The sequence below is a fragment of the Neptunomonas sp. ABH4_499 genome (assembly GCF_056160565.1).
This window is the reverse complement of sequence record NZ_JBSWXK010000006.1, coordinates 57672-113247: the sequence shown is the minus strand read 5'-3', so window position 1 is coordinate 113247 and position 55576 is coordinate 57672. Positions and strand designations below refer to the sequence as shown.

Annotated in this window: 60 protein-coding genes and 1 tRNA gene (2 of these 61 only partly in view); 33 read left to right on the top strand and 28 right to left on the bottom strand. The window is 49.7% G+C overall.

Annotated features, from left to right (window positions below):
• The 8 genes from lptB to yjgA all read left to right on the top strand — a co-directional run.
• On the top strand, positions 1–332 hold the final stretch of the coding sequence (gene lptB / locus ACXAF9_RS08030; RefSeq protein WP_475072650.1) for an LPS export ABC transporter ATP-binding protein. 397 nt of this gene lie to the left of the window's left edge; 332 of the gene's 729 nt are visible here — the last part of the coding sequence; its start codon lies beyond the left edge, outside the window; its stop codon occupies positions 330–332.
• 37 nt (positions 333–369) lie between these two features.
• A complete protein-coding gene (locus tag ACXAF9_RS08025; protein ID WP_475072646.1) occupies positions 370–1920 on the top strand; it encodes an RNA polymerase factor sigma-54 in 1551 nt (516 codons plus the stop codon).
• 41 nt (positions 1921–1961) lie between these two features.
• On the top strand, positions 1962–2252 hold the full coding sequence (gene hpf / locus ACXAF9_RS08020) for a ribosome hibernation promoting factor (RefSeq protein ID WP_475072642.1): 291 nt from the start codon (positions 1962–1964) through the stop codon (positions 2250–2252).
• A gap of 19 nt (positions 2253–2271) precedes the next feature.
• Positions 2272–2733 carry a PTS IIA-like nitrogen regulatory protein PtsN gene (gene ptsN, locus ACXAF9_RS08015; protein WP_475072639.1) on the top strand — a complete coding sequence of 154 codons (462 nt, stop codon included), beginning with the start codon at positions 2272–2274 and terminating at the stop codon, positions 2731–2733.
• A 3-nt stretch (positions 2734–2736) separates the two neighbouring features.
• A complete protein-coding gene (gene rapZ / locus ACXAF9_RS08010) occupies positions 2737–3609 on the top strand; it encodes an RNase adapter RapZ (protein ID WP_475072638.1) in 873 nt (290 codons plus the stop codon).
• Between the two features lie 19 nt (positions 3610–3628).
• Positions 3629–3898: an HPr family phosphocarrier protein gene (locus ACXAF9_RS08005; RefSeq protein WP_475072636.1), complete on the top strand. Its 270-nt coding sequence runs from the start codon at positions 3629–3631 to the stop codon at positions 3896–3898.
• A 133-nt stretch (positions 3899–4031) separates the two neighbouring features.
• On the top strand, positions 4032–5384 hold the full coding sequence (gene mgtE / locus ACXAF9_RS08000; RefSeq protein WP_475072632.1) for a magnesium transporter: 1353 nt from the start codon (positions 4032–4034) through the stop codon (positions 5382–5384).
• A 6-nt stretch (positions 5385–5390) separates the two neighbouring features.
• Entirely contained in the window at positions 5391–5924 is a 534-nt protein-coding gene (gene yjgA / locus ACXAF9_RS07995) for a ribosome biogenesis factor YjgA (RefSeq protein WP_475072627.1), read from the top strand.
• Here yjgA and ACXAF9_RS07990 read toward each other — a convergent pair.
• The 6 genes from ACXAF9_RS07990 to ACXAF9_RS07965 form a co-directional block, all read right to left on the bottom strand.
• The gene (locus ACXAF9_RS07990; RefSeq protein ID WP_475072623.1) at positions 5921–9790 is read right to left on the bottom strand and encodes a YhdP family phospholipid transporter; all 3870 of its coding nucleotides are present in this window, start codon (positions 9788–9790) and stop codon (positions 5921–5923) included. The two genes, yjgA and ACXAF9_RS07990, sit on opposite strands and share 4 nt — an antisense overlap.
• 21 nt (positions 9791–9811) lie before the next feature.
• Positions 9812–11278 (bottom strand): ribonuclease G, encoded by a 1467-nt coding sequence (gene rng / locus ACXAF9_RS07985; protein WP_475072928.1) that lies wholly within the window; start codon positions 11276–11278, stop codon positions 9812–9814.
• A 71-nt stretch (positions 11279–11349) separates the two neighbouring features.
• Positions 11350–11928, bottom strand: coding sequence for a Maf family protein (locus ACXAF9_RS07980; RefSeq protein ID WP_475072619.1), 579 nt, complete (start codon positions 11926–11928; stop codon positions 11350–11352).
• 82 nt (positions 11929–12010) lie between these two features.
• Positions 12011–12499 (bottom strand): rod shape-determining protein MreD, encoded by a 489-nt coding sequence (mreD, locus tag ACXAF9_RS07975; protein WP_475072617.1) that lies wholly within the window; start codon positions 12497–12499, stop codon positions 12011–12013.
• Entirely contained in the window at positions 12492–13379 is an 888-nt protein-coding gene (mreC, locus tag ACXAF9_RS07970; protein WP_475072613.1) for a rod shape-determining protein MreC, read from the bottom strand. Before mreC ends, mreD begins: the two co-directional genes overlap by 8 nt.
• 37 nt (positions 13380–13416) lie before the next feature.
• Positions 13417–14454, bottom strand: coding sequence for a rod shape-determining protein (locus tag ACXAF9_RS07965; protein WP_475072610.1), 1038 nt, complete (start codon positions 14452–14454; stop codon positions 13417–13419).
• A 140-nt stretch (positions 14455–14594) separates the two neighbouring features.
• Here ACXAF9_RS07965 and gatC point away from each other — a divergent pair, with 140 nt between their 5' ends.
• From gatC to ACXAF9_RS07935, 6 genes are all read left to right on the top strand, one after another.
• Positions 14595–14882, top strand: coding sequence for an Asp-tRNA(Asn)/Glu-tRNA(Gln) amidotransferase subunit GatC (gene gatC, locus ACXAF9_RS07960; protein WP_475072608.1), 288 nt, complete (start codon positions 14595–14597; stop codon positions 14880–14882).
• A gap of 65 nt (positions 14883–14947) precedes the next feature.
• Positions 14948–16399 (top strand): Asp-tRNA(Asn)/Glu-tRNA(Gln) amidotransferase subunit GatA, encoded by a 1452-nt coding sequence (gatA, locus tag ACXAF9_RS07955; protein ID WP_475072605.1) that lies wholly within the window; start codon positions 14948–14950, stop codon positions 16397–16399.
• 13 nt (positions 16400–16412) lie between these two features.
• Positions 16413–17861, top strand: a complete 1449-nt coding sequence (gatB, locus tag ACXAF9_RS07950; RefSeq protein WP_475072603.1) for an Asp-tRNA(Asn)/Glu-tRNA(Gln) amidotransferase subunit GatB — start codon at positions 16413–16415, stop codon at positions 17859–17861.
• Positions 17862–17987: 126 nt separating this feature from the next.
• Entirely contained in the window at positions 17988–19733 is a 1746-nt protein-coding gene (locus tag ACXAF9_RS07945) for a diguanylate cyclase domain-containing protein (protein ID WP_475072601.1), read from the top strand.
• A gap of 398 nt (positions 19734–20131) precedes the next feature.
• Entirely contained in the window at positions 20132–20596 is a 465-nt protein-coding gene (locus ACXAF9_RS07940; RefSeq protein WP_475072598.1) for a YeeE/YedE family protein, read from the top strand.
• 8 nt (positions 20597–20604) lie between these two features.
• The gene (locus ACXAF9_RS07935; protein WP_475072595.1) at positions 20605–21021 is read left to right on the top strand and encodes a DUF6691 family protein; all 417 of its coding nucleotides are present in this window, start codon (positions 20605–20607) and stop codon (positions 21019–21021) included.
• Here ACXAF9_RS07935 and ACXAF9_RS07930 read toward each other — a convergent pair.
• On the bottom strand, positions 21008–21925 hold the full coding sequence (locus tag ACXAF9_RS07930) for a pseudouridine synthase (RefSeq protein ID WP_475072591.1): 918 nt from the start codon (positions 21923–21925) through the stop codon (positions 21008–21010). The genes ACXAF9_RS07935 and ACXAF9_RS07930 overlap by 14 nt on opposite strands.
• A 220-nt stretch (positions 21926–22145) precedes the next feature.
• Here ACXAF9_RS07930 and ACXAF9_RS07925 point away from each other — a divergent pair, with 220 nt between their 5' ends.
• From ACXAF9_RS07925 to ACXAF9_RS07915, 3 genes are read left to right on the top strand one after another with little or no spacing between them, the layout of a single operon-like run.
• The gene (locus tag ACXAF9_RS07925; RefSeq protein ID WP_475072589.1) at positions 22146–23138 is read left to right on the top strand and encodes a GTP-binding protein; all 993 of its coding nucleotides are present in this window, start codon (positions 22146–22148) and stop codon (positions 23136–23138) included.
• Complete coding sequence (locus ACXAF9_RS07920; protein WP_475072587.1) at positions 23119–23478, top strand: hypothetical protein; 360 nt, start codon at positions 23119–23121, stop codon at positions 23476–23478. Before ACXAF9_RS07925 ends, ACXAF9_RS07920 begins: the two co-directional genes overlap by 20 nt.
• Positions 23478–23978, top strand: a complete 501-nt coding sequence (locus ACXAF9_RS07915; RefSeq protein WP_475072585.1) for a DNA-deoxyinosine glycosylase — start codon at positions 23478–23480, stop codon at positions 23976–23978. The genes ACXAF9_RS07920 and ACXAF9_RS07915 overlap by 1 nt, the downstream gene beginning before the upstream one ends.
• A 3-nt stretch (positions 23979–23981) precedes the next feature.
• Here the strand turns inward: ACXAF9_RS07915 and ACXAF9_RS07910 are convergent, their stop codons facing one another.
• On the bottom strand, positions 23982–25010 hold the full coding sequence (locus ACXAF9_RS07910; protein ID WP_475072583.1) for a GlxA family transcriptional regulator: 1029 nt from the start codon (positions 25008–25010) through the stop codon (positions 23982–23984).
• A gap of 249 nt (positions 25011–25259) precedes the next feature.
• Here ACXAF9_RS07910 and ACXAF9_RS07905 point away from each other — a divergent pair, with 249 nt between their 5' ends.
• The 6 genes from ACXAF9_RS07905 (at position 25260) to astB (ending at position 32859) form a co-directional block, all read left to right on the top strand.
• A complete protein-coding gene (locus ACXAF9_RS07905) occupies positions 25260–26483 on the top strand; it encodes an aspartate aminotransferase family protein (protein WP_475072580.1) in 1224 nt (407 codons plus the stop codon).
• Positions 26484–26681: 198 nt separating this feature from the next.
• Positions 26682–27935 (top strand): hydrolase, encoded by a 1254-nt coding sequence (locus tag ACXAF9_RS07900; RefSeq protein WP_475072578.1) that lies wholly within the window; start codon positions 26682–26684, stop codon positions 27933–27935.
• Positions 27923–28999, top strand: coding sequence for an arginine N-succinyltransferase (locus tag ACXAF9_RS07895; protein WP_475072576.1), 1077 nt, complete (start codon positions 27923–27925; stop codon positions 28997–28999). The genes ACXAF9_RS07900 and ACXAF9_RS07895 overlap by 13 nt, the downstream gene beginning before the upstream one ends.
• Entirely contained in the window at positions 28996–30048 is a 1053-nt protein-coding gene (gene astA / locus ACXAF9_RS07890; RefSeq protein ID WP_475072574.1) for an arginine N-succinyltransferase, read from the top strand. The genes ACXAF9_RS07895 and astA overlap by 4 nt, the downstream gene beginning before the upstream one ends.
• A gap of 1 nt (position 30049) precedes the next feature.
• Positions 30050–31525 (top strand): succinylglutamate-semialdehyde dehydrogenase, encoded by a 1476-nt coding sequence (gene astD / locus ACXAF9_RS07885; protein WP_475072572.1) that lies wholly within the window; start codon positions 30050–30052, stop codon positions 31523–31525.
• Positions 31522–32859 carry an N-succinylarginine dihydrolase gene (gene astB / locus ACXAF9_RS07880; protein WP_475072570.1) on the top strand — a complete coding sequence of 446 codons (1338 nt, stop codon included), beginning with the start codon at positions 31522–31524 and terminating at the stop codon, positions 32857–32859. Before astD ends, astB begins: the two co-directional genes overlap by 4 nt.
• Here astB and ACXAF9_RS07875 read toward each other — a convergent pair whose 3' ends face one another.
• A complete protein-coding gene (locus ACXAF9_RS07875; protein WP_475072568.1) occupies positions 32860–33333 on the bottom strand; it encodes an Lrp/AsnC family transcriptional regulator in 474 nt (157 codons plus the stop codon).
• A 234-nt stretch (positions 33334–33567) separates the two neighbouring features.
• On the opposite strand from ACXAF9_RS07875, the gene ACXAF9_RS07870 reads away from it, so the two are divergent.
• Positions 33568–34626: an arginine N-succinyltransferase gene (locus ACXAF9_RS07870; protein WP_475072566.1), complete on the top strand. Its 1059-nt coding sequence runs from the start codon at positions 33568–33570 to the stop codon at positions 34624–34626.
• 32 nt (positions 34627–34658) lie between these two features.
• Here ACXAF9_RS07870 and ACXAF9_RS07865 read toward each other — a convergent pair whose 3' ends face one another.
• Complete coding sequence (locus ACXAF9_RS07865; RefSeq protein ID WP_475072564.1) at positions 34659–35459, bottom strand: 2-oxoadipate dioxygenase/decarboxylase family protein; 801 nt, start codon at positions 35457–35459, stop codon at positions 34659–34661.
• Between the two features lie 306 nt (positions 35460–35765).
• Between ACXAF9_RS07865 and ACXAF9_RS07860 the strand changes: the two genes are divergently transcribed.
• Positions 35766–36824, top strand: coding sequence for a hypothetical protein (locus ACXAF9_RS07860; protein WP_475072562.1), 1059 nt, complete (start codon positions 35766–35768; stop codon positions 36822–36824).
• A 93-nt stretch (positions 36825–36917) separates the two neighbouring features.
• Here ACXAF9_RS07860 and ACXAF9_RS07855 read toward each other — a convergent pair whose 3' ends face one another.
• The 5 genes from ACXAF9_RS07855 to ACXAF9_RS07835 all read right to left on the bottom strand — a co-directional run bounded on the left by ACXAF9_RS07855 (position 36918) and on the right by ACXAF9_RS07835 (position 39366).
• Positions 36918–37142, bottom strand: coding sequence for an amphi-Trp domain-containing protein (locus ACXAF9_RS07855; RefSeq protein ID WP_475072560.1), 225 nt, complete (start codon positions 37140–37142; stop codon positions 36918–36920).
• Between the two features lie 109 nt (positions 37143–37251).
• Positions 37252–37328 (bottom strand) — tRNA-Met (locus tag ACXAF9_RS07850).
• Between the two features lie 50 nt (positions 37329–37378).
• Positions 37379–37771: a hypothetical protein gene (locus tag ACXAF9_RS07845; RefSeq protein WP_475072558.1), complete on the bottom strand. Its 393-nt coding sequence runs from the start codon at positions 37769–37771 to the stop codon at positions 37379–37381.
• The gene (locus tag ACXAF9_RS07840; protein ID WP_475072556.1) at positions 37768–38583 is read right to left on the bottom strand and encodes a flagellar motor protein MotB; all 816 of its coding nucleotides are present in this window, start codon (positions 38581–38583) and stop codon (positions 37768–37770) included. Before ACXAF9_RS07840 ends, ACXAF9_RS07845 begins: the two co-directional genes overlap by 4 nt.
• Positions 38584–38589: 6 nt before the next feature.
• The gene (locus ACXAF9_RS07835) at positions 38590–39366 is read right to left on the bottom strand and encodes a motility protein A (protein ID WP_475072554.1); all 777 of its coding nucleotides are present in this window, start codon (positions 39364–39366) and stop codon (positions 38590–38592) included.
• A gap of 104 nt (positions 39367–39470) precedes the next feature.
• Here ACXAF9_RS07835 and ACXAF9_RS07830 point away from each other — a divergent pair, with 104 nt between their 5' ends.
• On the top strand, positions 39471–40349 hold the full coding sequence (locus ACXAF9_RS07830) for a DUF72 domain-containing protein (protein ID WP_475072552.1): 879 nt from the start codon (positions 39471–39473) through the stop codon (positions 40347–40349).
• Between the two features lie 50 nt (positions 40350–40399).
• Here ACXAF9_RS07830 and ACXAF9_RS07825 read toward each other — a convergent pair whose 3' ends face one another.
• Complete coding sequence (locus ACXAF9_RS07825; protein WP_475072550.1) at positions 40400–40828, bottom strand: cold-shock protein; 429 nt, start codon at positions 40826–40828, stop codon at positions 40400–40402.
• Positions 40829–41020: 192 nt separating this feature from the next.
• Here ACXAF9_RS07825 and ACXAF9_RS07820 point away from each other — a divergent pair, with 192 nt between their 5' ends.
• Entirely contained in the window at positions 41021–41239 is a 219-nt protein-coding gene (locus ACXAF9_RS07820; RefSeq protein WP_475072547.1) for a SlyX family protein, read from the top strand.
• Positions 41240–41252: 13 nt separating this feature from the next.
• Here the strand turns inward: ACXAF9_RS07820 and ACXAF9_RS07815 are convergent, their stop codons facing one another.
• From ACXAF9_RS07815 to mpl, 5 genes are read right to left on the bottom strand one after another with little or no spacing between them, the layout of a single operon-like run.
• The gene (locus tag ACXAF9_RS07815) at positions 41253–42047 is read right to left on the bottom strand and encodes a class I SAM-dependent methyltransferase (protein ID WP_475072545.1); all 795 of its coding nucleotides are present in this window, start codon (positions 42045–42047) and stop codon (positions 41253–41255) included.
• 13 nt (positions 42048–42060) lie between these two features.
• Complete coding sequence (locus ACXAF9_RS07810; RefSeq protein WP_475072542.1) at positions 42061–42861, bottom strand: undecaprenyl-diphosphate phosphatase; 801 nt, start codon at positions 42859–42861, stop codon at positions 42061–42063.
• A complete protein-coding gene (gene tsaB, locus ACXAF9_RS07805; RefSeq protein WP_475072540.1) occupies positions 42862–43545 on the bottom strand; it encodes a tRNA (adenosine(37)-N6)-threonylcarbamoyltransferase complex dimerization subunit type 1 TsaB in 684 nt (227 codons plus the stop codon). It abuts the gene before it with no gap.
• Positions 43546–43574: 29 nt separating this feature from the next.
• Entirely contained in the window at positions 43575–44252 is a 678-nt protein-coding gene (locus tag ACXAF9_RS07800) for a flavin prenyltransferase UbiX (protein WP_475072538.1), read from the bottom strand.
• 21 nt (positions 44253–44273) lie between these two features.
• Positions 44274–45641: a UDP-N-acetylmuramate:L-alanyl-gamma-D-glutamyl-meso-diaminopimelate ligase gene (gene mpl / locus ACXAF9_RS07795; protein WP_475072536.1), complete on the bottom strand. Its 1368-nt coding sequence runs from the start codon at positions 45639–45641 to the stop codon at positions 44274–44276.
• Positions 45642–45803: 162 nt separating this feature from the next.
• Here mpl and ACXAF9_RS07790 point away from each other — a divergent pair, with 162 nt between their 5' ends.
• The 4 genes from ACXAF9_RS07790 (at position 45804) to ACXAF9_RS07775 (ending at position 49157) form a co-directional block, all read left to right on the top strand.
• Positions 45804–46790, top strand: coding sequence for a class 1 fructose-bisphosphatase (locus tag ACXAF9_RS07790; protein ID WP_475072534.1), 987 nt, complete (start codon positions 45804–45806; stop codon positions 46788–46790).
• 88 nt (positions 46791–46878) lie between these two features.
• Complete coding sequence (ppa, locus tag ACXAF9_RS07785; protein WP_475072532.1) at positions 46879–47412, top strand: inorganic diphosphatase; 534 nt, start codon at positions 46879–46881, stop codon at positions 47410–47412.
• 413 nt (positions 47413–47825) lie between these two features.
• Positions 47826–48371, top strand: a complete 546-nt coding sequence (locus ACXAF9_RS07780) for a hypothetical protein (RefSeq protein WP_475072529.1) — start codon at positions 47826–47828, stop codon at positions 48369–48371.
• A 147-nt stretch (positions 48372–48518) separates the two neighbouring features.
• Positions 48519–49157, top strand: coding sequence for a glutathione S-transferase family protein (locus tag ACXAF9_RS07775; protein ID WP_475072526.1), 639 nt, complete (start codon positions 48519–48521; stop codon positions 49155–49157).
• A 59-nt stretch (positions 49158–49216) separates the two neighbouring features.
• Here the strand turns inward: ACXAF9_RS07775 and ACXAF9_RS07770 are convergent, their stop codons facing one another.
• Genes ACXAF9_RS07770 through ACXAF9_RS07760 form a run of 3 tightly spaced genes read right to left on the bottom strand, consistent with a single transcriptional unit; the run spans position 49217 to position 50218 of the window.
• The gene (locus ACXAF9_RS07770; protein WP_475072525.1) at positions 49217–49507 is read right to left on the bottom strand and encodes a hypothetical protein; all 291 of its coding nucleotides are present in this window, start codon (positions 49505–49507) and stop codon (positions 49217–49219) included.
• Between the two features lie 40 nt (positions 49508–49547).
• Positions 49548–49862, bottom strand: a complete 315-nt coding sequence (locus ACXAF9_RS07765) for a hypothetical protein (RefSeq protein WP_475072524.1) — start codon at positions 49860–49862, stop codon at positions 49548–49550.
• A gap of 32 nt (positions 49863–49894) precedes the next feature.
• On the bottom strand, positions 49895–50218 hold the full coding sequence (locus ACXAF9_RS07760) for a hypothetical protein (RefSeq protein ID WP_475072523.1): 324 nt from the start codon (positions 50216–50218) through the stop codon (positions 49895–49897).
• Between the two features lie 220 nt (positions 50219–50438).
• Between ACXAF9_RS07760 and ACXAF9_RS07755 the strand changes: the two genes are divergently transcribed.
• On the top strand, positions 50439–51239 hold the full coding sequence (locus ACXAF9_RS07755) for a DUF502 domain-containing protein (protein WP_475072522.1): 801 nt from the start codon (positions 50439–50441) through the stop codon (positions 51237–51239).
• A gap of 32 nt (positions 51240–51271) precedes the next feature.
• Here ACXAF9_RS07755 and ACXAF9_RS07750 read toward each other — a convergent pair whose 3' ends face one another.
• Positions 51272–52558: a uracil-xanthine permease family protein gene (locus tag ACXAF9_RS07750; protein ID WP_475072521.1), complete on the bottom strand. Its 1287-nt coding sequence runs from the start codon at positions 52556–52558 to the stop codon at positions 51272–51274.
• 41 nt (positions 52559–52599) lie between these two features.
• The gene (gene upp, locus ACXAF9_RS07745) at positions 52600–53226 is read right to left on the bottom strand and encodes a uracil phosphoribosyltransferase (protein ID WP_475072520.1); all 627 of its coding nucleotides are present in this window, start codon (positions 53224–53226) and stop codon (positions 52600–52602) included.
• Between the two features lie 161 nt (positions 53227–53387).
• Between upp and ACXAF9_RS07740 the strand changes: the two genes are divergently transcribed.
• Entirely contained in the window at positions 53388–53948 is a 561-nt protein-coding gene (locus ACXAF9_RS07740; protein ID WP_475072518.1) for a hypoxanthine-guanine phosphoribosyltransferase, read from the top strand.
• A 39-nt stretch (positions 53949–53987) separates the two neighbouring features.
• Here the strand turns inward: ACXAF9_RS07740 and ACXAF9_RS07735 are convergent, their stop codons facing one another.
• Both ACXAF9_RS07735 and ACXAF9_RS07730 read right to left on the bottom strand, forming a co-directional pair.
• Complete coding sequence (locus ACXAF9_RS07735) at positions 53988–54752, bottom strand: ParA family protein (protein ID WP_475072516.1); 765 nt, start codon at positions 54750–54752, stop codon at positions 53988–53990.
• 37 nt (positions 54753–54789) lie between these two features.
• Positions 54790–55576, bottom strand: partial view of a DUF2333 family protein gene (locus tag ACXAF9_RS07730; protein ID WP_475072514.1) — the 3' portion only. Its footprint extends 251 nt past the window's final position; only the last 787 of its 1038 coding nucleotides appear in the window; its start codon lies beyond the right edge, outside the window; it ends in the stop codon at positions 54790–54792.

Here is a 55576-nt window from a genome sequence, read left to right as displayed (position 1 = left end):
ACAGCCTAGGCATGAGCCTATCCGGCGGCGAACGCCGTCGTGTTGAGATCGCAAGGGCACTCGCGTCCGAACCTAAATTCATTCTATTGGATGAGCCCTTTGCTGGCGTCGATCCGATCTCGGTCAACGATATTAAAGAGACCGTAAAGCACCTACAATCACGAGGTATTGGGGTGTTAATCACTGACCATAACGTACGTGAAACGTTAGACATTTGTGAAAAAGCGTATATCGTCAGTGAAGGTGTCATTCTAGCCGAAGGCGCACCGGCTGATATTTTAGCCAATGAGCAAGTGAAAGCCGCCTATCTTGGCGAGTCCTTCCGGCTGTAATTGACCGACCTGTGTTATTGGAGTAGATGCGGAGTTTATGAAGCAGTCATTACAACTCAAAATGGGTCAGCACCTGACCATGACCCCACAACTGCAACAGGCGATTCGCTTATTGCAGTTATCAACATTGGACCTTCAGCAAGAGATTCAGTCGGCGCTTGAAAGCAACCCGATGCTGGAGACCAATGAAGAGGGAGATGAGTTAGACTCCAACTCGGCCGGCAACGACAATAACGAGCGCGCTGAGTCCGACGATTACTCACAAGAAGACTACACCGCTCAAGCCAGCGAGACTCAACAAGAGCGCAATGACTCAGCCGAGATGGCTGATACGGCCTCTGTCGATGATCAATGGAACGATGATATTCCAGCGGAGCTCTCAACCGACTCCAGTTGGGACGACACCTTCCAGACCGCGTCCAGCAGCTCAGGCAGTACCACCCACCGTGACGACGATGACTTTATGGAGTCCAACGACACGGCCGAAGAAACCCTGCAAGATCATCTTCATTGGCAGCTCAACCTAACCCGTATGAGCTTAGAAGACCGAATGGTTGCTGAGGCGATCATCGATGCGATCGACCCTGAGGGCTACCTTCGCACCACAACCGAAGAGCTCCTTGAGGATTTCAAACGGCAAGAACCCGAGCAGTTCCAAGACACCGAAATTGAAGAGATCGAAGCGGTATTGCACCGCATTCAGCAGTTTGATCCACCCGGTGTCGGTGCCCGAGACTTGGGTGAGTGTTTAGCCATCCAGCTTAAGCAGTTACCAGAAAAACCGCCGCTGTTTGAGCAGACGCTCCAGCTGTGCCTGAATCACATCCATTTGCTGGGTAGTCGCGATTACAAACAGCTGATGCGTAAGCTGCGCGTCAAAGAGCCACAGTTACAAGCGATGATTCTTTTGATTCAATCGCTGAACCCGCAACCTGGCGCGATGATCTCTTCCAGCCAGGCGGAGTACGTTATCCCCGATGTATTCGTTGAAAAAGTCAAAGGCGTGTGGATAGCCCGACTCAATTCCGATGCATCGCCTAGCCTTCGAATCAACACTCAGTATGCCGACCTCATCCGCCGAGCTGACTCCAGTGCTGATAACACCTACTTGAAGAATCACTTGCAAGAAGCACGTTGGTTTATCAAGAGTTTAATGAGCCGAAATGAAACCCTACTCAAAGTTGCGAGTCAGATTGTTGAAAGGCAGTCGGATTTTCTGGAGTACGGCGAGGAGGCCATGAAGCCAATGGTGTTGCATGACATTGCCGAAGCAGTCGAAATGCACGAGTCCACGATATCGCGTGTGACCACCCAAAAATACATGCATACCCCAAGGGGTATCTTTGAGTTGAAGTACTTCTTCTCAAGCCATGTCAGCACCAATGATGGTGGTGCTGCATCGTCAACCGCCATTCGCGCCGTGATAAAAAAACTGATAGCGGCCGAAAATCCTGCTAAACCTTTAAGTGACAGTAAAATTGCTCAATTACTTGATGCAGAGGGAATCCAGGTCGCTCGAAGAACGATTGCCAAATATCGCGAAGCGATGGGCATCGCCCCTTCTAACGAAAGAAAGCGTCTGGTTTAATAACGACTCACTACGACGAACAATCGTCTAAGGAGACATGTATGCAGATCAATATCACAGGTCACCACTTAGAACTGACAGATGCACTGACCGAATATGTCCACACCAAGTTTGATAAACTGGAAAGGCATTTTGATAACATCACCAATGTCCAAGTGACCCTGAGTGTTGATAAGCAACGTCAAATAGCAGAAGCTGGCATGCACATCGCAGGCGGCGAAGTCTTTGCAACGAGCGAACACACAGATATGTATGCAGCGATTGATGCGGTAACCGACAAACTGGACCGCCAAATCATTAAGCACAAAGAAAAACTCAAGAGCCACAAATAAGTAAGGCGTTACATCACTTATGCCCATACTCTCATTGCTTTCACCTTCAAGAACGCTTCACGCCGTAGAAGGCATTAGCAAAAAGCGCGTATTAGAAACCGCCAGCAAGTTGATTGCAGAATCAGCCGGTGAAGAGGTTGATCAGGATGCTGTATTCACTGGACTCATCGGACGAGAGAGATTGGGCAGTACCGGTATTGGGGAGGGCGTTGCCATTCCCCACTGCCGTCTTGCCGGAATCGATACCGCTATGGGGGCTTTATTTACCCTAAGCGAACCCATCGATTTTGACGCCATCGACCAACGCCCCGTCGACCTGTTGTTCTTTTTACTGGTCCCTGAAGAGGCGTGTGACGAACACCTAGACACCTTGGCCAAACTGGCCGAATCCTTCAGCCAAGAAAGCTGCCGAGCCCAACTTAGAAGCGCGCAGTCCGACGAAGATTTACTGCGCATCGCTCAAACTGTATTTGGAACCTAAAGCATGAAACTGGTGATCATCAGCGGCCTATCAGGATCGGGTAAGAGTTCTGCCCTTCAGGCTCTTGAAGACATCGGTTTTTATTGCATTGATAATCTACCTGCACTACTGATCCCTGATTTGATTCGCCACCTCGAAGAGGAGGCGACAATGAAAAAGATCGCAGTGTGCGTGGACGCTCGAAATCTGACCAGCAACCTCGAAAAGCTGCCGGAGATTTGGCAAGACTTCAAATCGCGCTCCAACATCCAAGCCGAACTTCTGTTCATTGGTTGCGCGCAAGAGACGCTGATCAAACGCTACAGCTCGACCCGTCGACGCCACCCTATGTCGACCAAGAATCGCGGCCTGTCCGAGGCCATTGAATACGAAGAAGCGCTTCTAGAGCCCATCGCAGAGATCGCGGATCTCAAAATCGATACATCGCATATGTCACTGTATGACCTGCGTGATCTGATCAAACTGCGCATAGCCGATCGAAAAACCCAAGCGCTCTCACTGCAGTTTGAATCGTTCGGATTTAAGCACGGTGTACCGATGGATGTTGACATGGTGTTTGATGTCAGGGTATTACCTAATCCTTACTGGGTATCGGAGCTGCGCCGCTACTCCGGCCTGGATCAATCGGTCATCGACTTTTTAGAAGGCGATGCCTTGGTAGAGTCCATGTTTGAGGATATCAAAAGCTACATGGAACGTTGGCTGCCCCACTTTGCAGACAACAACCGAAGCTACGTCACCGTAGGCATTGGTTGTACCGGTGGACAGCACCGCTCTGTTTATTTAGCCGAGCGATTAACTGCACACTTTGTGCACTCTAACGACAATGTAAACGTTCGCCATCGCGAGCTAAGCACATCGAAAAACACCCATTAATTCCGGAAATAATAAAGAGATGCTGGAAAAGAACATCACAATCATCAACAAGTTGGGACTGCACGCCCGCGCGGCAGCAAAACTGATCGGTACCACAACGCGCTTTTCGTCGGATGTGTACCTGATTAAAGATGGTCGTGAGGTCGATGGCAAAAGCATTATGTCTGTGATGATGCTGGCCGCCAGCAAGGGCACCGAGTTAACGGTGCGCATCTCTGGTGACGATCAGGGTGAGGCGATGAGCGCCATTGAATCCCTGATTAATAACCGATTTGATGAGGAAGAGTGACTTCGTTTCAATCATGCAACACCTGCCTGATTGACGCTTTACCGGTCATTACTTTTCGCTATACTAGCCGCCATATTCATCAGCGCCCTATTTACGCGGCTTTGTGTCGCCTGTTCTGAGGTACCACGCTTCTATGACGACCCGTGAAGACAACTCAGCTCACTCAACGCTTTCTTCGGCTCTGGAATCCGGTGCTTTTCAGCAGGTTCGTTTTACGCTGAATAACTCGATGCGTCCTGTAGAGGTCGCGCACTTACTCGAGAAATCGCCGCCCAAAGAGCGCCAAATCCTCTGGAACCTTATCCACCCCGAAAACGAAGGTAAGGTGCTTCAGTACTTAAGCGATGACATCCAAGCCGACATTCTAAGTACGATGGATGCCGATCGCCTGCTGGCGATTACAGAAACACTGGATACGGACGATGTTGCCGACGTACTGCAACAACTGCCCGATCGCATCACCCGCGAGCTGCTGCAAGTCATGGACGAGCAAAACCGCTCGCGCCTTGAAGAGATCCTCTCGTACCCTGAAGATACTGCCGGCGGCTTGATGAACACCGATACGGTGACCATTCGTCCAGATATTTCGGTTGAGACCTGCCTTCGATACATACGTCGTCACAACGAAATTCCGGAGATGACCGACAGCCTATTTGTCGTCAGCCGGAAGAAAAACTCTTACATTGGCACCTTACCACTGACGCGCTTATTGGTTTCGGACCCGGATATGATGATCCGCGAAATCATGGTCACGGATGTCACACCGATTCCGGCCGATATGCCCGATGACGAGGTAGCCTCCTTGTTTGAAAAGCATGACCTTGTATCGGCACCTGTCGTAAACAAAGAAGGCAAACTGCTTGGGCGTATCACCATCGATGACGTGGTCGACGTTATCCGTGAAGATGCCGACCACTCCTTGATGAGCATGGCGGGTCTGGATGAAGACGAAGACACGTTTGCGCCATTGATGAAAACCACACGCCGTCGCGCAGTCTGGTTGGGCATCAATTTGATTACAGCTCTGCTTGCCTCCACCGTCATCGGTATTTTTCAAGACACCATCGACAAGGTGGTCGCTTTAGCCGTATTAATGCCCATTGTTGCCTCCATGGGGGGTATTGCCGGTAGCCAAACGCTCACACTGGTCATACGTGGCCAGGCCTTAGGGCACGTTGAGCGCTCCAATGCGGCTTGGCTGCTGAACCGTGAGCTCTTGGTAGGGATGCTGAACGGCCTGCTTTGGGCGATCATTGTCGCGGCAGTATCGGTGCTGTGGTTCCAGGATCAGACCATCGGTCTTATTATTGGCCTTGCGATCGTGATTAATTTGATTGCCGGGGCACTCGCAGGTACCCTACTGCCTTTGATTTTGAAAGCTTGGGGCATCGATCCAGCCTTGGCTGGTAGCGTACTGCTGACAACCATCACCGATGTTGTGGGCTTTTTTGCGTTCCTTGGGCTTGCGACCTATTTCTACGGATAACGACCTATGAATGACAACCTGTTTGATGATCTGCCTCGTGAAGAAGAAGAGGACGACGGTTACGTCAGTCGCTCACAACGCAAACGTGAGGTTGAAGCACTGCAGGATTTGGGTAAGAAGCTGATCGACCTAAAACCCGACCAGCTCAATAAAATGCCCATTGATGAAACGCTTCTCGCCGCCATCACCGAAGCAAAACGTTTAACGTCGCGTAATGCCCTTAAACGTCAGATGCAGTACATTGGCAAACTGATGCGTCACGAAGATGGGGAAGCGATTCAAAACATGTTGGATCGTTTCGATACAACGTCCGATGTGCATAACCAAGTTTTCCACAAGCTGGAAAAATGGCGTGACCGCCTGTTGGCCGATGAGCCTGGTATGTTTGATCTGTTGATGAACGAGTACCCAGAAGTGGATATTCAACATTTGCGTCAGCTGATCCGCAACGCCCAACGCGAAACGCAACAAAACAAACCGCCCGCCTCTGCACGCAAACTGTTTAAATATTTGCGTTCCCTCGAAGAAAGCAAACTTTAAAGATCGTTTAAAGGGTCTGGCGCTTTCTCTTGCTGACCTTTCAATACGTTGATTTCAGGCTCGTCTAACGGGCCTTTCAACTCATAACGCAGCGTTGTTACCTTCTCAAGTTTATCGCCGATCAGTTTATCAATGATGAACACGGCGCCGGCAACTTGAGGAGCACCCAGCAGTAAGGCTGCGATAGGCAGATTGCCCGTCAACGGCAACACCACATCCATCTGACTATCGATCGACTGCTCTTTTAAGTTGATATCCCCCATCAAGGTAATATCCGCAGAAGGGCCTTTGAGGGTCAACGGCTCCCGAGTCGAAGCAACGCCGTTATTCAGCGCAAAACGCGCTGTTAGCTGATCGAACGCCACACCCTTTTCAACCAGATCATTAAAGTTTAAACGTAATCGGCGAGCGATCGTATTCAGATTCAAAATACCAAAAATACGCAACACGTTGGCGGTGTTGCCGCTTTCAATCAGACGACCGTTTTGCAGATCAAAATCAAACTGACCGGATAACACACCGGATTTAAAATCCCACAAATAACCCGGCCAATTAAAACGCCCCATAATACGAGTTTGTTCCGACTCAAGTACCCCACCGTAACCCAGTTGTTTCATGGCTTTGCCTAAGTATCGGCCATCTGCATTTAACGTCAGATAAGAGTTTGCCCCTTGCGCTTGATTGGCCTGCCAACCCGCACGCCCATTGATGACCAAATCCGCAAGGCGTCCTTCAATGTCATTAATTTCAAACCCTTGAGCATTCGGCGAAAGGTTGGCTCGCCACGCGCCAAAGGTTTTATCCCCAACCGTCAACGAATCAATGATCAGATTCACTTTTGGCCAAGTTGCGGTATCTAGAGCAGCCGCGGCCGTGCTGTCCGCTTCGTTCTGCTTTGGTGCATCCGATGCCGTTTGCTCACTGACCCTAAGTTGATTCAATTTTACCTGATACGCCCCATCCTGCGTTTCAGGCCAGCGAACCTGCCCTGTAACCATCGGGCTCATTAGGCCTAAGGTGGTTTTTCCGGACTTTTGGTTAAAGACCAGATCCACATGCTTAAGCGCAAAGTCCCCCCAGACGATTTGATCGGCGGATAAGGTTACATTAACCGGGAGGTCCGGATTCGCTTCATTGCCTTGTGAGGCGTCGGCCACCTTATCCTGGCTTGCCGCTGAGTTTTCTTCATCACCTAACCAACCGCTGTTATCAAGCCAGCCAATCAGGGGATCGACATCCAACTGGGCAATCTCACCCTCAACTTGAACCCCGGGCGTTTTGCTCTCTACCGGTCTTTTGCCGTTTAAATTCACCTTGATCGCTTGTGATGGTCCAAGCTGCTTGATCACACCGCGAATCTGATCATTAAGATTAAAACGCCACACCGGGTCTTCAATACCAAGCTGAGCGACCAACTCCATCTTCCCCTCGGTGTCCGCCTGCTTACCCCATGGGGCCGGGAGGTTCAAAGCCACCCCTTTTAAGTTTGAAGAGACCACCAGCTTGTTACACTCAGGCGAGCCTGAGCAGATATCCATACGGCCATTGACTTGCGCTTTACCCTCAGCACCCGATAAAAAGTCATAGCCGCTCCATTTTCGAAGCGCCTCAATCTCCATCGGGCCACTCATGGAGACACGAGTGAGGGTCGGCTGCTCGCTGGTCGCTTTGACCGTTCGAATCTGCCCTTTCAGCAAATTGCCAAGAAAACGACCCGATATTTGATCCGCCGAAAGCCCCTTCTCCGTCGAGAAGGCAAGCTGACCATTGATCCGATCAAACACCAACGAACCTGTCACATCGCTAAAGTTCGCGTTTGTCAGTGCCGAACTGACATTCACCTTTGGCAGCTTATTGGCATCCCGAAGGTTAACGACAACCTTCACATCCGTGGCGTGCTTACCTTTCAGACGCCACTGGTTAAGGCCATCGCCAATTTCGGATTGAATTTGAGGAGTTTCTAAGATTTTCTGAATATTGCTTGCCACACCCGACAGCGAAGTATGAACATTCAACTGAGTAAACTGCGCATCAGCACTGACCTCTACCCTTCCATCGCTATCGAGCAGTCGCGCTTTAGGGGCATTGATGCGTAGGCCTTCTTGATCCAGCCACAGGGTCAAACGGGCATCGTTGACATCCGGCCATCCCTCCAAGAAGTGCAGCTGGCCTTTATCGACATCCAAATATAACTGGACCGTCGGTGGGCTTCGGTCTTCCAAGGAGCGCGTATCCACACGCAACAACAACTGACCCGAGCGAACCACTCCGCCCTTAACCGCTTTTTTAAGCCACGCGTGTAACTCTTCACCGGCCTCTTTGGGCGGCACAAAATCACTGGCGAGCACGCCATCCCCATGATCCATACCGATCATTAAGGTCAGGTCACTTTGGTAGGCCCGCTCCACCGGCACAAATAAACGGAAACGCCCTTGAGCTTTCACGTTGTCATCGGAGATTTTAAGAAGCCCGCTGTTTACTGTAACCACAGGCTGATCCATTCCCGGTAAGCGGTCAATGCTCCAATACACCTTACCCTGTGCTTTCTGAAAGCCCCAGCTGTTCTCAAAAAGGCCTGGGAAGCCCATCGAGAAATCTTCTGTGATCAAATCAACCGCACCATGATCCTTAGTGAGGGTCAGTCGGCCGTTCACGCCAGAGACCACTGGCGAGCCAAAGTACTCATCCAACGCAACATTGTCTAAGTCGCCCGACGCCTCAAAAGCGAGCGCTTTTGCACCTTCTGGCCAGCGAACCACTAGGTTATGGATGGTACCCGAAGGGTCCAACATCGAGAGGGCTTTATGCGCATCTTCAGGAAGATTTGGCAGGGACAAGATGGACTGACTGACAACCGAGAGGTCCAAATGATCCATAGACAGACTCAGTAACGGAAATGCGCGTGTTACCTCAAGGGCTAGCTGTGTCGTTGGTAGCGTAATCGGCGCAGTGGCACCTTTAGGCGTTAGCCGCCCATCGTACAACAGAGCATCGATTTCGCTCTGAAGCCAAAAGCCTTGCAAAGAGGCACTCAATAACGGCGTATCACCCGCGCTCATCTGTATCTGAGTATCGAGCTTGATCTCTCCCTTTTCAACTTGGGTCAACCAAAGAGACACATTCGCCTCAGGTGTTTGCCCATCCGGAACATTCAACAGCGAAACGAATGGCTCAGGCGCAACTTTTAAGCGATTCAGCTTAGCAAACACCGTGAACGCCGCGTGCTCAAACTGCCCATCCAGCGAAAGGCTTACGTCCGATTGGGATTGATCAGGAAAAGTTATATACCCATCTATGTGGCTAACATGCTTTGCCGCGGTGTTATTCCACGAAAGCGCTCGAGTTAAAAACTGATAGGTACGATCAGACTGATCTGTAAAGCTTGCCTCAATGGACCCAATACGAACATGCTTTGGGTGATGCAATACCTGAAAGAGCGGCTCAAGGGACAGCGGCGAAGAGAGACCATCACCGGATGAGGCATTTTCTGGAAAAGCGCGGCCTTGCTGCACCGATACCGCAATGCGCTCGCTCTCTAGGCGTTGAAACCGTGGAGCCAAGTCACGAAGCGACGTGATCAAATCCAGCTCAAATAAGGACGCATCCAGATGTATTGCTTGGAGCGATGCTGTTTCGCTTTGCCACACCAATCGATCAAATTCGATGATCGGCATCGCGCCGTGCCACCTTGTGGATAAGCCATCCAGCTTGAGCGTTCCACCCAATCGATTTTCAATAAGTGGTCGCCAACCAGGCTCAAGGTTGGACACTTGATACCAGCCCACACGCACCAATACCAACAGGGTAAGCGCACTCCAACCGAGCGCCCAAAGCGTGCGTGTTAAGATCCGTTTAAAGCGAGCCACGTCCTTGTAACCTTCCGGTGATTAACGCAAAACGACGTCAAACTGCTCTGGGCTGTAGAGCGGTTCAATTTGGAAGCGAATCGCCTTATTAATAAAGGCTTCAAGTTCCGCCACATGATCCGACGCATCATCGGTGAGGTATTCCACCACGCGTTGTGAGGCAAGGACCATATAGGTTTCGGTGTCATACGCACGATGCTGACGTAAGATCTCACGAAAGATCTCATAGCACACGGTTTCAGGGGTTTTCACCGACCCTCGGCCTTGGCACTGGTTACACGGCTCACACAAAATGTGCTCTAGGCTTTCGCGGGTGCGCTTACGCGTCATCTCGACCAAACCTAACTCCGATACACCGGTGACTTTGCACTTGGCGTGATCGCGTTCCAGCATGCGCTCCAGCGTTCTTAATACCTGACGCTGATGCTCTTCAAGCTCCATATCGATGAAGTCGATGATGATGATGCCACCTAGATTTCGAAGTCTAAGCTGCCGGCCAATGGCCGTAGCCGCCTCGAGGTTGGTTTTAAAGATGGTCTCTTCAAGGTTTCGGTGCCCTACAAAGGCGCCAGTGTTCACGTCTACCGTTGTCATCGCTTCGGTCTGGTCAAAAATCAGATAGCCACCTGATTTCAACTCGACCTTTCGGCCCAGCGCTCGCTGCATCTCCTCTTCAACGTTATAAAGATCAAAAATAGGGCGCTCGCCGGGGTAATATTCGAGCTTATCACCGATCTCCGGCACCAAAGCCTCGGTAAACTCTTGAGCTTTGGTGTAGGTTTCGCGTGAGTCTATACGGATACGCTCGATGCCACTGTGGGCCATGTCGCGCAATGCACGCATGTTTAAGGGCAGGTCTTCGTACACGATTGAAGGGACTGTCGCGGTTTCGATCTTACGCTCGATCGCTTTCCAAAGACGCTTCAAAAACTTCACATCAGCAATCAATTCAGCATCGGATGCGCCTTCGGCGACGGTACGAAGTATGTAACCGGCGTCTTCTTTCTCTTCCTCATCCAGGCAGCTGACTAATAGCGCACGCAGACGGTCGCGCTCTTGAATATCTTCAATGCGTTGGGACACACCAATATGAGTGCTTTCCGGCATATACACGAGGTAGCGAGATGGGATCGAGAGGTGTGTCGTTAGGCGTGCGCCCTTGGTGCCAATCGGGTCTTTGGTGACTTGAACAACGAGTGACTGCCCTTCACGCAACGCTTGAGAGATAGTAATCGAGGAGCGCTCTTCCGCAGGCATGTTCTGCGACAACACATCTTCAACATGGATAAAGGCCGCACGCTCAAGACCGATCTCAACAAAGGCCGCTTGCATCCCCGGTAAAACCCGAACCACTTTGCCTTTATAGATGTTGCCAACAATACCGCGTTTGGCGGTACGCTCGACATAGATCTCCTGTGGCATCCCGTTTTCGATAATCGCAACGCGGGTTTCCATCGGCGTAAAATTGATCAGGATCTCTTCACCAATACTCGTTGCCACAGGCTGTCCCTTCTACTTCATTGATTCAGATTGCATTATTTCTGTTTATGACCTGGGACTCAACTCCAAAGATGAACACCTACCGATTCCAGCAGGTCCGCCGTCTCACACAACGGCAAACCCACAACAGATGAATAGCTCCCGGAGATGCCCGTGACAAAGACCGCTGCCTTACCCTGAATACCGTAACTTCCGGCTTTATCCACAGGTTCGCCAGTGGCCCAATAGCGCTCGCATACCTCTTCGGATAACGCTTTAAAAGTCACATCGGTAGTCACCACCTGACTCTTTACCCCATCGGATGTGGCGATGGCGATACCAGTCATTACTTGGTGAGTTCGATTCGATAAACGCAATAAGGTTTGAATGGCATCGGCTTGATTCAGAGGTTTACCCAATATATCGCCGTCAACCACAACGCTGGTATCAGAACCGATCACAACAGAGTCTTTATCCCCACACCGATCAAAGCCCGCTTGAGCTTTTTCTCGCGCTAAGCGCTCTACGTATAGACTGGCCGACTCATTCGCTAAAACCGACTCATCGATATCCACAGGATGTGTTTGGCAGTCAACGCCAATCTGGTTAAGCAGTTCTTTTCGTCTTGGGGAGGCGGAGGCAAGAATCACACGAGGCATTGATCACTCCGAAATGAATTAGATTTACAGCGCTTATCATTAAGGTACCGAAACACCGAACTTAAGATGAAAGCACCTAGAGTTATTGAACGTGAAACGTACGGCGAATGCCGCGCAGCACCACGAAGACCCAAGGCCACAGCAGTGCACTGACAACAGCCGGCAATAAAAAGATCAGGCTTTCGCCGGTTGTACCTGCAATCGATTGAATCCAGTGGAAGATCAGTTGGTTAATACCCACCAACACCAACACCATCATCGCTTGTTGCCAAAGCGGGTACATACGAAGGCGCTTATGAAGAATCAGTGTGATAAAGGCCACAATGGTTAGGGACAACGCGTTCATCCCCATCAAACTGCCTTTTAGGATATCGAGCACTAAACCTGAACTCCACGCCATGCCGATACCAAAACGATGCGGAAGCGCCATGACCCAATAGATCACAATCATGGCCACCCATTCGGGTCGCCACCACACCAACATACCGGGCAGAGGCATCTGGCTGAGAATAAACCCGATGATCAGCGTTCCAAGAACAATCAGTAAGCCACCTGAGTGTCGATCAGCCATCGTTCGCAACATCCAACGACACTTGAGCTTCGCTTTCCGGAGCAACTGGTTCCCGCTCAGGGACATCTAACGGCTCGACCAACAAAAGATGGCGGCTCTTATCCAATCGTGCCGATGGCACGGCTTTTACGATAGCAAACGGCTGACCTGGGTCGCGCACCACACTGACAATCTGAGCAACAGGATACCCATACGGAAATCGCCCACCCAAACCGGAGGTCACCAAAAGATCACCTTCACGCACATCGGCGGTATCGGGCACATGTTCAAGCTCTAACTCGCCCATCACACCTTTACCTAAGGCGATGGAGCGAAAACCGTTTCGGATGATCTCAACAGGCAAAGCATGACGAGCATCTGTGATCAACATAACACGACACGTGTAATGGGAGGTTTCAACGACCTGCCCCAAAACACCACCGGCATCCAATACCGGCTGTCCGATGTAGACGCCATCTTCCGAGCCTTTACCCAGAAGCACCTGGTGCTGGAATGGATCGGGATTAACACCAATCAACTCCGCAAGCTGGACTTCGTTGGGGATCCGCTCTCGGCCATTTAACAGTTCGCGAAGACGAATATTCTCAGCCGTTAACGATGACATCTGCTTCACTTGCTGATCCAAACGGATCACTTTGGTTCGAAGCTGAGTGTTTTCTTTTACCAGAGTACTGCGACTGACCAAGACATCGGAGACATCATCAGCCACGCGCGACGGTAAATCGACCAACCATTGAATGGGCGTCAACACCAAAGACAGAGCACGTTTAGCATCAACGGCTTTAGAATCGCCACTGTCCATCACCATAAAGGAGATGGACGCGACCACTAATATGAGGAAAAAAAGGCGGGGAATACCGCCTTTAAATATTGGTTTCATGGATAGGCACTACGGTCCTTGGTCCAAAGACCTAGGCTTATTCAAACGTTAGCAATTCGAACGCGTGTTTATCCAGAAGTTCCAGAGCTCGACCACCACCGCGCGCTACGCAGGTCAGTGGATCTTCTGCCAAAATTACAGGAAGGCCGGTTTCTTCACTGATCAAGCGATCAATGTTACGCAGCATTGAGCCACCGCCGGTCAATACGATACCGCGCTCTGCGATATCCGAAGCCAATTCCGGTGGGCATTGCTCCAAAGCACTTTTCACGGCCTGAACAATCGACGATAGAGGCTCTTGAAGGGCTTCTAGGATTTCGTTTGAGTTCAAAGTGAACGAGCGAGGGATACCTTCTGCTAAGTTACGACCACGCACGTCAATTTCCAGTACTTCGTTGCTTGGGTAAGCGGTACCGATCTCTTGTTTGATACGCTCGGCCGTCGCTTCACCAATCAGGCTACCGTAGTTACGGCGCACATAGGTGACGATCGCCTCATCAAAACGGTCACCACCGACGCGTACTGACTCGGCGTAAACAATACCGTTCAGGGAGATAACCGCGATTTCAGTGGTACCACCACCGATATCCACGACCATCGAACCGCTGGCTTCCTCAACCGGAAGACCTGCACCAATCGCAGCCGCCATTGGCTCTTCAATCAAATACACTTCGCGAGCACCGGCGCCCAAAGCAGACTCTTTAATGGCACGACGCTCTACCTGCGTTGATTTGCAAGGTACGCATACCAATACACGAGGGCTTGGTGACAAAAAGCTGTTATCGTGTACTTTAGAGATAAAGTACTGGAGCATCTTTTCAGTCACATGGAAATCAGCAATAACACCGTCTTTCATCGGGCGGATCGCAGTGATGTTACCCGGAGTACGACCCAGCATACGTTTTGCATCAGCACCCACAGCGGCGACGGATTTTTGGTTACCGGTCTGGCGAATGGCAACAACAGAGGGCTCATTCAGGACGATATCTTTGTCCCGGACAAAAATCAGCGTATTAGCGGTACCCAAGTCAATCGATAGATCACTGGAGAACAGGCCGCGAATTTTCTTAAACATGATGAAAGGAAACCTTACAGAGTTAGGGTGTAGCCGGTGTATTTTGAAAAAGCGTAACTCTAGCAATGGCAGGGATTTAGGGCAAGAAACAAATATGTTAAGTTACCCCTTTTTAGCCTTTGAGCAGCTACGAGAACACCATGGCTTTAAACAAAACCGACGTTGAAAAAATTGCGCATCTTGCGCGTTTAAGCATCGATGATGCCCATGTTTCGGACTATGCCTCTGATTTAAGTAACATTTTAGGTCTTGTTGATCAGATGCAGTCGGTCAACACCGATGACGTTGAACCGCTGGCACATCCACTGGACGCCGTTCAGTGCCTTCGTGCCGACGAGATCACTGAGTCCAATCAGCGCGAGGCGCTCCAAGCGGCCTCACCTGCCGTTGAAAACGGCCTATTCTTGGTTCCAAAAGTAATCGAGTAAGTACTCTCTTTGATTCAAGCAGGCTCTGTGATTTCAACAGATACAGCGTTTCAGGATTTGATTTCATGCTAAATAAAACTCTTTCCCAGTTATCCAAGGGACTTGAACAAGGGGAGTTCAGCAGTGTTGAGCTGACCCAAACTTATCTCGACAAAATTCATGCCGAAGATAAGCACTACAACAGTTTCATCTCTGTGACCGATGAGCAGGCGTTAGCACAAGCTAAAGCGGCTGACGACACTCGCCAAGCGGGCAATGCAGGTCCATTGACCGGCGTTCCCATCGCTCACAAAGATATTTTCTGCACGCAGGGTGTCAAAACCAGTGCTGGCTCCAAAATGCTGGATAACTTTGTGTCACCCTACGATGCTACGGTTGTCGAAAAGTTCAATGCCGCGGGTGTTGTGAGCCTAGGTAAAACCAACATGGATGAGTTCGCGATGGGTTCATCCAACGAATCCAGTTTCTATGGGGCATGCAAAAACCCATGGGATACCGACCGTGTTCCAGGTGGATCATCTGGCGGTTCCGCAGCAGCGATTGCAGCCGGATTAACCCCAGCCGCAACGGGCACCGATACCGGTGGTTCGATTCGCCAACCTTCGGCGTTTTGTAACCTCACAGGCCTTAAGCCAACCTACGGACGTGTTTCGCGTTACGGTATGATCGCTTACGCATCATCGCTTGATCAGGGTGGTCCTATGGCGCACACCGCCGAAGACTGCGCATTGATGCTGAACGTTATGGCCGGTCTTGACCCTCGTGACTCCACCAGCGCAGACGCCGTTGTCGAAGATTACACTGCCTCTTTGAATGCGCCGCTAGCGGGTTTAAAAATCGGGCTTCCGAAAGAGTTTTTCTCAGAGCAGCTTAACCCTGAGATTGCGACGCTTGTCCAAAACGCTGTTCGCGAATTTGAAGCGATGGGCGCAACCGTCAAAGAAGTGAGCCTGCCTAACACCGCTTTGTCTGTGCCTGCGTACTACATCATCGCGCCATCAGAAGCTTCTTCAAACCTGTCTCGCTTTGATGGGGTTCGTTACGGCCACCGTTGTGATGAACCAAAAGACCTGGAAGATATGTACAAGCGCTCGCGTGGCGAAGGCTTTGGTACCGAAGTGAAGCGCCGAATCATGGTCGGTACTTATGCGCTGTCTGAAGGTTTCTACGATGCGTACTACAAAAAAGCACAACAGATCCGCCGATTAATCCAGCAGGACTTTGTCCGCGTTTTATCCGACGTCGATGTAATCATGGGGCCAACAACACCAACAACCGCCTTTAAGCTGGGCGAAAAAACATCTGACCCTGTCGAGATGTACACGGAAGATATCTTCACCCTCTCCCTCAACCTTGCCGGACTTCCGGGCATGTCGATCCCATGTGGCTTTAGCCAAGGGATGCCTGTCGGTCTACAGGTGATCGGTAACTATTTTGCCGAAGCGAAATTGCTGAACGTGGCTCACATGTTCCAGCAAGCCACCGATTGGCATACACACTTGCCAAAAGCGCAATAAGGGGTAAAAGAGAATGGAATGGGAAGCAGTCATCGGGCTTGAAATCCACGCCCAGCTTGCGACAAACACAAAGATTTTTTCAGGTGCTAGCACGGCCTTTGGTGCCGAGCCAAACACCCAAGCCTGCGCAGTTGATTTAGCACTGCCGGGCACTTTGCCGGTCTTCAACCAAGAAGCCCTGCGCATGGCCGTTATGTTTGGTACAGCGATTAATGCCGAAATCGGTAAGAAATCGGTTTTTGACCGGAAAAACTATTTCTACCCAGACTTACCAAAAGGTTACCAAACCAGTCAACTCTTCTACCCGATCGTGGGTAGAGGCTTCATCGACATTGATGTGAACGGTCAAACCAAACGCATCGGCGTGACCCGCGCTCACCTAGAGGAAGATGCGGGTAAATCACTGCACGAAGACTTTGCAGGCATGACCGGCATCGACTTAAACCGTGCTGGCACCCCGTTACTTGAGATCGTCTCTGAGCCAGATATGCGAAGCGCTGAAGAAGCCGTGGCTTATGTAAAGGCGATTCACTCACTGGTGACCAACTTAGGCATCTGTGATGGCAACATGGCCGAAGGCTCTTTCCGCTGCGACTGTAACGTTTCGGTTCGTTACAAGGGTGAAGATGAGTTTGGTATGCGCACCGAAACCAAAAACATCAACTCGTTCCGTTTCATCGAGAAAGCGATCAAGGGCGAGATTGCGCGTCAGATCGATATCCTCGAAGATGGCGGCCGTATCGTTCAAGAAACGCGTCTGTACGATGCCGACAAGGACGAAACACGCTCTATGCGCAGCAAAGAGGAAGCCAACGACTACCGTTACTTCCCATGCCCTGACCTGTTACCGATTGTGATCGATGACGATTACATCTCGACGGTTCGCGCTTCTTTGCCTGAATTGCCCGAAGCGCGCCAAGAGCGTTTTGTCGAAACCTACCAGCTGTCTGAATACGACGCGCGCGTGATTGCTGCCGATAAAGCTTTGTCCGATTACTTCGAGCAAGTGGTGGCTCAATCAAAAGATGCGAAGCTTTCAGCAAACTGGGTGATGGGTGAGCTCTCACGCCTACTGAACCAAAATGAGCTATTGATCAGCGAAGCGCCGGTCAGCTCCGATCAGTTAGGTAGTTTGCTGGTTCGCATCAAAGACAACACCATTTCTGGCAACATTGCCAAGAAAGTCTTCGAAGCGATGTGGAGCGAAGGCGGCACAGCCGATGAGATCATCGAAGCCAAAGGCCTTAAGCAGGTGACCGATACAGGCGCCATTGAGAAAATGGTCGACGATGTGATCGCCGCTAACCAAGCTCAGGTGGATCAATACATTGCCGCCGAGCCGGATAAGCGCGGTAAGATGGTTGGTTTCTTTATGGGCCAAGTCATGAAGGTGTCTGGCGGCAAAGCCAACCCTGGCCAAGTGCAAGGCTTGCTCAAAAGCAAACTGGACAGCCTTTGCTGATCCATTAAGTCGCGTTCTTTCACAGAGCGCGACTCGAACAACGCCTTACTCGTAAATGGATTTATCGATTAAGGCGTTTCTGATATAAAGTGGCCACTTTTTAGGTTGCTCAACGAAAGGAATTGCATGCGCCGCGCTGATACTTCGTTTGTTTCTCTGAAAACAACGCTCATCGTACCTTACGTTTTACTGATCTTAGCATTAACGATTGTGATCGGTTTGATGTCGTACTGGGCAGGCTCGCGCATGGTCTCAACCTTATCTGAGCGACTGTCGCTGGAGATGGTGGATCGCATCGAACAAGCAGTGGATCGCCACATGTACGGTTCAAGCGCTGTACTGGAATCCGCCTTTCCGCTGGGCATGCCCGCGCCGGACGATATTTCGGATTCGCTGGATGCGATTCGCACCCGCTTTTGGACAGCGACAACCCTGCACACCGACCCAAACGATTATGTCTATTACGGCAACCAACTGGGTCAATCATACGGTTTAAAACGCACCGGACGGGATAAAGCCGAAGTCCGCTACAAACTGAACCCTGAAGAGAAACGCCAGTACTTTGCTTTTCGGGGCATTGATGGCAAACAGATTTACCTGCGAACCGAACAGAATGTCTTCGATCCACGCATTCGTCCTTGGTACGAAACTGGCGCCTCTGAAAAGAGCCATATCTGGACCGCCGTGTATGTGGATTTTAGCTCGCAAGAGCTGGTTGTCACTCGCGCACGAAAAGTTTTAAACGAAGACCAGCAGCTCACTGGCGTGGTAGCAACCGACGTATCACTGATTCGTCTGAATAACTTTATTTCGGGTCTTCGCGTCAGTGCCAATGGTCGAGCCTTACTGGTCGAGCGAAATGGTGAGCTGCTTGCCGCCTCCAAAACGCCCAACGTGCGCCAATTACCTGATGGTCAAATGCAACGCGTGAGCATTTCCGATGCAGGCGACCCGATGCTTCGCGCCGCCTATGAGAACATCATCCCATTACTTAAAGAGTCACCGGATAAAACCGATGCGAAAAGTTTGACCATCACGCATGATGGACAGACCATCGATTTGGCCTTTAAACGTATTACCGATAATGCGGGTCTTGATTGGACCGCCATTGTGGCCGTGCCCCGCAGTGATGTCTTGGCCGGTGTTACTCAGCAGGTATTCACCGTCGCGCTGCTCGGTTTAGTGGCCGTACTGATTGCGATTCTACTTGGCTTTCGAATTTTGCACCGCGTGGCGACCGATGTTTCTTCCCTTTCACGCGCTGTTATCAATGCCGACCATTCGGATAACACCTTGCCGATTAACCTGCGTCGTAAAGATGAGATCGGTATGCTGGCTCGCTCCTTCATGGACATGCGTAAAGAGCTCTTTACGGACAACTTAACCGGCGTCGCAAACCGAGCTGCGCTTGAGCGCTTCATGGAAAACCTGCTCAACCGTCAAGAGAACGGCATGGCTACCGAGCCATTCACCTTGCTGTTCATCGATTTGGATCAGTTTAAGCCATTGAACGATCAATACGGCCACGAAAACGGCGATCTTGCCTTAATCGAGATTGCGGCCCGCCTGCAAGCTCAAATCGGCCCGCACGACCTTCTGGCCCGTTACGGCGGCGATGAGTTTGTCATTGTAATTCGACGCAACCTCACCAAAGCGCAGATCGAAGAGGAAAAACTTCGCATCCACGATGCCCTGCTCGCGCCACTCACACAGCTTAACGGGGTGCCCATGGGTGAGAATGTTTACCTCAATGCGTCGATTGGTGAAGCACAGTATCCTGCGCATGGCCGAGATATTCAGTCCTTGCTATTCCGAGCCGATCACATCATGTACCAAGAGAAAAAGATTCGCCGCTCCCCGTTTCAGTCCTAACGGATCAATACCGGAATAAACGAATCTGCTCTTTGAGTTGCCCAGTGACGTTTTTGCAGCTCCGTTAAGGTCGATTGAATGTTGATCGACTCAGAAGATAGACACTCAAGATGCTGACAGGTCTCTTCCCCCCCCAGCCAGCAATAACAGTGCGGCAATCTGAACGATCACGATTGCGCGAGTTAACGACGAGATCTGCATTCGACTCCTTTAAACCCCACAAAACTGAACACAGGCTTAAATATCGACCTCGATGAGTTTTTTCGCGTGACAATTCAATGAAGCTTTTATGACAACCTTAGTGACGATCAGACCATGTAAAAAATGAGAATGACTTTTTAATTAGATAAAACTAATATAAAATTTACTTAAGATATTCCTAATGAAAGGTAAATACGATGCCAACTGAATTAACCCTACTCAGCAGCCTTATCGGCGGCGTGTTGATTGGTTTAGCCGCGGGTGTGCTGCTGTATAAAAACGGGCAAATTGCAGGTATCAGTGGAATTGTCTCAAGCTTACTCAAACAACCTAGCCTCATTAGCTGGCGTTTTTGGTTTGTGGCGGGGTTGTGTGTGTCTCCATGGGTCTTGATGCCCTTAATCACAATAGACCATCAAGGGATGTCACTTTTTGGCCTAAGTCTTTCGTTACCCCAAAGTCCGGCTATGACCTCTGGGTCAGTGCTGTTAAGCATTGCAGGTGGATTGTTGGTTGGCCTAGGTGCACGAATCGGTAACGGTTGCACCAGTGGGCACGGTGTTTGTGGATTAGCCAGATTATCCAAACGCTCATTCGCAGCCGTTGGCACCTTTATGCTGACCGGGTTTATCACCGTGTCCATCATCCGACATCTGTTTTAGGAGAGCGTATGAAATCCTTCATTGCTGGATTATCAGGCTTGATCTTTGGGTGGGGGTTGTTGCTTTCGGGCATGACCAACCCGGCTAAGGTACAGAACTTTTTAGACCTCTTTGGCACGTGGGACGCATCGCTTGCCTTTGTTATGGGTGGCGCTGTGCTTGTGATGTTTTTGTTTGTACGTCTTACCTACCGAAAAATACAACATGACCCAAGTTTTGAGTGCTCATTACCCAGTAATACACACATTAGTCGGCCTTTGATTCTAGGCAGTGCTTTATTTGGTATCGGCTGGGGGTTAACCGGGGTTTGTCCAGGCCCAGCCCTGATCGCGTTAAGCCTAGACTACTGGCCAGCCTGGTGTATTGTTCCTGCCATGCTGATTGGTTTTTGGTTGGGTAATCTTTGGCAGTCTAAACAGAGCTGATCGGCCAATTCAGTTGCCGCTCGGTTTCAAAGCGACGCGACTCTTGAGTGACTGGGTCGGTAAAGTCGAGGGTTTTCGCTAACAGTTGGAGCGGTTGATCAAATGAAAGGGGTTCCGCTTTGGGCTTTAGAACGGGATAATAAGGGTCATTCACCAAAGGATGCCCAACCGAAGCCATGTGCACACGCAGCTGATGCGTCTTGCCCGTTAAAGGCTTGAGCAGAAATAAAGCCGCACGTAGGTTGGCATCAAATGCCAACATTTTGGCCCAAGAGCACGCATTGATCGCCCCCTCGTTAGTCACCTTGCGACGGAATCGGGGCTCGCCCTCCACAATGCGATTTTCGATGAGGCTCCCCTCGTGCCATTTGGGTTCTGGAGCCTGATCAGCGTGCACTACCGCCTGATAGGATTTTTCGATGCACCCTTGTGCGAACAGCCCTTGATAAAACTTTCGCTCGCTCGGCACTTTAGAAAACAACACCAAGCCCGCGGTATCCCGATCTATCCGGTGGGCAGGGTTAAGCGTTTCAATACCGGTCGTATTGATCAGTCGATTGAGCAAACAGTTTTCCACATAAGCGCCACTTGGCACCACCGGCAAGAAATGAGGTTTGCACGCGACAAGAATGTGCTCATCTTCAAATAAGATCGCCTCCTTGAACGGCACCTCGACCTCTTTTGCTATCTCCCGGTAATAGCAGACTTTCTCTTGGGGTCTGCACAGGGTGTTGAGGCTAATAAGCTCACCATCGTTCCAATGTACTTTTTGAAAGGTTATACGCGTACGCCAAACGGAGGCATCAACCGCAGGAAATTGGCGGCATAAAAATTCGAAAACCGTTAAGGACAGGTTACAATCGGACGGTATAACGATACGTGAAGGTCGAGAAGCAATGCCCATGGGAAGAAGTCGTCAGCGTTAAATCGGTATAGTACCATAGTGCCGGATCTCCAAAACAATCGCTATCAAACAACGACACTTACGTGCATTTGTGAGCACTAAGCGCTCACTAACTTTCTGTTTGCATAGAGATTATCAATACCTTCGGTATAATTCAGATCAGATTCACAACCAAACGGTAAGCTAGCGCTTTCCAGATTTTGATTCGATAAGGGTAGCGATGAAGTCCTATAAAGTCCTGTTTGTTGGATCGCCAGGTTCAGGCAAAACAACGGCTATTCGAAGCATCAGCGAGATCGACGTTGTTGATACGGACACCCAGGTATCGGACTCCACCATCAAACGTAAACGCACCACAACGGTGGGCATGGACTATGGCAAGATCTCTCTGAGTGAAGACCAAGTCTTGCACTTATATGGCACACCAGGCCAAGAGCGTTTTAAATTTATGTGGGAGCTTATGGTCAGCGACTTGGCTAAAGATGCCTCGTCTCTGATTTTGCTGGTCGATAATACCCGTAACTACCCTTTAAAAGATTTGGATTTCTACCTCAACGAGTTTCGTGATTACATTGAGTCACGCTACTTTGTCGTAGGCGTTACCCGTTCGGATTTAGACGACACAACCAAACCCGAACAATATCGAAACCATTTAAAAGGGCTTGGCATTTTAGCGCCAGTGATCTTTTTAGATGCGCGAAAGCCCATGCACGTGTTGGATCTGATCAGTTCGGCCATGATGCACGACGCCCCCGATGTGAACTGGAGTGATCTATCACACAAGGTGGCGATGCAGGAGCTAAAAAAGCGCAATCCGGATCCAAACTCGCCACAGTTTGAATGGCTGCAAAAAAGCCGCCCCGTCCCGAAGATGTCCATCGTTGAGGCCGCCATGCAATCTCGCGGGGTGCTCGGCGCATCGCACTATGTCAATGACAAGGTCGTTGACCACGCCTTGATGGATGATAAGCTCTCGGACTTAACCGAAACCATCAAGAATGTGATGGAAACGATCAATACCAAGACCGGCGAAAAGCTTCCGGACATTACGGATGTCAGCGTCTTTGGTCACAAGCAAGATACAATCTCGCTGTTTAAAGAGGAAAACCAAACCATCGGTTTGGTGACCAACCCTTACATGACGTATCAACAGATCCGCCAGCAAGCACGAGACCTTCTTCAGTGGAGCGACAATGTCCGAGATACTCAATAAGCTCAATGCGCTGTCTGGGGTTAAAGCGTCGATCATCTTACTGAATCAAAAGCCGTTGATGTCGACCATTCGTAAGGATCAGCTGATCTACGTAAAAATCGGCCAACAGGCTTTCGGTCATATATTCAAAAAGGCCGTACGCTATAACCCTCAGTACGATGAAGCTCAGTTACAGATGGGAGATCAGCGTTTACTCAGCCTGTTACTCGACAATGGCGGCTTGTACTTAGCCCTGCTTGATAGTTCGGCATCGGTACAAAAGGCGCAACGCGTGTTGCGTGAATCGCGTCCTGTGCTGAATAAGGTGATCGCAAGGGCCTTACAAAAAGCAGCTCAGTAATGACCGTTCAAACCGGATTCCCACCAGCCCTAGTCGGAGAGCCACACACGCTTATTTTAGGCTCGATGCCTGGGGTAAAATCATTGGATGAAGTGCAGTATTACGCCCACCCGCGCAACCGTTTTTGGCCCATCATGGAAGCCCTTTATGGCGTTGATTGCACCCAGGCCTATCAAGATCGGTTAGATGCGCTGAACCAGAAAGGCGTTGCGCTTTGGGATGTGGTTCATCAATGCGTCCGCCCAGGTAGCCTTGATAGCAATATCCAATCGAAAAGTGTGATTCCAAACGCGATCCCTGAGTTATTAACCCAACATCCGAGTATTCGCATCGTAGGCTTCAACGGCCAAACAAGCGCTAAGCTTTTTAAGCGCCATTTTCCAAGCCTTTTAGAAGACTCACACATTAAGTGGGTGGTATTACCCTCCACAAGCCCTGCGCACGCATCGATCTCTTTTGAAGAAAAAACAGCGCTTTGGAAAGCCGCGCTGCTCGCCTGATGGCTACCCCGTTATTGGCTTAGAGCTGTGAACGGTGCGCTCAGCGGGTGCATCATCAATATCCCGTTTACGCTCTTCACGTGGGGTAAGCCCATAATGGTTTCGGTAAGCGGTACTGAAATAAGACGCACTCGAAAACCCGCACGACAAACCCACTTGCAGGATGGTTTTATCGCTTTGCCGCAGTAAGCGACGTGCATGCTCAAGCCTTAGCTCTAAGTAATACTTTGAAGGTACGGTTTGCAGGTAATTTTTAAACAAGCGCTCCAAATGACGGCGCGATAACCCCACGTGATGGGCTAAATCATCAGTACTGAGCGGCTCCTCTATGTTGGTTTCCATCAAGGTGACCGCTTCTATTAGCTTAGGCTGGGTTGCACCGATGCGCGTTTGCAAAGGGATTCGCTGTTGATCTTCAGAGGTTCGTATACGCTCACAGACGAACTGCTCCGACACACTCGCAGCCAGATCCATACCGTGCTCTTTGCCAATCAAAAACAGCATCATGTCCATCGCCGCAGTACCGCCGCTGCAGGTATACCGATCCCGATCAATCTCATAGAGATTATTCGTCACATGGGTGCTAGGAAACTCTTCACGCAGACTCGCGATGTCCCACCAATGGATGGTGGCTTTGGTGTTTTTCAAAAGCCCAGCACAGGCCAATAAATAGCTCCCGGTACCGATACCACCGATGGCCATCGGCAGCTGGGCTTGGCGACGTAGCCAACCAATAACCGACTCATTGCCGGTGCGGGCTACGGGGGATGCACCACAGACAAAGACGGTATCCAACATGGGCATGCTGTTTAAGCTGTAGCCCACCAGCGTTTGTACCCCCAAACTGCTGGCCACAGGCTCGCCATCGTGACTGATCAAGACGGTTTCATACAGCTCTTCGCCACTGACCCAGTTCGCCATCCGCAAAGGCTCTATGGCGGATGAAAACGCGATCAACGAAAAATTGGGCACCAATAAAAAACCTACCCGTTTAGGCAGCGATGCGTTGTATTTTTTTATCCATTTTTCCATTGCTAAGAGGCTCTTTTTTGCCCTATTCTTAGGTTCTGAATCGCTAGCATACTGTGCTCACCCGTATGTGGCTTAGACTCACCTCCTAAATGTCAGCTTAGCGTAACTTCAGGTCGCCCTAAAGCAATTAACGCCCTGTTTATCTCCCATTTTTTTGCTGATACTGAAAACAGACGCCGGCTTTTGGCGATACAACTCCTTTTACACCGCTGAAAGCGTTTTCTTGTTTTGTTGATAGAGGAAGATCCCATGCAACACAAAACCCCAGTGACACGCGCCCTGTTCGATCAGGTTATGGTTCCGAACTACAACCCTCAGCAGATGGTTCCTGTTCGAGGCCGCGGGTCTCGTGTATGGGATCAGGAAGGGAATGAGTACGTTGATTTTACCGGTGGTATTGCGGTCACCGCGTTAGGCCATAATCACCCTGATGTCGTTGCCGCATTAAAAAACCAAGCCGATGAGCTTTGGCACCTAAGTAACATTTTTACGAACGAGCCCGCTTTGCATTTGGCTAAGCGCCTAACGGAGATCACCTTTGCCGATAAGGTATTCTTCAGTAACTCCGGTGCCGAAGCGAACGAAGCGGCGTTTAAACTGGTGCGTAAATACGCTCACGACCATTTTGGCGCCGATAGGCACGAGATTATCTCGTTCAAACAGTCTTTCCATGGCCGCACCCTGTTTACCGTATCGGTTGGCGGTCAACCAAAATACCGCGAAGGTTTTGAGCCGGTACCCGCAGGTATCACGCACGTTGAATACAACAACATCGATGCGTTAAAAGCGGCAATCTCGGATAAAACCTGTGCCGTCGTGATGGAGCCTATCATTGGTGAAGGCGGCGTTATCCCAGCGGACCCCGCTTTTGCCAAAGCGGTACGAGAGCTGTGTGATCAGCACAATGCACTCTTGGTATTTGATGAGATCCAAACGGGCGTAGGCCGTACCGGAGCCTTTTACGCGTACATGGACTTAGGGGTAACACCCGACATCCTAACCACCGCTAAAGCGCTGGGTAATGGCTTCCCGATTGGTGCCATGATGACCACAGAAGCCATCGCAGCAAGCTTTGGCTTTGGCACTCACGGTAGCACCTACGGCGGTAACCCATTAGGCTGCGCGGTTGCCGAAACCGTCGTTGAGTTGATCAACTCGGATGCGGTATTAGGTCAAGTACCCGCAAAAAGTGAGCAATTCATCAAAGGGTTTGAAGCGATCAATGCCAAACACAACATCTTCAAAGCCATTCGAGGCAAGGGCCTATTGTTGGGTGCCGAGCTGATCGATGAATGGCACGGCAAAGGCCAGCAGTTTTTGGCGGCCGCTCGCGAAGAGGGGTTGATGCTCTTAGTAGCTGGGCCGAACGTGTTGCGTGTTACACCGTCGCTGGTGATCCCGGATGAGGACATCGCCAAGGGAATGGCAGCACTGGATCGCGCCGTTGCCAAAGTATTGGCCAGCGCCGAATAACACCATTACATTAAAAAAGGGCCGCTAAGGCCCTTTTTTGTGCATTGAGTTATTGATCTTTTAGTGCGAGAAATCGAAAGTTTTTAGAGAATGACCTTGTTGGCATGTCCCATTTATGAAAACAAGGTCGCTTAAATAGCAGAATTCGCGATTATTGTGTCCAATAATAAAAATGAACGTTTTTATGGATGCGCAACGATGGCTACGCTTACCCCTTGGCTAAACTGGATTGACGAACAACACGACCGGATGTTGGCAAACACCTTAGCGCTTGTGAACATCAACTCAGGCTCCTTGAACGCCGATGGGGTCAATCGCGTTGCCGATCACCTGATTCAAATAGCCCAACCGCTTGAGGCCAACGTTGAGCGAATCAAGGTTGCCCCCTTTGTTGCCATCGACAATCAAGGCAACGCCAGCGAGCACCCACTCGGTGATGCGATTAAGCTCACCAAACGGCCCGATGCCCCTTTAAAAGTCTTTCTCTGCGCTCATTTAGATACTGTTTTCCCGAAAGAGCACGCCTTTCAAACGCACCGCTACCTTGATGATCACACCATCAATGGTCCAGGTGTAGCTGACCTTAAAGGTGGCATCATCGTGATGCTGACGGCGCTAGAAGCGTTGGAGCGAAGCCCCTTTAAAGATCAGATTGGCTGGGAAATTCTCTTCAACCCCGACGAAGAGATCGGCTCCCCGTCATCGGCCAAGCTAATTCAAGAAGCCGCAACGCGGGCGCATGTGGGTATGATTTACGAGCCGTGCATGCCCGATGGCAACCTAGCGGGTGAGCGCAAGGGCAGTGGCAACTTTACCGTTGTTGTGCGTGGTAAAGCCGCACACGCAGGTCGCGAGCACCACTTAGGCCGAAACGCCATACGCGCCGCCAGCGACTTTGTGGTTGCGCTTGATGACCTGAATGGTCAACGAGAAGGCGTCACCATCAACCCTGGATTTGTACAAGGCGGCGGCCCAGTAAACATCGTACCGGACCTTTGTGTGGTCAAATTCAATATTCGCCTAACCGAGCAGGCCGACGAAGCGTGGTGTCAGCAACACTTAGACTCCCTTCTGGCCGAGCTTAACACACGCGAAGGAATTACCGCTGAGCTGCACGGCGCTTTTGGTCGTAAACCGAAAAAGCTGACACAGGCCAATCAAACCCTCTTTCAATGGCTAAAAGAGTGCGGGGACGACATGGGCCTTTCACTGTCATGGTTGCCCACAGGTGGCTGCTGCGATGGCAACAATCTAGCAGCCGCCGGTGTGCCTAATATCGACACGTTAGGTGTTCAGGGTGGAAAAATTCACTCAGATCAGGAGTATATGGATATCCGCAGCCTGACGGTTCGAGCCAAATTAAGTGCCCATCTTTTGATGCGCCTTGCGACCGAGCCGACCGACTGGTTAACACAGCGCTCCCAGAAAGGAGAGAAACCATGTTGCTCGTAAGACCGGTTCAGTATTCAGACCTTCCCGCGATTGAACGTTTGGCTGTGATTTCGGGTGGCCGAATGACCACCCTGCCCGCCAATCGAGATCACCTACACGACTTGATCAGCAAAACGCAGCACTCGTTAAAAAAAGAGATCAGCCACTATCGCGATGAAAGCTATCACTTTGTGCTGGAAGACACCCGCAGCAGCGAAGTCGTTGGCATCAGCGGGATTGATGCCGCCGTGGGCTTAGACGCCCCCTTTTATAACTACCGACTCGATGATGTGATTCATGCCTCGTCGGAGTTGCAGATACACAACAAAATCCCCTCGATGCACCTGTGCCAGGACTACACTGGCGCTGCTCGACTGTGTACCTTGTTTATTGATGAAGCGTACCGCACCCCCGAGAATCTTAATTTACTTTCGCGTGCTCGTATGCTGTTTATGGCGCAACACCCAGAGCGCTTTGCCCACAGGATCATCGCCGAAATTCAAGGCGTATTGGATGACAAAAACCTATCCCCCTTCTGGGAAGGCGTCGGCAAGCACTTCTTTGATATGGATTTTAACCGCGCCAACTATTTAACTGGAATTAACTCAAAAGGCTTTATCGCCGAATTAATGCCACACCACCCGATTTATGTTCCGCTTTTACCCAAGCAGGTCCAATCGGTGATCGGCCAACCGCGCCAAGATATGAAAGGGGTTGTACACCTACTGGAAGACGAAGGGTTCAGCCAAGGTCGCTACATCGACATTTTTGATGCAGGCCCAACACTTGAAGCGCGTACACAAGAGATTCGCTCCATCGCGCATTCCGTTACTTTCGAGGCACACACGCTGTTTAACCATGTACACGCTGTTCCCAAAGCGGATTCTGTCATGATTTTAAGCAACACCCAGCTGCGCGATTTTGCAGCCGTTGCCTTGCATGACACGACCGCTTTTGAAGCAGCCGATATGGCGAGTATCACCGCGATGTTGGGGGTCAATCCTGAAGATCTGCTTCGCATGACCACCATACCGAATCAACAATTTCACACCTTGACCACACCGGATGGAGAAGTAACCGTATGATGGTGATTCGTCCCGTAACCGAAGCCGATTACGACGGTTTACGAGCACTTGGCCGCGAAACAGGGCCAGGTTTCACCTCTTTGCAAGACAATGACCAACAAGTCCGTCATAAACTTGAGCGTGGGGTACACGCCTTTTCACAGCCAAAGCCCCCAAAAGAGTCGCTTTTCCTGTTTGTTTTAGAAGATACCAACACCGATGAAATCGTCGGCGTCTGTGGCGTCGAAGGCGCTGTCGGGCTCAGCGAGCCTTGGTACAACTACCGCGTGGGTTTGGTTGTACATGCATCACGGGAGTTGAACGTCTATAACCAGTTCCACACCCTCACTATGACCAACGACCACACCGGTTGCTCTGAGCTCTGCACCCTCTTTTTACGTCCCAACGCACGCGTCGGTAAAAACGGTGCGTTGTTATCCAAGTGTCGCTTTTTGTTTATGGCCGAGTTCCCTCAGCTGTTCAGTGATCGACTGATTGCCGAAATGCGCGGCTTTTCGGATGAAACCGGCCTATCCCCTTTTTGGGAAGGGTTAGGACGCCACTTCTTCTCGATGGATTTTGATACCGCTGATCAATTCTCAGCGATGAACAAAGTCTTTATTGCAGAACTGATGCCCTCGAATGCGATCTACACTCAGCTGTTGCCAAAAGATGCGCAAGACGCGATCGGCAAAACGCACCCGTTAACCTCACCGGCAAGGCACATGCTCGAAAACGAGGGGATGCGTTACACAGGCTATGTGGATATTTTTGATGCTGGCCCAACCCTTGAAGCGCGTGTTAATGACATTCGGGCGATTCGTAAAAGCCAATACGTCAAAGTTCAAATTCAAGGGCCAGGGGATGATGTGTGGGGCGAGAACGAGCCCGATAATGATCAATTCTTGCTCAGTAACACCCGCTTTCAGGATTTTCGCTGCGTCGCTACAACCTTGCATAAGATCAGTCGAAACCTGATCACCATCACACCCGAGGTAGCCGCGGCCCTTAACATCGACGACGGGGCAACCGTGCGTCTGGTTCCACTCTCGTCTAAACGGAGGTTCTAACATGCCTGGTCATTACATTAACGGTGAGTGGGTCACCGGAAACGCAGCGACGTTTTATTCTTACAACCCCGTTAGCGGCGAAATCGTTTGGGAAGGAGCAAGCGCCGACCCAGAACAGGTCAATGCCGCCGTTAACGCCGCGCGTGATGCGTTTGACCACTGGGCCTTTCAAGGATTTGACGCCCGCTGCGCCATTGCCCGCGAGTACGCTAAAAAGCTTGAAGAGCACAAAGAAACACTGGGCAAGACCATCGCCGAAGAAACCGGCAAACCCTACTGGGAATCACTGACCGAAGTCACCGCGATGATCAATAAGATCGAGATTTCGATCAAAGCCGCGGTTGAGCGCACCGGCCAAAAAACCAGTACGATCGCTGGTGCCGAAGCGGTATTGCGTCACAAACCTCATGGGGTTGTGGCGGTATTTGGCCCATATAACTTCCCAGGTCATCTACCTAATGGCCACATCGTCCCGGCCCTGATCGCAGGGAATACCGTTGTCCTAAAACCGAGCGAACTCACCCCGTTGGTTGCCCAGTTGATGGTCGGCCTTTGGATTCAAGCAGGTTTACCCAAAGGGGTCTTAAACTTAGTTCAAGGCGAGAAAGACACTGGCATCGCGCTGGCCAACCACGCAGGATTGGACGGCCTGTTCTTTACCGGCAGCTCCAACACAGGTCACCTACTGCACAAGCAGTTTGCAGGCCACCCAGAGAAGATTCTTGCGCTTGAGATGGGCGGCAATAACCCGCTGATCATAGACCAAGTCAAAGACATTAAAGCGGCCGTTTATGAAACCGTTCAATCGGCCTACATCACCTCTGGACAACGCTGTACCTGTGCCCGCCGCTTGTTTGTCCCAAATACTGATTGGGGTGATCAGTACTTAAACGCACTCGTTCAGGCCGTTAAAGCCATCAAAGTAGGTGGTCAATTTGATGAACCAGCCCCCTTTATGGGCAGTTTGATCAGCGAAGCGGCAGCACGTCACCTTGTTGACGCTCAAGCACGATTGATCGAGCAAGGTGCGCACTCATTAGTGGAACTGACACACCTAACCTCAGGTACAGGCTTGGTATCACCCGGGTTAATTGATGTTACTGGCGTATCCACTCTACCTGACGATGAGTACTTTGGTCCGCTGCTGCAAGTGATTCGATACGATGACTTTGATTCAGCCATTAGCCAAGCCAACAACACACGCTACGGCCTTTCGGCAGGCCTGTTCAGTGACGATGAAAGCCAATACGAGCGTTTCTACATGAAAATCCGCGCCGGTATTGTCAACTTCAATAAGCAGCTGACCGGTGCCAGCTCCAGCGCCCCGTTTGGCGGGATTGGCGCCAGCGGCAACCACCGCGCCAGCGCTTACTATGCGGCCGATTACTGCTCGTACCCCGTTGCAGGGCTTGAGACCGATCAACTGAGTCTGCCTGAAAAGCTCTCACCCGGATTAACCTTGGAGGACGCATCGTGAGCCAGAGCATCGAAGCTAACTTTGATGGGTTAGTTGGACCCACTCACAATTACGCGGGTTTATCCTTTGGTAATGTCGCCTCAGAAAAACACGGGGCGGAGGCCTCCAACCCCAAAGAAGCGGCCTTACAAGGGCTAGCTAAGATGAAAGCCCTTGCAGATTTGGGGCTCACTCAAGGGGTACTTGCCCCACAAGAGCGCCCAGACATCCACACGCTTCGAAGGCTCGGTTTTACCGGCACTGACAGCGATGTACTGGCTAAAGCGGCTAAAACCGCACCGCGCCTTCTGGCCGCGTGTTGCTCCGCTTCCAGCATGTGGACCGCAAATGCAGCTACCGTATCGCCAAGCCCCGATACACTGGACGGTAAGGTGCACTTTACACCTGCCAACTTAACCAATAAGTTTCACCGTTCTATCGAGCACGAGGTCACAGGGCGCATACTAAAAGCGACCTTCAATGATACAAACCATTTTAGTCATCACGAAGCCCTACCGACAGTTGAGCTTTTTGGTGATGAGGGTGCCGCTAACCACACCCGCTTTTGCCAAGCGTACGATGATCAGGGCGTTGAATTTTTTGTGTTTGGCCGTTATGCCTTTGATGGCTCGAAGCCCGCCCCTAAACGTTATCCGGCCCGCCATACCTATGAAGCGTCCGAAGCGATTGCTCGTCTTCACGGTTTATCCGACACTCACACGGTTTATGCACAGCAAAATCCGGATGTAATTGATCAAGGCGTATTCCATAACGATGTAATTGCCGTTGGCAATCAGCGCACTTTGTTTTGCCATCAAGAAGCCTTCCTACACCAAGCAAAGGTTTATGAAGCGCTGAACAAAGGCCTTAATGGCACCCTAGATGTGATCGAAGTGCCCACTCAAGCGGTCTCAGTACAAGATGCGGTTAGCAGTTACATGTTCAACAGCCAATTACTGGATGTTCAAGGGAAGACCGTTTTAGTCGTACCGGAAGAGTGTCGAAAAAATGCCGCCGTTTGGCAGTATCTAAGCCAGTTAGAGCAAGGGGCATCCTCAATTGATGAGGTCAAGGTGTTCAACCTGACCCAAAGCATGAGCAACGGCGGTGGGCCAGCGTGTCTTCGCTTGCGCGTTGTGCTTAATGAACAAGAGCGCCAAGCAGTCAACCAAGCAACCTTGATGAAGGATGCACTCTATAACGAGCTAGTGGCCTGGGTTAATCAACACTATCGAGATCGTTTAACCGAGTCAGACTTAGCCGACCCTGCTCTCCTTAACGAGTCGCGCACCGCATTGGATCAACTCACCCGTATTTTACAATTGGGCAGCGTTTACCCCTTCCAGCGTGGCTGATTAATCTGACTCGTACAGCCGATCTAATGGAAAGCCGGTAAACGGCTTTCCGTTCTCAAGCACAACATGACTGTTGATGCGTACTTTACCGGGTATCAGATCTAGGAGCTGATCATTGATCCGGTTGTATCTATCCATATCTGGCGCAATCACGCGTAAAAATAGATCAAAACTGCCGCTGACCGTAAAACTTTCGACCACCTCGGGTATTGATTCGGCCTCTTTTCGAAACAATCGAAAGGCCTCTGTACTTTGATCTTGAAGGCTGACCGTCGCAATCACCGACACGCTGCGACAAATAGATTTCAGATGGATGGACGCGCGGTAACCCTCAATCACTCCACTTTGTTCTAAACGCCGTACACGATGCAAACACGCGCTGGGCGACAAGCCCACTTGATCCGCTAACGCTTGATTGGTCAGGCTCGCATCCTGCTGTAGCAAGGCAATAATCTTTCGATCGAGTCGATCCATGTCCTGTATCCCAGACGATTTCCCATCAGTATAAACCGGCTAGGTAGCACTTGGTGGCTTAAAGCGAAGAAGTTCTTAAAAAGTGATAAAAACGTGTCGCCTTTTTAAAACCCAATAAAATTTCGTAAAACGCTCAATTACGCACGAAAATTGCGTCTAATCGGCCGTTTTTTCAATCCTGAAAGCCTCTTTGCCACCTAAAATAAAGGTTAGCTGTGGATAAGGAGAAGCACGATGTACCGTTTAAGACCCTGTCACCCCAATGATCTGCCGGAGCTGCTCGCCTTATCTGCTCAAACAGGCGCCGGTATGACCTCGATGCCATGTAACCCCGAATTTTGGGAAGCGCGCATCAAGGCGGTACAACAGAGCTTTTCATCCGCCCCACCAAAAGAGGGGCAGTACTTTTTGGTGTTAGAATCCACCGAACACAAAGGCCTTCTGGGTACTACGGCGGTCTACACCGGGGTTGCTCAAGATCAGCCGTTTTATGTATTCAAACTCTCTCACGATCACCGCACCTTTAATGGTTTGGAGGGGGTAGAGCTATCGCAGCAACACACCTACCTAGAAAGGGTCGCCGAGTACCAAGGCGCTTCCGAAATCGGCTCTTTGTTCTTACATCCTAGCTACCGACAACCCGGTATTGGGCTTTTTATGTCCAGGGCGCGCTTTTTAATGATGACCGATGCCCCAGAGCGTTTTGGATCACGCATCTTTGCAAAGCTACGTGGCTGGTTAACCCCTGAGGGGCGCTCGCCGATGTGGGATGCTCTCGGTCATAAGCTATTGAACATCAGCTTTGATCAAGCAGTGCACTACACCGCGCAATCAGGCATGTCCTTCATGGACGAGATGCTGCCGCACCACCCTATCTGTTTAGACCTCCTCCCGGAAGCAGCCAAAGCGGTGGTGGGTAAGCCACATGAAGCCTCTGCACCTGCCCTTTCGATGCTGCTGAAAGAAGGGTTCGAATCGACAGGGTTAGTGGATCTTTTTGATGCAGGTCCGCACGTTGAATGCGACCCGTCTAAGATCCGAACCGTTCAAGAAAGTCGTGTTCATACAATCATCGTTGGGCCGGATCAACACGCATCAGAGTGCGACGATCTATTCATGATCAGTAACGGAGTCATTGAGAATATGACCATCGGACTCGTCCCAGCTAAGGTTACTGCACCGAATTGTGTGCGTATCTCTCAAGAAACCGCGGATTACTTAAACTTAAACGAGGGGCAATCGGTACGAGTCGCACCGTTGAAAAGGCCTAAGGCCCTAGCGGGCGCCGCCTAAAGATCACTAGGCGGCGGTAATAGCTCCTTCAATTAACGAGCGTTTGTCGACTCAAAGATTTTATCCGCATTGGCTTCGCGAAACCCTTGATACACCACACCGTCGTTATCTGCATGGCGCAGAGCAAACTCGTAAAAACAGGTCGGTATCTCATGGAGTTCGCCGCCTGCAAACTCAAACGACTGCTTATCGGCTAAGGTCGAGCCTTGCTCCAATAAGGCTTCTTTTGAGCCTTTCACCTCGCCGCCTACGGTGTTCACACCAAACCCAGCGGTTTTTACATGATGCAACACCTCTTGAACGGTGTGACACGTTTTAAGATGGTTCACGCTCACCGTAAAGTGATTCACCCGTAAACCAATCGCTAATAACCAGGCGCCGTATTCAGATTCGGACAATACAGCCTGATAATCATCAAAACTTGGCATTGACCAGTGGCGCGCACTCCAAAACACCTCGGGGGTTAAGGCGCCGGATACTTGAATTTGATCGGTGTATTTCTTCAGGATTGCCTGCGTCTGATCCGAGAGCTGGTCAACCAACAGCTCTGAACAAAACACCTTAGGCACGGTTCCATCAGGATGGATAAAACTGTGTGCTTTTAGCTTTTTCTCTTTAAAGAAATAGGTATCTTGGCGCTCGTATCCCATGCTGAGAATCACGGGTTCAAGTTGATCCAACGATAGAGCCGTCCCGGCAAAGGTTCGGAACGCGACATGATCATTGATCACCACACCGTCTGTTTTAGAGAACAACGCATGAATGGCCCGAGCCTGCGGTGTAATGGAGATGTAGTCTTGCCAAAGCGCGTGGTAAAAATCGGTAACCTTCATAAGTCTCTAAGTCCTTTAACCCAATTTATCGCAACATACACTAATCCAATCCAGAACTGGATTCATCTTTATTGAAGCTATAGCACCCTCTTACTTTTACGACAAATAAGACGGCACACCGTGCAAAGTTGGCGTCGCGTTTTTCAAATCCAATTTTACACGCCACCGACAATGGTACAGCTTGTGCTAAGCCTGAATGTGTGTAAATGTGCACAGATAAAAAAGGATAAAGGTCAGTTGAGTAGTCTGCCAGTGACTCAACGTGCAGTTGATCTGATTCGGCATAATGGAGCAGGAAGCAGCCTTATGAGTTTTCGCATTCCGAGTTTTCGCGTCACAATCCCCGTTCTTTCCTCATTGATTCTTACCGCATGCGGTGGCGGTGGAGGCGGTGGCTCTGAAGATAATAGTCCCGACAGCGGCTTAGCGACATCGGGTTACCGTATCAGTCACATCTCGTTTGATTATGATAACAACGGTATTGAGGATGCATCTGTCTCCCTGACCTATGAAGACGGCTATTTAAAGCAGGAAGTTTATCAATACACAGACGATGGCATCGAAGACCTGTACCGTTTTTCCTCTCAGTACGAAGATTTATTAGGTCGTCAAACCACTACCTACTTCTATGATGCTTTGGGCCGAATTGTTCAAGTCGTTCAGCGTCAATACGACGATACTGATACTCAGACCTACTACAGTTCTGAGGTTTACAGCTACGACTCCAGCTCCGATCCTTTGGCCAAGCCAGACGAGATTTCTGTTACCCGTCAGCAAGGCGCCCAAACGACCTTCACCCAGCACGAAATCGATTTTGAGTACGAAAACGGCTTACTGATGAGCTACACGCGTGAATTGGAGTCATCAGATACAACACAGGCATTGGGCAACTTTACCTATGATGCTAATGGAGTACTCGAAACCGCTCTTTGGGCCAGCTTATCCGGCACTGGGTACACCCAATTAGGCTATGCCTTTAGCTGGGAGAATGACCTGATAAGCCAGATTTCCATTGATGTCGACCCAAGCAACAACACCTATGAAGGGGTAGAAACGTATCAATACAATGCAAATCAGTTTATTGAATCCACGGCTCTCGCGTTTGCCTCAACTAACAGCGGCATAAACGCCAGTAGTACCGTAGAATACGATACCAATGGTTTGCCTTTTCGCCAAAGCTGGGACTATGAGGATAACGGCAGTATCGATGGCGTGATGACGTTTGAAGTAGAAGCCGCGACATGTCGATACACTTATGCATGGCGTGCAGGCGAAAAGCCAAACTTTGCTATCAGCGAGAACTCGGCCTTGCCACCTGGCACCGGTTTTTACCGTTTACGCGCGTGCGTGGTTCCGGAAAGTTAAGCGCAAAACGCGCGATTCATCCGGCCAGCCTTTCGCTACAGGCCAGATACAAAAAAGCCTCTGCATCAACAGAGGCTTCTTTATTACTAGGCATTACTCAGAGTCGTGTTTCCATTTGATCTGGAATTCGATCTCCTCTTCTCCATCGCCGCGCTCATGCTCAATGCTGAACTCGGCACGCACAGGTACGTAGATTCGCTCACCGGCAATCTGGATTTCAAATCGATCGTTATTTTCAATGGCATCGGCCAAACGGCGTAGCTTGGCTACGAAATCTTCGTTTGAGTAGACTTTTTCGATGTCGCGTTGTTCTTTCATGTTTCCATTCCTTGGTCAGGTTAAGAACACGCATTCTACAGGCACAAAAAAACCAGCGCTAGGCTGGTTACTTTGTTATCCGACTGGCAGCAAATTGTCAGATTAAAATTGGTAGCGGGGGCCAGATTTGAACTGACGACCTTCGGGTTATGAGCCCGACGAGCTACCAGGCTGCTCCACCCCGCATCAACTTGGCGCATATTATAGGGAGGTCTTCTGGGGCTGGCAACCCCTTTTTAAACATTTTTTAAATTATTTTTAATCTCTTCGTCATTTTGTCGGCGTATGGCTCTTTTTTGACAATCCACGATGAACGCGGTGATTAAGGTTTCGTCTCGCAGCGTCAATCCGACAAACTGCCCAGCATACTCAGGACGAATGGATCGGGTAATCTGGATTCGACTTTCTATGACACATTCGCGATTGGTTTTGAAGATAAGCTTTACGGGGTAATCGGCGCGCTTTAGCTCGCCAGAGAAAATAAAAGCAGCCCCTTTCACGGATAAGTTATTCAGCGCTACCTCTATTCCATCCAGTAACAGACGCACAGGGTCTTCTTTGTGTGGCTCGATACGAACATTCTCGCGCGAGCCGGCTTCCTCCTCATGCAGCTCGATGGTCGGCTTCATGGACTCTCCTCTTGACGCTTTTCTAACACAAACTCAATACGACGATTCGCAGCCCGCCCCGTAACCGAGACATTATCCGCCACAGGTTTCGAATCCCCAAAGCCAATAGCGACGAGTCGGTCGGCTTCAACCCCACCGCGAACAAAGTAGCGCAGTACGGTTGTAGCACGCACCGCCGATAGCTCCCAATTTGTCGCATAGCTGGGTGAATTAATTTGCCGACTGTCGGTATGCCCTTCAATGTTTAAGGCGTATTCCGGGTTGTCCTCCAGCATCTCGATCACGCTGTCCATAATCGGCATCATTTGACGTTTAAACTCTGTGCGCCCCGACTCAAACGCGACCGAGCCTTTTACCTTGATGCGAATCTTGCCATCTTTAGGGTCGGTGATGGTGACATCCTCGTTGACTCCCATGTTCTGGAAGGTTTCTTTTAACGCGTTGGTGATGAGCGCTTCATCGTCACTCTCAGACTTTTCGGGTGTCACCGGTATTTGCTCTTTAACCGGCTCAGATACAATCAAATCCGTCGGTGTTTGCTGATCAGGGTACTCTTCAGGCTCAATAGAATCAGGCGGTTTGGTGGTTGGCGCTTGCAGTAGCTCGGGCAGCGGAATGATACTCCCCGCCGAGTCACTCAACGCTTGCTGAAAAGCACGGCTCATGTTCGAGAACTGTGTTTTTTCTAAAGAGGACATCGAAAACAAGAGCACAAAAAACACCAGCAACAGCGTCATCAAATCGGCATAGGTCGTCATCCAACCTTGATCGTTATCCTCCGAGATGATGCGATTTAGATGCTTACTGCTCATCGCCCTTTAACCCTGATTCAATTTGGTGGCCGAAATGGGTTTACGCTCACGCTCTGGCAAATAAGAAGAGAGCTGCTCATACACGTGCGCGTAGTGATCGTTGGTTAATATACTGATACTGCCCTCTCGGATAATTTCCAAGTTGGTGACCTCTAGCAGGGTTCTCGCCTTCAATTTACCCGCAATCGGCAGAAATACCATGGTCGCCAACAGGGAGCCATAAAAGGTGGTCAGCAGCGCAATGGCCATCGCAGGCCCCATTGTATCGGGGTTGTTCAATTCACTGAGCATCTGAATAAGACCGATCAGTGTCCCTAACATGCCAAACGCCGGTGCATAGGTGCCCATTTTTTTGAACACATCTTGTGTGGCAAAGTGCCTGGCCAATAAAGAGTCGATCTCGTTCTGCAAGGTATTTCGGATCACCTGCTCAGAAGCGGCTTCCGCTAACAGATTGCACGCTCGACGAAGAACAGGTGAGTCGGTTTTTACATCGCCCAATTTTAATAAGCCGTGTCGATGACTGATGCGACTGAGCTTAATCATGGTCTCGATCATCTCTTTGGGATTGGTTTTATCCCGCGTAAACACGATGTACGCCCCTTTAAAGGCATTCATCACATCCTTGAACTGCACCGTCAGCAAGGTCGCTGCCATCGTGCCGCCAATGACGATCATAAGACCAGGAATGTTGACGAACACATCCGAGCTACCGCCAATAAAAATAGCCGAGATGATCAGCGCAAGTCCTGAAAAAATCCCGACCAGAGACGCTATATCCATGCTTTATTAAGCCTCAATCACTGATAAAAACACCTGTTAACCCCATCGACACTGACGTTTTAGGCAGAATATGTTTTCATGGTGTTTTTGTTTGATTACATCGTATGCAATCGCCATTACCTTATTACGTTGGGCTTGCCCAGTGGCATCATCCGGATTGGTATCCCGATCAGCTACACCCATCCGAAGCCCTAGAAACTTACGCACAACACTTCTCCAGTGTAGAAGGGAATAGCTCGTTTTACGGCCTTCCATCGGAAAAAAGCATCGCTCAGTGGCAAGAACGGACACCCAGCCAATTTCGATTCTGCTTTAAATTTCCACAAAGCATCACACACCAAGCTTTGTTACAAGACAGTGATCGGCCGCTGGAGGAATTTCTGAACCGCGTTGCTCCACTGCAGGAGCGCTTGGGCGTGCTTTGGCTACAGATGAGCAGTCAGTTTAGCCCCATGCATTTGCCACAATTAGCACACTTTTTGGAGAGACTCCCCAAAGCATTCACGTACGGCATTGAACTTAGGCACCTCGACTTTTTTAAGAAAGATCACAACGAGCAAGCCTTGAATCGATTGTTGATAGAACACGGGGTAAATCGCGTTTGTTTTGATACACGCTCCCTCTTTGCTTACCCAAAAGACGATGAGATCACCCAAGAGGCGATGAAAGCAAAACCGAGAATGCCAGTGCATGTACTGGCCACGGGCAATGCGCCTCTTGTACGCTTCATCACCCCTCTTGATCGATCTCTCGGTGAGCCATACCTGACGCCTTGGGTAAAAAAATGCGCCGACTGGATTTTAGAGGGACGAACCCCCTACCTGTTTTTCCATACCCCGGATAATAAAGAAGCCCCAGAGCTTGCCCTGCTGTTTATTCAACAGCTCAATGAAGCCTTAGTGCAATCAGGCCAATATGAGGCGGCCTCGCTGCCCTCGCCGACGCTTTGGGAGAAAGACAGCCGCCAAAATGCGCTTTTTTAGACCAAAAAAACGGAAGCCTAAGCTTCCGTTTCTGTGCGATCCGGTGGCGATTAGCCACGAACGACCGATACATCTTCAGCCTGTAGGCCTTTGTCGCTCTCACGTGCGTTGAAGCGCACTTTTTGACCTTCGCTCAAAGAGCGATGACCACGGCCGCGGATATTACGGAAATGCACAAACACATCATCTCCATTCTCGCGGGTAATAAAGCCAAACCCTTTGGATACGTTGAACCATTTAACGGTACCGAGCTCACGACCATCATTTTCATTATCTACATCGTCAAATGCAGAGGCAGAACCTGATTTCTGACCACTAAACGCTACCGCAAGATGGCTGATCAGGACTACCGCGAAACACAAACCGATTACTACGGGTGAGAGCGCTACCTCAACACCTGCAACTGCTTTCAAAAGCACAGGAACTAAAACGGCCGCAACACCACTAACAACTATTCGAAGTATTAAATTACCACTCATTTATCTATCTCTTGTCATCTCTTACTATTATGGTTGTTTGAAACCTATATGATTTGTTGCCTAATGTAGACGGCAACAACCGCCCAGATATACCGAATAATCTTCAATTATTCAATAGCTTACCCTTAATTGATGATTATAGGTTACACTTACGCCTTTGTATAAAATTGCCCCAAGAAAGAGCCCACCCTCATGAGCGAAGATAAAAACTCGTTACGCATTCAGGACTTAGAGATGCGCGTTGCCTTTCAAGAGGACGCACTGGACAAGCTGAGCGATGTTATCGCCCAGCAAGATAAGACCATTGTAGACCTTAGACGGGCCATCCAATTGCTGAATGAACAGATCCGTAAAATGGATACTCAGCCCGGTACAACCAACACAGATGAGCCGCCACCGCCGCACTATTAAGGCTTTTTAACCACTAGCTGAGCTTACTGAGCGTATAGATATCATACCGGCTGGATTTACCTTCCAGCTGATGATTCGGCACTCGATCATCAATGGTGGGGGCTTTACGAGGCCGCTTTACGACCACCCGACCGCTCGCCACTTGCAATGCATTCTCCAGCAAACGAGAGGCATCGTTGTCGTCACCGACAATGCCACGAAACGCCCGCATCTCTTTTTTAACCAGAGCCGATTTTTCCGAATGCGGAAACATAGGATCAAGATAAACGACCTGTGGGTTATCCTCTTGGCCGATCAGCGAGGCTAGATGATCAATCGCATCCCCATGCACTAAGCTCATTCGCTCCGCTATGGGGGCCGTCTCTTCGTCCAACAGGGCGCGAGCAAGGCCGTCCGATAATAAAGCATGAACAACCGGAGAGCGCTCTACCATCTTCACATGGCACCCAAGGGTGGCTAAAACAAAGCTGTCTTTACCAAGCCCTGCGGTAGCATCCAGCACACTCGGCGTAACGCCTTGTTTAAGACCAACAGCCTTCGCAATCATCTGCCCTCGACCACCGCCAAACTTACGCCGGTGTGCAACAGCCCCTGACACAAAATCACACCACGTTGGCCCAGGCGCTTTTTTACCGGTTGTTTGCAGTTTAAGCCCCTCTGTAGTGCACCAAAGAAGCTCTTCAACCTCTAGAAAACGAGTATCTGTGACTAAGCCTACATTTGGCACATTAAGCGCTTCGGATAATTCAGAAGCCACAGCCACCAGCTCAGGAATCTGAGCCCCTACACCAACGCGAGTTTCGTACATAAAGTCGAGATCGTTAAACCGTAAAATACACCGCTAACAGCACGATGCCTAAAATAAAGCGGTAGATCACAAACGGTAACATACCGATCTGATTCAACCACTTAAGGAAAAAGTGAATGCACGCTAACGCACTCAGTGCCGAAATAACAACACCCGCTAAGATCATCTCCCACTGGGCCGCTGTTCCGGTTTGCGCAAGCTCCAAACCTTTGTAACTGCCCGCGGCAAGGATAATAGGCACCGACAGTAAGAACGAAAAACGCGCTGCTGCTTGACGGGTCATCCCCAACATCAAGGCTGCTGTCATCGTAATACCCGAACGCGAAGTACCTGGGATAATCGCAATCGCTTGTGCAACACCGATCAACATCGCTTGCTTAAAGGTCATGTTCTCAAGCGGTTGCACCTCGGTGCGTTTAGCATCAGCCACCCACAGTAATGCACCAAAAATCAAAGTAGTTCCAGCGATCACAAGGATGGAGCGGCCGTATTCATCGATGATGTCGTTCATCAAAAAGCCAAAGATCAACGCAGGAATGGTGGCAAAAATCACAAACCAAGCGATCTTTCCTTCTGCGGAGCGCTCCCCCTTGAACCATGCAAAAAACGCCAGCAACATCCCCCAGATATCTTTACGGAAGTAAAACACCACCGCCGCGAGTGTCCCTACGTGCACCCCGACATCAAACGCTAAACCTTGATCTTCCCAACCCAGTAACTGCGATGGCAGGATAAGGTGCGCCGAACTTGAGATCGGTAAAAACTCGGTCAATCCTTGAATAAGTGCCAATACGACGGTTTGAATCCAATCCATTTATTGCTGATCCTTCTTTTTCCATGCGACATCATCGCGTAAATAGACAGGTAGCGCCTCTTCAGGGGCTACCGTTTCTCCTCTTTGCCAAGCACGCTCAGCTAAGCGCACCATGGCCGAAGCGGTGGGATAAACATAGGGATTGATGGTTGCTACTTTTTCTTGCACCAAAGCCGACATTGACGACTGGTATCCCCATCCAGAACCTGCGCCCTCCCATTGAGCATCAAAGGGGAGCGATACACGCTCAGGATGATTAACGCGTTCTTGTTCAATCACCACGGGGTAACCATCGATATTTTCGAAAGCCCCCCAATACACTTCATCCATACGCGCATCGAGTGCTGCAACGACGTGCTGCGCGCCCTCTTGAAAGCGTTGATACGCGATGGATGCCAAGGTTGAAACCGGGATAACGGGCTTTTCAGCACCAAACGCTAAGCCTTGTGCAACACCGGTCGCAATACGAATACCGGCAAAGGAACCCGGGCCACGACCAAACGCAATGGCGTCTAAATCTTGCACGGTTAATTGATGCGTTTTTAAAAGAGCATCGATCATCGGCAGCACTTGTTTGGTGTGCTGGCGAGGGATCACACGAAAATCTTCATATACATTGCCCTTATGCAACAGGGCAACCGAGCAAGCGTCCGTTGAAGTGTCAACGGCTAGCAAGGTCGTCATAGGTGGTTGTACCTCTTCTGAACCGATGTTTAGGATGGTTCCGACGTTGGGGGCGTTAGATAAGCAGCTCCCCACTGTGGCATTAAATCTTGATCAAGCCCAATCTGAGACAAGATACGTGCCACAATAAAATCGACCAAATCTTCTATGGTTGTCGGATTATGATAAAAACCAGGACTGGCTGGAATGATCACCGCTCCCATCCGTGTGAGCTTAAGCATATTTTCTAAATGGATCTCGGAATACGGCGCTTCACGCGGCACCAAGATTAATTTTCTGCGCTCTTTTAGCGCAACGTCGGCCGCACGCTCAATCAAGTTATTACTGGCACCTGTGGCGATGGCCGATAAGCTCCCGGTACTGCAGGGGCAAACGACCATGACCGACGGCGCTCCTGAGCCCGAGGCAACTGGGGACATCCATTGCTCGTGAGAAAAGACCCGAATCTGACCAAACTTAGCCTGTGTGAGTTCCGTTAAGCGCTTTTCCTGCTCCGCGGCTTTAGAGCGCAGCTTAAGATCCGTTTCGGTCGCAATCACAACCTGCGCCGCCTTCGAAATCATCACAAAAACTTGCACGTTGGCGCTGACCAAACACTCCAATAGGCGAATCGCGTACTGAACCCCAGAGGCACCCGTAATTGCAAGTGTGACTCGCTCGGCGTATTCAGCAGGGCTGGATTGATCGTTACGTTCTGTTTGACTCATTACTTCGTTACCGTATCTGTACTAATAGCCACTTAGTACGGACAAAATTTTGCCATGGATGCCATTAAAACCGCCATTACTCATCACGACGATGTGCGTCCCTTCAGGCTGCACTGCAACCTCTTTTAGAATCTGATCGATGCTTTGGCTTACCGCTTGCTGCTCATAACCTTCGACCACATCATCCAGCGACCAATCAAGTCCAGGCGGCTGATACCAGATCACTTGATCCGCCTGCTCGGCCGACGCCGCTAATCCTGAGCGGTGTGAACCTAATCGCATGGTGTTAGAGCGTGGCTCGATGATCGCCATGATGCGTCCATCACCCACACTTGCACGCAAGCCTTGAAGGGTGGTTTCAATCGCCGTTGGATGGTGCGCAAAATCATCGTACACGCGAATGCCATTGCACTCGCCGATCAGCTCCATACGACGTTTCACACCACCAAAAGCACACAGAGCTTCAACCGCATGATGCGGCTGCACACCAACATTGCGCGCAGCGATGATCGCCATCAATGCATTAGAGACATTGTGAGCCCCAGTTTGAGACCAATCAACAACACCAACCACTTGGTTCTCAAAACACACTTCAAACTGGGAGCCATCCTCTTTTAGCCAGTTCACACTCCAATCCGCAAGCGCGGCATCCTCTTTATGGATCGCGGCTTTCTGAATGGGGGTCCAACAGCCTTTTTCGATCACGCGCTCAAGCGCAGGCTCGCCAATGGGATAAATGATCTGGCCATTATTGGGGACGGTTCTTACAACATGGTGAAACTGGCGCTCGATATCCGACAGGGAGTCAAAGATATCGGCATGATCAAACTCCAAGTTATTCATGATCAGGGTACGTGGGCGGTAGTGGACAAACTTAGACCGTTTATCAAAAAACGCCGTATCGTACTCATCCGCTTCAATGACAAAAAATGGAGAGCCGCCCAATCGCGCCGACACATCAAAATTCTTTGGTACACCGCCAATCAGATAACCTGGCATCATGCCCGTATGCTCTAACACCCACGCCAACATGGAGGTTGTGGTCGTTTTACCATGGGTGCCGGCTACCGCCAGTACCCAGCGGTCCTGCAACACATGCTCACATAACCATTGAGGACCAGACACATAATGCAGCCCCTTATCCAACATGTACTCAATCGATGGATTACCGCGGGTCATGGCGTTGCCAACCACAACAAGGTCAGGTGCAGGGTTTAGATGCTCAGGGTCATACCCTTCCATCAACTTAATGCCTTGGGCTTCAAGCTGAGTACTCATCGGTGGATAGACGTTGGCATCCGAGCCTGTGACCTTGTATCCCAACTCTCTGGCCAGCAGTGCCAAAGACCCCATAAATGTTCCACAGATGCCTAGAATGTGAATATGCACCGATCATCTCCTGTATTGCAGAGGCACATCATACCTTAATCGTGTAAACACGTTGGATTTTATCGGGTTAAATTCGTTCAAGCCCATGATTTTCCGTCCTAACTCACGTAAAATCGCGTTTTCTAATCACGCTTCTTAACATCAGCAAAGGTAACGAGCCTCATGCAACTGCTTAGCCAGTTTCTCCGTCGTGAAGAAACCGATGAAGAATTAATGGACCTGATCACCACATTGACCGTGGCGTGCAAGGAGATCGCACTGAAACTGCGCCAAGGCGCTCTGGCCGGAGTGTTGGGCACCACCGACAACACTAACGTACAGGGCGAGAGCCAAAAGAAGCTCGATATCATTTCTAACGAGATTCTTAAAACCATCCTGCTGAACCACCCATTGGTTGCGGGCGTTGCCTCCGAAGAGGAGAGCTGGCCGGTACCGGGTAACCAAGATGGTCGATTCTTAGTTTTGTTTGACCCGCTGGATGGCTCTTCCAACATCGATGTGAATGTGTCTGTGGGAACGATCTTCTCTATCCTAGAAGCTCCACAGGGTGAAGACTACAGCACTGAATTCCCATACCTCCAGCCAGGTCGCAAGCAACTGGCGGCAGGTTATGTCCTCTACGGCCCATCGGCCTTATTGGTACTGACCACCGGCAAGGGTGTGAACATGTTCACCCTCTCGCACACCGGCGATTTCTTGCTCACGAAAGAAAACGTTCAAATCCCAGAAGAAACCAAAGAGTTTGCCATCAACATGTCAAACTACCGAAACTGGGAACCGGCCATGCGCGAGTATGTTGATGACCTTCTTCAAGGCGCTGATGGCCCGCGTGAAAAGAACTACAACATGCGCTGGATCGCCTCTATGGTGGCCGAGGTGCATCGTGTCCTGACACGCGGCGGGATCTTTAGCTACCCGTGGGATGCACGTACACCGAAAAAGCCAGGTAAATTGCGCTTGATGTACGAAGGCAACCCAATGAGCATGTTAATCGAGCAAGCCGGTGGCTTAGCCACAAACTGCTACAAACACGTGATGGATGTTCATCCAGATGATATCCACGAGCGAGTTTCGATTGCGCTGGGCTCCTCTCAAGAAGTGGAAGTACTGCTTGAGTACCACAAGAAGCACATCAGCGAAGACGAATAATCACCGGTAAGTCGTATTCAATCCAACGAATGCGACTTTTATAATGGCCGAAAACCCTTTGTATTGACTTTAAACAGGAAGAAAACGCATGAGCTTTGCAAAAGTGCCTGCGGGTAAAGACGTACCTAACGACATCTATGTCATCATCGAGATCCCAGCGGAAAGCTCGCCAGTAAAATACGAGATCGAAAAAGAGGAAGATGCTCTTTTCGTAGACCGTTTCATGGCAGCTCCTATGTTCTACCCAGCGAACTACGGTTACATCAACAACACGCTGGCAGACGATGGCGACGCTGTTGACGTTCTGGTTCTGACACCTTATCCAGTGGTACCTGGTTCAGTTATCCGCTGCCGCCCAATCGGCGTTCTGAACATGACCGACGAAGCGGGTCAAGATGCTAAGCTGCTGGCTGTTCCTCACGACAAGCTGACTAAGATCTACAAAGATGTTCAAGACATTTCTGACCTGCCAGAACTGACTCTGGCTCGCATCAAGCACTTCTTCGAAAACTACAAAGGCTTGGAAGAAGGCAAGTGGGTTAAGTTGGACGGCTGGGAAGGTGCTGATGCCGCTCGCGCTGCCATCGAAGCTGGCGTTAAAGCGTACGAAGCCGCTAAGTAATTTATCTTAGCTAACTGGAAAAAGCCTCTTCAGAGGCTTTTTTTATGCGCGAGAGAAAGATCAAGAGCGCTAAAAAATATCTGGCGAAAACAACTTACAAATTAACTTTGAATTAATTTAAAATATTCAGCAATCATTAATATTACAAAAAACCCAATTCCTCAAACCCTAAAATACACCCACCTAACTTTATATCACCCACTTTTCAAGCCTTACAAAAACCACCAAAAATTAAAAATCGTTACTAATCAACAACATTAATAATTATTTATTTTATTAAAAAAGTTGCTTATTATTTTCACGCCTTTTAACTCCCCAATACAAATAAAATCAAAACTTCGTTTTATAAAAGCGACAGTTTCCTATTTCTATAATAACAAGGATTGCTGAACATTAATCTCAAGGAGGATTTAATGAAATACACGGCTATTTTAACGGCGGCTACGCTGGTTTTGACTTCAAACCTAAGCTTTGCAGGTAACAAACGCCCGCAGTGCCACTCCATTACCGGAAACTTTGCAATATCCGTTGATAATAACTGCCCTATTTTAACGGCTCCAGAGCGCAATTATTGGTACCAGGAATCTTCTTTTCTATTTGAATCAGGGGTTCCAAACACCTGTTTTAAAGGAGAGCTTACAGCGAGTCTTGCAGGGCTTGAAATCAAAGGTGTTTCTTATTCAGCGATGACGCTGAACAGCTTCCCAAGCATTGATAATATGATGGCTTTCACAGCTATTTCGCTTGTGGAAGTCACCACAAAAGAAGGCTGGCCGCTCGGAAAACTGATTACCAAGGACACAGGCATTCAAGATAACACAACTTATAATGCCAATGAAATTCTGAGCATTTCCGATGGCTCCAGTTATTTCAAAAACGCCTCAGGTACCATTCAAATAGATGGACCTAGCCTATTAGGCTCTAGCGAAGTATCTGGCAGCATCTGCTTAAAGCGCTAGCACCACTATGCTTATGCGGCTCGAATACGAGCCGCACGTAACTACACAGTTACCGCCATTCATTTTTCTGATGTCCCCAATCCAAAAAGACCATTAGCGCCCCTCTCCTTTATCCATAATACTGCTCCTTTCAACAAGGAGAGCGTTATGCACTTAATCATCGGAAATAAGAATTATTCATCATGGTCACTACGGCCATGGTTATTACTCAAACTCTTTAACCTACCCTTTAATGAAACCAAGCTTCCATTGTTTACCGAAGCCTATTATCAAGAGATTGATCAGTACTCACCCAATGGAAAAGTTCCCGTGTTGCATGATGATGAAGTCGTTATTTGGGACTCACTGGCGATCTGTGAATACATCAATGAAACCTATTGTGACAATGCCGCTTGGCCTCGCGACGCTAAAAAACGAGCCTATGCGAGAGCCATTTCAGCCGAGATGCATTCAGGCTTTCCAAATATTCGAGGCGCCATGCCAATGGACTGTCGAAGAGCACCCGCGCCCATCGAGATGAGCCCAGCACTAAAGCAAGAGATTCAGAGGGTGAATCAGATTTGGACTGAGTGCCGTAAGGCACATCAAGTTGAAGGGCCGTGGCTAATGGGGGATCTATCCATTGCCGATGTCATGTTTGCGCCAGTAGCGATTCGATTTGATCGGTTCGCGGTTACTGACCTGAGCCAGCAAAGCCAAGACTATGCTCAGTTTCTATTATCGCAAGCCCCAATGCAGGAATGGATCGCCAACGGCAAAGCCGAAACGGAAGTCATCGATTTCTAAAAGCTGTCATACAATGTCATATATTGGCCAATGCAAACCATGCGGCGGCCATGATGACATTAATCTTGCCCCATCATTTTTAATATGTGGCCACGAGCACCAGTGATTAGCAAAGTCTTAAACACACCTGAAAGCACACTGCCTTTTGACTGTGCCGTCTCAGCTGTTAAGGGCGTTTTTGCGATGAAACCAACACCGAAACTTGCAACCAAACTGCTTGGCTTGATCAAATCTTGCTGGAATTTAGACCACCAAAGTGTTTTCGCGTGCTGAGCATGGTGCTTTGCAACTGAGCATCGCAAACATTGTTGATCCATACGATCAATCAAGTCTTTAAAGTCCGATTTCATAATGATTCACCCTGAGTGCATGCAGTAGGCACATAGTCATTTAAACCTTGGGCGAGCCAGTAACAGCCGCTAAGGTATTTCTCAACGTAATTCGTTTGGCCGTGTTTTTAAGCAAGACGAACAGCACCGCTGCAACGCGAGACTCAAGCTCCGCTAAAGTCAGCACTTCGGAAGCGGCTTGTGTGTATCCACTGACCACACTGGATAGAGACGACTCCTCATGGGAATCCCCTTCATTACCATGAGGAGACCCATTGTGTGTGGCCTGATCAGCATGTGTGTACGGTTGAGCGCTGTGGGTTGCCCCTGAAGCGGAGCAATTTAACTCATCTTTGCGCTGGGATGGGGTTGTCATAACGGCATCCTCGACCTGAACGCGACTCAAAATTACTTACGGTTCAGCAGTGACGCTACGACAGCACCGGCTAAGAAAGCAAAACCGACTGTTTTAATTGGATTTTCTTTAGCGTAAGTGCTTACCGCACTGGTGACTTGTTCAGATCGCGCTTTGGCTTGTTCTGCAATAATCGAAGCTTGCGCACTCATATCATCAGCAATTTGATGTAGCTTATCTTCACCCACACCCGCAGCAGATGCAGCGCGATCGACAGCGGAGTGCGCTCCCTGTGCTACTCGGTCGATGGTTTTATGAGCTTTCACTTCTTCAAGGGCTGCATTAGTTTGGTTGTTTACAGAATTTACATTAGCCATGATGTTTCTCCTAAGAGGTTGATTCCTTGTGACTTGTAATGACTAATACATAAGTCATGCCAACTCTATAAACCTTTGATTTAGTTAAATTAAATAAATCTCTGGTAATAGTATGACCGCAAAAACCCAGATTTTTTTCATGCCTGACTCCAATTTTTTCAGGCCTGAATAGACTAACCTTCTGCCAGTAACGTTTTTCCCATAGATGTAAGGAGCCAAAATGAAACGGACACTTAAGTTAGTACTTCAAGGATTGATCACTGTACTGCCGCTTCTATTAACCGCGTACTGTGTCATTTGGCTGCTGTCTTTCATTGAAGAGATGTCAAAAACCCTGCTACTGACGGTGGTCCCTGAAGATCATTACCTACCCGGCATGGGCATTGTGGCTGGATTGCTGGTGTTGTTCTTGATTGGTTTGATGGTCAACACCTACGGCATGCAGTACCTAGTGCGCTTAGGTAATCAGATTATGGAAAGCATCCCTTTTGTTAAGTCCATTTACGGCGCAATTCAAGACATCATGTCCGTATTCAGTTTAAACAGCAAAAAAGAGATGAAAAGCGTGGTGAGCGTAGAAGTTGCTAAAGGGATGAAGCTCATTGGCTTTATTACCGGGGAGCAAGCGGGCCAGAAGTTATACCCAGATCAAGACAGGGTCGGCGTCTATCTACCCATGAGCTATCAGATCGGCGGATTCACCGTGTACATAGAGCGTGACAAAATCACACCCTTGGATATTCCGATTGAAGATGCGATGCGCATCGCCATTACAGGTGGCGTACAGTCTAACAACAAAGAGCATCAAGATGAGGACTTAATCACCCCATTGGCCGAGTTTATCCAGGGGCACAATCCGATGAGCTCCGCCAGTAAGGAGTCATCAGCTGATAAAGAGTCTTCAACCGGTAAAGAGCCCTCAAGCGATAAAGACTCCTTAGCGGATAAAGAAACATCTACCGATAACGACTTGGCAACGGATAAAGAGAAAAACTTTACAGAGAAACCAAAAGAGGCCTGATTCGGCCTCTTTCACAACGGCGGATACAGTTGTTATTTCGTGTGATCGATTAAGTCATCGACGATGGCTTTCTCTTCCTCGAGAGAGTCAACGATCTCATCACGATGCGGCAAGACAGCGTTCAAGAAAATCGCGACCAATCCGCACAAGCTGATCCCTTGCAAAGTAAACTCACCATTACCGATCGACATACCGCCAATACCAAACACCAACGTGGTCGCCACAATCACCAAATTACGTGATTTAGCCAGATCCACTTGCGCTTTTACCAACGTGTTCAAACCCACTGTTGCAATCGAACCAAACAGCAAAATCATAATGCCGCCCATCACCGGCGTCGGAATCGATTGCAGCGCCACGCCAAACTTCGCAAACCAAGCGATTAAGATCGCAAAGACAGCAGCCCACGTCATCACAACCGGGTTAAACGCTTTAGTCAGCATAACCGCTCCCGTAACTTCGGAGTAGGTGGTGTTCGGCGGTCCGCCAAACATCGCGGCGGCCGAGGTAGCTAAACCATCACCGAACAAGGTGCGGTGTAAGCCTGGTTTTTCCAAATAGCGCTTACCAGTGATGTTGCTGATGGCCAATATATCCCCCACATGCTCAACAGCGGGTGCAATCGCAACCGGAATCATGAACAGAATCGCTTGCCAGTTAAAGGTTGGGAACACAAAGTCAGGTACTGCCAACCAAGGGGCTTCGGCTACTTTTTCAAACGACAACATCCCCATAAACTCAGCCGCTACCGTGCCAGCCAGCACACCGAACAGTATAGGTACTAACTTAAAGATCCCTTTAGCGAAAACCGCCGCTAGCAAGGTTGCCAGTAATGCGATCATCGAAACCCAAATAGCATCCGCATAAGGGAACAGCTCGATGGAACCATCGCCGCTTTTACCCACAGCCATATTGACCGCTACAGGCGCAAGGCCCAAACCGATCACCATAATCACTGGGCCTGTCACCACAGGTGGCATCCAACAATGGATAAAACCGGAGCCTTTAAACTTAACCGCTAAAGCCAACAGCATATACACGCCACCAGCCGCCATTAAGCCCCCCATGGTGTCAGAGACACCCCAATTACCGACCGATGCCGATATTGGCGCGATAAACGCAAAGGAGGAAGCCAAAAAGATCGGGATTGAACGTTTAGTCACCCATTGAAACAAAAGCGTACCGATACCGGCTGTGAACAAAGCAACACTTGGGTTTAACCCAGTGAGAAGAGGCACTAGAACCAAAGCACCAAAAGCCACAAAGAGCATTTGCGCGCCGGATACAACCAAGCGCAAAGAGGAGGATTCCGTCGACATAACTGAACCTTACAACACAGGTTTGAACATTAAAAAAAGGCTTATTTTGTTCCGAAAATTTTATCGCCCGCATCCCCAAGGCCAGGGATGATATAGCCCTTATCGTTTAGGTGTGAGTCGACGCTGGCCGTGTAGATATCCACATCCGGATGCGCTTTGGTTACCGCTTCAACCCCTTCAGGCGCAGCCACCAAAACAAGTGCACGAATGTCGGTGCAGCCAGCCGCTTTTAGCATATCGATGGTTGCGATCATCGAGCCACCAGTGGCAAGCATCGGGTCAACAATCAAGGCCATACGCTCTTCGATATCGTTGGCCAGTTTTTCAAAGTACGGAACAGGCTCCAGCGTTTCCTCGTCACGGTACAAACCCACAACGCTGATTTTGGCACTTGGAACCAGATCCAAAACACCGTCCAACATGCCAATGCCAGCACGCAGAATAGGAACAACCGTGAATTTTTTACCCTTGATGCGCTCTGCTTCAACGGTGCCGTTCCAGCCCTTAATGTCGTAGGTTTCCAGCTCCAGATCCTTAGTGGCTTCATACGTCAGAAGCGCGCCCAGTTCAGCGGCCAGTTGACGAAAGCTGCGTGTACTCTTGTTAGCTTGACGCATGATGCCCAATTTGTGACGTACTAAAGGGTGTTTGATCTCTTTTACGCTCATGTGTGTTTCCTAAGCTGTCTGGAAGCGAATGTAAATGCGGGGTTATTGCGCAAAGAGTATCGAAACCTGACCCAAATGTCATGATTTTGCCGACACAACCTTGCCCTTTGTCAGCCTCATCAGTATCGTTTCCGTTTTGGAAAACCTGTAGAGAGCCTGTCATGCCAAAAACTGACCTAGACCAGATCAAAACCGTTTATGAAGAAGCAGACCTACTGTTCTCCCCCGCTGAGATCAATCAAGCAATGGATAACATGGCAAAAGAGATCACCCAAGCGCACGGTGATACCAACCCAGTTATCTTTACGGTGATGAACGGCGGTTTGGTGATAGGCGGTCAGCTTCTGACTCGCTTGGAGTTTCCACTGGAGGCCGGTTACCTTCACGCAACGCGCTACCGCAACACCACATCCGGCCACGAGCTGGAGTGGAAAGTAGCCCCAATGATCGACTTCACCGACCGCTCGGTGATCATCATTGATGATATTTTGGATGAGGGTCACACCTTGGTCGAGATCGTTGAGTACTGCAAAAAACACGGCGCTTCCAGCGTTGAGACAGCCGTGCTGGTAAACAAGCTGCACGACCGCAAGGCGCGCCCAGACCTGAAAGCCAACTACGTCGGTTTAGAGGTCATTGACCGTTACATCTTTGGCTTTGGTATGGATTACCAAGGCTACTGGCGCAACGCGCCTGGCATTTACGCCGTTAAAGGCATGTAATCAAAAACGCCCACATGATGTGGGCGTTTTTGAAGATCCTTATGCATGAAGCTCATCAAACAAATCGATAAACTCCAACGTGAGTTTATGATTGGGTGCCAGATGAATCAGCGGCTTCGCTTCATTATGTGATTCACGCATTTTAACTGAAGAGCCAATTTTCGTTTTCAGCACAGGAAGCGATTCTCCCTCAAGCTCAGCAACAATTTTCTTAGGCAACGAAGCTCTCGGCTGATACTGATTGACCACAATGCCTTCGATTTGAAGCTGCTCGTTATGGTCCATTCGCGTTTCATTGACGTTATCCAACAACGAATACAGCGCATTACGTGCAAACTCATCACAATCAAACGGAATCAAGCAACGATCAGCAGCTACCAAAGCGGACAACGTGAAGAAATTAAACGCAGGCGGCGTATCAATGTAAATCGCATCAAAATCGTCCAGCTGCTCTAACGCTTCTTTGAGCTTGTAGATTTTATGCTTCGTCTCAAGCTTGGACTGTAAATCGGCTACATCCGGATTTGCCGGCAGAATAAAAAGATTGGGATAAGGGGCTGGGTGGATAAATTTATCCGGCCCATGCGGTTTTAGTTGGAAGGTTAAGGTTTGCTCGAAGAAGGCTTTGATGTCCTCCTCTAAGGTATCAGAACCTTCACCGTATAAATATTGAGTCGAGTTGCACTGTGGATCGAGATCCACCACCAGAGTTTTAAGACCTCTGGCGGCGCTGATCGCGGCGAGGTTGGCGGTAATGCTTGACTTCCCTACGCCTCCCTTTTGGTTAAAGACGACTCGTTTCATGCACACCCCCTTCTTAGCGATCAATCGATCTTAGATATTATCCTTGTGCCAGCAGCTCTCTTAAATCAATGATGGCCGCGTTGGCGCGTGAGATGTAAGAAGCCATCACCAAAGAGTGATTAGCCAAGAAACCAAACTCAGTACCATTCAAGATGATTGGGCTCCAAATGGTATTTTGGGTCGCTTCTAACTCACGAATGATTTGACGCAAACTGACACGCGCGTTTTTCTTATCCAAGGTTGGACCAAAGTCTTGCTCGATCCCCTTAAGAATATGGATTAACGCCCAAGCGGTGCCGCGTGCTTCATAGAAAACATCATCGATTTTAAACCAAGATGTTTTAATTTCTTGCTCACTCTCAACCGGAGTGGATTGCTCAGCCACATTGTCGCCTGCCAAATCGGTGTTCAAGCGTTTCTGGCCAACACTTGCGCTTAAGCGCTGCGATAACGAGCCCAGACGTGTACTGACATCCCCAAGCCAAGCGTTCAAGTTGTCTGCACGCGCATAAAACTGTGCGTCTTTTTGGGCTGGGTCCTTAAGACGAGTGAAATAATTTTCGGTCAACTTTAAAGACTTGCGGTATTCACGCTCAGTCGGTGGGAAAAACCAACTGTTGTTGTTAAAGCTCAACAAAGGCTCCGCTTCAGCCAAGTCCGGATCTTCCGTTGATTGAGACTGTGAGCGGCTAAAGTCACGACGAAGCGCACGCGACAAATCACGGGCTTGAACCAGCACACCAAACTCCCAGCGCTTGATGTTATCCAACCAAATACCCGGAGGTGTGCGGTCGTTACTGATGTAACCACCTGGCTTATCCAGT

What these genes read in the sequence shown, in the direction of transcription:
- ACXAF9_RS08025 (WP_475072646.1), top strand. Translation starts at nt 370, where the DNA reads ATGAAGCAGTCATTACAACTCAAAATGGGTCAGCACCTGACCATGACC.
- hpf (WP_475072642.1), top strand. Translation starts at nt 1,962, where the DNA reads ATGCAGATCAATATCACAGGTCACCACTTAGAACTGACAGATGCACTG.
- ptsN (WP_475072639.1), top strand. Translation starts at nt 2,272, where the DNA reads ATGCCCATACTCTCATTGCTTTCACCTTCAAGAACGCTTCACGCCGTA.
- rapZ (WP_475072638.1), top strand. Translation starts at nt 2,737, where the DNA reads ATGAAACTGGTGATCATCAGCGGCCTATCAGGATCGGGTAAGAGTTCT.
- ACXAF9_RS08005 (WP_475072636.1), top strand. Translation starts at nt 3,629, where the DNA reads ATGCTGGAAAAGAACATCACAATCATCAACAAGTTGGGACTGCACGCC.
- mgtE (WP_475072632.1), top strand. Translation starts at nt 4,032, where the DNA reads ATGACGACCCGTGAAGACAACTCAGCTCACTCAACGCTTTCTTCGGCT.
- yjgA (WP_475072627.1), top strand. Translation starts at nt 5,391, where the DNA reads ATGAATGACAACCTGTTTGATGATCTGCCTCGTGAAGAAGAAGAGGAC.
- ACXAF9_RS07980 (WP_475072619.1), bottom strand. Translation starts at nt 11,928, where the DNA reads ATGCCTCGTGTGATTCTTGCCTCCGCCTCCCCAAGACGAAAAGAACTG.
- mreD (WP_475072617.1), bottom strand. Translation starts at nt 12,499, where the DNA reads ATGGCTGATCGACACTCAGGTGGCTTACTGATTGTTCTTGGAACGCTG.
- mreC (WP_475072613.1), bottom strand. Translation starts at nt 13,379, where the DNA reads ATGAAACCAATATTTAAAGGCGGTATTCCCCGCCTTTTTTTCCTCATA.
- ACXAF9_RS07965 (WP_475072610.1), bottom strand. Translation starts at nt 14,454, where the DNA reads ATGTTTAAGAAAATTCGCGGCCTGTTCTCCAGTGATCTATCGATTGAC.
- gatC (WP_475072608.1), top strand. Translation starts at nt 14,595, where the DNA reads ATGGCTTTAAACAAAACCGACGTTGAAAAAATTGCGCATCTTGCGCGT.
- gatA (WP_475072605.1), top strand. Translation starts at nt 14,948, where the DNA reads ATGCTAAATAAAACTCTTTCCCAGTTATCCAAGGGACTTGAACAAGGG.
- gatB (WP_475072603.1), top strand. Translation starts at nt 16,413, where the DNA reads ATGGAATGGGAAGCAGTCATCGGGCTTGAAATCCACGCCCAGCTTGCG.
- ACXAF9_RS07945 (WP_475072601.1), top strand. Translation starts at nt 17,988, where the DNA reads ATGCGCCGCGCTGATACTTCGTTTGTTTCTCTGAAAACAACGCTCATC.
- ACXAF9_RS07940 (WP_475072598.1), top strand. Translation starts at nt 20,132, where the DNA reads ATGCCAACTGAATTAACCCTACTCAGCAGCCTTATCGGCGGCGTGTTG.
- ACXAF9_RS07935 (WP_475072595.1), top strand. Translation starts at nt 20,605, where the DNA reads ATGAAATCCTTCATTGCTGGATTATCAGGCTTGATCTTTGGGTGGGGG.
- ACXAF9_RS07930 (WP_475072591.1), bottom strand. Translation starts at nt 21,925, where the DNA reads ATGGGCATTGCTTCTCGACCTTCACGTATCGTTATACCGTCCGATTGT.
- ACXAF9_RS07925 (WP_475072589.1), top strand. Translation starts at nt 22,146, where the DNA reads ATGAAGTCCTATAAAGTCCTGTTTGTTGGATCGCCAGGTTCAGGCAAA.
- ACXAF9_RS07920 (WP_475072587.1), top strand. Translation starts at nt 23,119, where the DNA reads ATGTCCGAGATACTCAATAAGCTCAATGCGCTGTCTGGGGTTAAAGCG.
- ACXAF9_RS07915 (WP_475072585.1), top strand. Translation starts at nt 23,478, where the DNA reads ATGACCGTTCAAACCGGATTCCCACCAGCCCTAGTCGGAGAGCCACAC.
- ACXAF9_RS07910 (WP_475072583.1), bottom strand. Translation starts at nt 25,010, where the DNA reads ATGGAAAAATGGATAAAAAAATACAACGCATCGCTGCCTAAACGGGTA.
- ACXAF9_RS07905 (WP_475072580.1), top strand. Translation starts at nt 25,260, where the DNA reads ATGCAACACAAAACCCCAGTGACACGCGCCCTGTTCGATCAGGTTATG.
- ACXAF9_RS07900 (WP_475072578.1), top strand. Translation starts at nt 26,682, where the DNA reads ATGGCTACGCTTACCCCTTGGCTAAACTGGATTGACGAACAACACGAC.
- ACXAF9_RS07895 (WP_475072576.1), top strand. Translation starts at nt 27,923, where the DNA reads ATGTTGCTCGTAAGACCGGTTCAGTATTCAGACCTTCCCGCGATTGAA.
- astA (WP_475072574.1), top strand. Translation starts at nt 28,996, where the DNA reads ATGATGGTGATTCGTCCCGTAACCGAAGCCGATTACGACGGTTTACGA.
- astD (WP_475072572.1), top strand. Translation starts at nt 30,050, where the DNA reads ATGCCTGGTCATTACATTAACGGTGAGTGGGTCACCGGAAACGCAGCG.
- ACXAF9_RS07875 (WP_475072568.1), bottom strand. Translation starts at nt 33,333, where the DNA reads ATGGATCGACTCGATCGAAAGATTATTGCCTTGCTACAGCAGGATGCG.
- ACXAF9_RS07870 (WP_475072566.1), top strand. Translation starts at nt 33,568, where the DNA reads ATGTACCGTTTAAGACCCTGTCACCCCAATGATCTGCCGGAGCTGCTC.
- ACXAF9_RS07865 (WP_475072564.1), bottom strand. Translation starts at nt 35,459, where the DNA reads ATGAAGGTTACCGATTTTTACCACGCGCTTTGGCAAGACTACATCTCC.
- ACXAF9_RS07860 (WP_475072562.1), top strand. Translation starts at nt 35,766, where the DNA reads ATGAGTTTTCGCATTCCGAGTTTTCGCGTCACAATCCCCGTTCTTTCC.
- ACXAF9_RS07855 (WP_475072560.1), bottom strand. Translation starts at nt 37,142, where the DNA reads ATGAAAGAACAACGCGACATCGAAAAAGTCTACTCAAACGAAGATTTC.
- ACXAF9_RS07845 (WP_475072558.1), bottom strand. Translation starts at nt 37,771, where the DNA reads ATGAAGCCGACCATCGAGCTGCATGAGGAGGAAGCCGGCTCGCGCGAG.
- ACXAF9_RS07840 (WP_475072556.1), bottom strand. Translation starts at nt 38,583, where the DNA reads ATGAGCAGTAAGCATCTAAATCGCATCATCTCGGAGGATAACGATCAA.
- ACXAF9_RS07835 (WP_475072554.1), bottom strand. Translation starts at nt 39,366, where the DNA reads ATGGATATAGCGTCTCTGGTCGGGATTTTTTCAGGACTTGCGCTGATC.
- ACXAF9_RS07830 (WP_475072552.1), top strand. Translation starts at nt 39,471, where the DNA reads ATGCAATCGCCATTACCTTATTACGTTGGGCTTGCCCAGTGGCATCAT.
- ACXAF9_RS07825 (WP_475072550.1), bottom strand. Translation starts at nt 40,828, where the DNA reads ATGAGTGGTAATTTAATACTTCGAATAGTTGTTAGTGGTGTTGCGGCC.
- ACXAF9_RS07820 (WP_475072547.1), top strand. Translation starts at nt 41,021, where the DNA reads ATGAGCGAAGATAAAAACTCGTTACGCATTCAGGACTTAGAGATGCGC.
- ACXAF9_RS07815 (WP_475072545.1), bottom strand. Translation starts at nt 42,047, where the DNA reads ATGTACGAAACTCGCGTTGGTGTAGGGGCTCAGATTCCTGAGCTGGTG.
- ACXAF9_RS07810 (WP_475072542.1), bottom strand. Translation starts at nt 42,861, where the DNA reads ATGGATTGGATTCAAACCGTCGTATTGGCACTTATTCAAGGATTGACC.
- tsaB (WP_475072540.1), bottom strand. Translation starts at nt 43,545, where the DNA reads ATGACGACCTTGCTAGCCGTTGACACTTCAACGGACGCTTGCTCGGTT.
- ACXAF9_RS07800 (WP_475072538.1), bottom strand. Translation starts at nt 44,252, where the DNA reads ATGAGTCAAACAGAACGTAACGATCAATCCAGCCCTGCTGAATACGCC.
- ACXAF9_RS07790 (WP_475072534.1), top strand. Translation starts at nt 45,804, where the DNA reads ATGCAACTGCTTAGCCAGTTTCTCCGTCGTGAAGAAACCGATGAAGAA.
- ppa (WP_475072532.1), top strand. Translation starts at nt 46,879, where the DNA reads ATGAGCTTTGCAAAAGTGCCTGCGGGTAAAGACGTACCTAACGACATC.
- ACXAF9_RS07780 (WP_475072529.1), top strand. Translation starts at nt 47,826, where the DNA reads ATGAAATACACGGCTATTTTAACGGCGGCTACGCTGGTTTTGACTTCA.
- ACXAF9_RS07775 (WP_475072526.1), top strand. Translation starts at nt 48,519, where the DNA reads ATGCACTTAATCATCGGAAATAAGAATTATTCATCATGGTCACTACGG.
- ACXAF9_RS07770 (WP_475072525.1), bottom strand. Translation starts at nt 49,507, where the DNA reads ATGAAATCGGACTTTAAAGACTTGATTGATCGTATGGATCAACAATGT.
- ACXAF9_RS07765 (WP_475072524.1), bottom strand. Translation starts at nt 49,862, where the DNA reads ATGACAACCCCATCCCAGCGCAAAGATGAGTTAAATTGCTCCGCTTCA.
- ACXAF9_RS07760 (WP_475072523.1), bottom strand. Translation starts at nt 50,218, where the DNA reads ATGGCTAATGTAAATTCTGTAAACAACCAAACTAATGCAGCCCTTGAA.
- ACXAF9_RS07755 (WP_475072522.1), top strand. Translation starts at nt 50,439, where the DNA reads ATGAAACGGACACTTAAGTTAGTACTTCAAGGATTGATCACTGTACTG.
- ACXAF9_RS07750 (WP_475072521.1), bottom strand. Translation starts at nt 52,558, where the DNA reads ATGTCGACGGAATCCTCCTCTTTGCGCTTGGTTGTATCCGGCGCGCAA.
- upp (WP_475072520.1), bottom strand. Translation starts at nt 53,226, where the DNA reads ATGAGCGTAAAAGAGATCAAACACCCTTTAGTACGTCACAAATTGGGC.
- ACXAF9_RS07740 (WP_475072518.1), top strand. Translation starts at nt 53,388, where the DNA reads ATGCCAAAAACTGACCTAGACCAGATCAAAACCGTTTATGAAGAAGCA.
- ACXAF9_RS07735 (WP_475072516.1), bottom strand. Translation starts at nt 54,752, where the DNA reads ATGAAACGAGTCGTCTTTAACCAAAAGGGAGGCGTAGGGAAGTCAAGC.